Below are 57,671 nucleotides of genomic sequence, written 5' to 3' on the forward strand. Positions count from 1 at the left end.
ATCTCTACACCCTCAATCTGGATGCACAATTGCCTTTCGACGTGACTTTCAATACCGACATGAATCTGTTTATGCGCCGCGGTTATGGTGACCAGAGTATGAACACAAACGAATGGGTTTGGAATGCCAATCTGAGCCGTTGCATCGACAAACGGAAAACCTGGGTTGTGAAACTGTCCGCCCATGATTTGCTGGGCCAGATCAGCGCGGTACGCAAAACAATTAATGCCCAAGGGCGTGTAGAAACCATAAGCAATACCATTACCCAAAACATCATGCTGCATCTGATCTGGAAATTCAATAAACAGCCATCAAAGAAATAATGGCTAGCAGAAAGGAAAGTATGACTTCATATAAAATCATTTTTCAACAGAAAATGGTAATACTGAGTGGGAAAGAAATAATAAAACAATTTGAAATTTGAGTACCTTCTGAAACAAAAGAAAGGGTCGTATCATCACTCCATACAGAGTTTGATACGACCCTTTTTCAGGTTATAGTTGCATTCTGTAACTTTAAGGAGTAGTCATTTTTGTTTTGACACCTCTCTTTGTTTCAGTAATGATAAAAGCTCACTCTGAGAATATTATTCCGCAGAAGCAGAAGAATCCTTCAAAGCGGCAGTAATCTGGGCTTCGATTTCCTCGCACAGTTCCGGATTGTCGCGCAACATATTCTTCACGGCATCGCGTCCCTGACCGATCTTGGTCTCGTTATAGCTGTACCAGGAACCGCTCTTCTTCAGGATACCCAGTTCGGTACCCAGATCCACGATTTCACCGATCTTTGAGATTCCCTCGCCAAAGGTGATTTCGAATTCAGCCTTACGGAACGGAGGAGCCACCTTATTCTTCACCACCTTCACGCGTACCTGATTACCGATCACCTCGTCGCCGTCCTTGATGCTGGTCACACGACGGATGTCCAGACGCACGCTGGCATAGAACTTCAGAGCGTTACCACCGGTAGTTGTCTCAGGATTACCGAACATCACACCGATCTTCTCGCGCAACTGGTTGATGAAGATACAGGTTGTGTTGGTCTTGTTGATGGTAGAAGTCAGCTTTCTCAAAGCCTGGCTCATCAGACGGGCCTGCAAACCCACACGGTTGTCGCCCATATCACCCTCGATCTCGGCCTTCGGAGTCAGGGCAGCCACAGAGTCAATCACGATGATGTCAATGGCTGATGAACGGATCAGCTGGTCAGCAATCTCCAGAGCCTGCTCTCCGTTGTCGGGCTGTGAAATCCACAGATTGTCTACATCCACGCCCAACTTTGCCGCATAGAAACGGTCGAACGCGTGCTCGGCATCAATGAAAGCGGCAATACCGCCGGCCTTCTGTGCCTCAGCAATGGCATGAATGGCCAGAGTGGTCTTACCGGAACTTTCCGGACCATAGATTTCAATAATACGTCCTTTCGGATAACCGCCTACACCCAAAGCAGCGTCCAAAGCAATCGAACCGGTAGGGATAACCTCTACCTGCTCCACATGCTCGTCGCCCAGCTTCATGATAGAACCCTTACCGAAGTTCTTCTCAATCTTATCCATTGCAGCCTGCAAAGCCTTCAGCTTTTCATTGTTGGGGGCTGCAAACATATTCATTTCTTCTTCTTTTTTTGCCATAGTCGTATAATTTGCAACCGGAGTTACTTGAGTTTGTAGTTCAAACTCCTGGTCCGGTCATTTTTACTTTTCCTTCTTTTCTCCCCGCTGAAGATATAATGCCATATCCTGCGGGCTCTCTTCGTGCGTTTGCTGTATGACTCGAAATCCTCGGTGCGGCTGTCAAAATCCTCCTTCCAGCAGGAATCCGGAGAGATGTAACAGTACGTCAGATCCTGAATCATCCAGCCCCTGTCTGCCTCATTCTGCTCCAGAACCGTCAGATTGTCCTTACCGGGAATCAGACAGGTTATTCCGTGCCGCACGCAATAATCCTGCAACGGAAGCAACACGGAATCATAAACCTCTGAAATGCGGGCCATAGAGAAATTGGAATAGCTGGTGTGTTCTCCAATTTTCTGCACGGGACGCAACTGCAGCACATCAACCGGCACCACTTGCAGCAGCTCCGGCAAACGGGCCAGTTCCTCCACATTGTCCTCATTCATGGTATAGTTGATGCGAATCTGAAACGCAGGATAGCGCTTCTTGAGATGTCCCAGAGTTTGCAACAGGGAAGTAAACTGCTCAAAACTACCGTTCGTCATGAAATACTCATAGGTTTCCTTGCAGGTTCCGTGCACGGAAAGCGTGATTTCATTCAGTCCGGCTTCTACATAACGCAGCAGTTTCTCTTCGTTAAGCAGAAATCCATTGGTGGTCATGGATATGTATGGAACCCCACAGGCACGCGCCTTACGGATAATCTCCTCCAGTTTTTTATACAACGTGGGCTCCGCCCCGCAACCGATCTGCAACTTCAGGGCACGGTGAAACAGCGCTTCAGCCATGCGGTTATAGTCCTCCAGCGCAAGAACTCCATGCAGTTCCCTGCGTCGGGCCTCATCACTGAAATAACACATGCGGCAACGGAAATTGCAGGATAAAACGGGGTCCAGAAAAACACCAATATATCTTCTGCCCGTCTGGTGCAGAAGATATATTGCAGCTAGTTTCAACCGATAATTCCGGAGTTTACCAAAAATCTTGAAGAGTCTGTATATGTTACTCATTTCGATTACAATTCCAGATCACCGTCGATCACCTCATGCCAAGGCAAACCATACTGGTTCAGTGCCTCCATGAATGGATCCGGATCGAACTCTTCTACGTTCCATACACCGGCTTTCTTCCAGATTCCCTTGAGGAACATCATGGCACCGATCATGGCCGGTACTCCGGTAGTGTAGCTTACACCCTGCATACCGGTTTCGAGATATGCCTCGTGGTGGCTACAGTTGTTGTATACGTAGTAAGTCTTTTCCTTACCGTCTTTCAAACCACGGATGCGGCAACCGATTGAGGTCTCGCCCTCGTAGTTCTCTCCCAAATCCTGCGGATTAGGCAACACTGCCTTCAGGAACTGCAACGGAACAATCTTCATGCCGTTATAATCCACCTCGTCAATACGGGCCATACCGATGTTCTGAATCACGCGCAAGTGAGTGAGATATTCCTGACCGAAGGTCATCCAGAAGCGGGCACGCTTGATGGTCGGGAAGTTCTTCACCAAAGACTCCAGCTCTTCGTGGAACAACAGGTAAGAGTCGCGCGGACCGATGTTCGGATAGGTCAGATCCTTGTGGATTTCCATCGGCTTGGTTTCAATCCACTGTCCGTTCTCATAGTAACGTCCGTTCTGAGTGATCTCACGGATGTTAATTTCCGGATTGAAGTTTGTGGCGAAAGCCTTGTGATGGTTACCGGCGTTGCAGTCCACGATGTCCAGATACTGGATCTCGTCAAAATGGTGCTTGGCAGCATAAGCGGTGTATACACCGGAAACTCCCGGGTCGAAACCGCATCCCAGAATAGCGGTCAGTCCGGCCTCTTCGAAGCGCTGCTTGTAAGCCCACTGCCAGCTGTACTCAAAGTGAGCCACGTCTTTCGGCTCATAGTTTGCGGTGTCCAGATAGTTGCATCCGGTCTGCAAACAAGCCTCCATGATGGTCAGGTCCTGATAAGGCAAGGCCAGATTCATCACGATGTCCGGACGGAAGCTGTTGAACAGTTCCACCAACTGCTCCACACTGTCGGCATCCACTTGTGCCGTTTTGATATTCGGATTTCCGATAGCCTTAACAATCGCGTCGCATTTTGACTGCGTACGACTGGCAATCATAATCTCAGTAAAAACTTCAGGATGTTGAGCCACCTTGTGTGCAGCCACAGTAGCCACACCACCAGCTCCGATAATCAAAACTTTTCCCATTTCTTTTTGATAAATTCTAGGAGTTAGATAATTAATTAATAACAAGTTTCACCTGTCCGGTTTGTTCCGGCGGATTGAGTTCTATGCAAAGATAATCATTTTTTTATTTTATGATTTCTTTTTACGTATTTTATTTGAACTCATCGCCACGAACGCCTAAAGCGCTCGTGAGTGAATAGCCCAATATGTCATTCTTGAAACGCTTGCTGTTCAGCGGTTCCATGGTCAGCAGGGTGACATTCTTCTCGCCTTCCACATGATCCATGATGGCCATCAGATCGTAGACCGAAGCTTCGGGATCGGGCACCACAATCAGATTCTTCACTTCCTTGGCGTCGGCCAGGGTTTCAAAGGCCTGGGCAAAGAACTCCGATGCCGACACCAGATTCTCCACTTGCAGAGAACTGATGGAGAAGGTACCCAGATGCGGGTCATCAAACCCTTTTCCGTCGAGTTCCTGACTGAAGGAAGCCGGCAGGAAATTGTCCAGCTGCTTCTTCTCCTTACTGTGAATCAGCACCACCTGTATCTCGTTGGCTCCGGGAGTCACGCCTCCGTCCAGTGCGGCGCATACCAACCAGTGTGCCAGATCGGCCTTGGGGATGCGACGGCCCAACATACGCTCGTAGTTTACGCTCAGATCAAATGCCACGCGGTCCACATAGTCGGCCTGCACCAGAATCACGTGTTCACTCCATTTTGTTGTTTCCATATATTTCCGTTCTATTCCTTATTTATATTATAGCGAAAGGCTCTTGAGCAGGGTTCCGTCCAAATGATAGATGGAAAGCACCTGGTCGTCGAGCAGGGCGAAGGTAGGCGGATTACCTCCTTTCGGGAAGGTGATGGAACCGGTGTTGCACACCACTGTTCCGTCCTCGGTTTTCTCCAGTTTCCAGAGATGGGTGTGTCCGTACATAAAGACTTCGGGACGGCCCTTCGGCATATTGCTTTCGGAGTACACGTGTCCGTGTGTCAGGAAGAAACGGCGGCCACGGTCCACCAGCAGCGCATAGTCGGCCAGCACCGGGAAATCCAGCAGCATCTGGTCCACTTCCGAATCGCAGTTGCCACGCACCGCCACAATACGGTCGGCCCGTGCGTTCAGGCGCTCGGCAATGCCCTTGGGGTCCAGTCCTTCGGGCAGCCCATTGCGCGGACCGTAATTCAGGATATCCCCCAGAATGCACAGCATGTCACACTGTTTCTCGTCGTAGAAGGCCAGCACCTTGTCCAAAGCAGGCAGCGAGCCATGAATATCTGAAACAATTAAATATCTCATACTTTTATATCGGTTTACAATAATGTATTATTCTTTTTTTGTTCCCACTGTTCTATCGGCATGCTATACAGCCATGAGGTTTTCTCTTCCTTGCGCTCGGTGAAATACACATAGGAGATGTCGTTCTCCACAATGTGAATATTGTCGTTCGGAGTCACCACGAGCAGTTGCAGGTGCAGCTGCTTGCAAAGGTTGATCAGATAGCGGGCCTTGGTTTCGTCCTGCGCCTTGAACGCCTCGTCAATCGCAATGAAGCGGAAGGAGTTGGCCTGCGCCCCGCTCTTGGTCAGTCCGAACTGATAAGCGATGGCCGATCCCAGAATCGTATAGGTAAGCTGCGCTTTCTCACCACCCGACAGATGCCCCATATTCTCATAAGTCGTTTCCTTGCGGCCGGTGCTCTGGTTGAACTCCTCGGCCTTGTAGGTAAACCATCCGCGGGCATCCATCACCTTGTCGCGCCAGTCTTCATCTTCCAGGCGGCGCATCAGCGGTTCGATATGGTCGTAGAAATGATCGCGGCGGCCCTCGGGCGAAGCATTGATGCGCTTCACATCGGGTATGGCTTCCTCCATCATCTTGCGGAAGGTGCGCACCTCTTCATTGATCCGCACATTGGTCACCAGCTGGATATAGGTAGACGGTGCCTTGCGGTACTCAATCCCCTTGAGCGACTCGTTGAGCATGGCAATGTTCTCTTTGATGGAATCCACCCAGCTGACAAAGAACATGCGGAACTCGCCCACCTTGTCGATCAGTGTTTTCTGGATATATCCGTCAAACTGCTTTTCATACTTCGGCAGATTCTCCTTTTCCAGACGGGCCAGCATGGTCGTATAAGCCTCGATCAGCTCAATGTGATTGGCATCGGGCAAGGCATCCACATCCGAACGCCAGTCCTTGAAGCGCTCGGTGATTTCCTCGTCGGGATGCTTGAAGGCCGCAATCAGAATCTTGGCCTCATCCTCATAACCGCGCTTTTCGGCCGCCAGACGTCCGCGGGCACGCTCGTTCTTTTTCTGGAACTCGCCGCGTTCCTGCTTCAGCTGGTCGTAGGTCAGTTCGCAAAGATAAGCATATTCTTTTTCAAAATCGGTAAAGAGCAACGATTTTATGGAAGCGATGACTTTCTGATTTTCGCTCAGCTCGGTCTGGGTCTGTTCGATCAGATGTTCCTGTCCGAATATCTCCTTGGTCTTGGCTTCTATCGCCATTTGCGACACCTGTTTCAGTTCCTCGCGTACCTTTTCCAACTGCTCGTGCAGGGTCTTCACATGATCACTCTCCCGGCGCAGCGCTTCCAGACCGTCCATCTTGTTCTGATACTGCTGGGCATAGTCCGCCCAATCCATCAGCTCATAGTCGGTAAAGAGTTCCGTCAGCTTGCGCAAGGCATCCTGCTGCTGCTCCAGAGCACGGCGTTTCTTCTCCAGCTCCACCTGCTGCCCGCGCTTCTCGTTTTCCTGTTCCTGCATCTGGCGGATTTCCTGTTGCAGCAGGCGCAGTTTCTCCTGGTTCTCCCAGCCCAGCACATAGTTCTCACGCTTCAGCACATGCGGACGGTCGTCCTTCTCATGGCGGTCGCCCGAGGTCTTGATCAGTCCCTCGCGGGTCACGGCCTTCTCCTTGCACCGCTCAAAATCTTCGAGCGACGACACACAGGTATAGTTGAATTTCTCCAGAATCGTATCACGCACCCACTCCTCATATTCCGTAGTGTCTTTGATCTCGATCTTGGAGATGAGCGTATCCTCCGGCCAGTCATAGAGCGAGGCATTGTTCAGTCCGCAATAAGGCACATAACGGAAAAACAGGATGCGGCCTCCCACATTGTTTTCGTTCAGGTACTCAGCCACCTGATGATAATACTTCTCCGGCACCATCAGATGAAGGGCAAAGTGATGCAGGATCTTCTCGATAGCTACCTCCCACTCTTTCTCATCATCCCGCACCCGGATCAGCTCACCGACGAAAGGCAGTTCCTCCTTGGTGGCTCCCGTATGGCGGAGCAGCGCGTCGCGGATTTCCATCTCCTTGGCCGGAATATTGTTTTTGTTCTTGCGGATCAACTCCACATATTCCACCTGTTCTTTCAGTTCCTTGGCCAACTCGTTCTGCTCATTCTCCAGAGCGATGGTCTGACGGATGCAAGCCTTCTGCTCGTCACGGATACGCTCGCAACGCACGGCCGCCTCTTCCTGCTGTTTCAGGAACGTGTCTTTCTGCGGATTGGTTTTCAAAGACAACTGTTCGGCCAACCGGTTGTATTCGTCCATCTTCTTCATGCGCTGGTCACGGAGTTCGGCCAACTGACGGGCCTCATCCTCCAGTTCCTTCACCTTACGGCCCACCTCATCCTGTTCGATGGCGATGGCCAGACTACGCTCTTCCTGACGAAGTTTCTCTTCCTTGGCACGCAGCTTCTCCAGCTCTTTCTGAAGCTGTGTCTTGCTTTTCTCGGCCCAGGACAGACGCTCCTCTCCCATGTTGATGAGCTGACGGGCAAACCAGTACACTGCCGTATCCTTGTCCATGCTCAACTGCTTCAGACGGTCGTCGGCCTGCCCGATCTTATCGGCCAACGCCGCAATGGGACGAAGCATCTCAATCTGCATACTGGCCTTCTCGATGTTGTTCTTGGCCTCGATCAGCGTGGTAAAACTGTCCTTCAGCTGGATATACTGCCCCTCGGCATCCAGTTCCTCCAGCATGTTCGTGCGAATAAAGTCATCCAGATCGTCGAGCACCTTGACACCCACAATCTGGTTAAACAGACTCAGCGCCTTGACCGAACGCATGCCGAGCAACTGGGTCATGCGCTCGGCATATCCCACCGGACCGTCAAAGAACTCCACCATCGTGCGCGGTCCCTTATAGGCCGCTTCCAGACGCTTGCGCCAGTTGCCACGCCCATCGAACGGCTGGAAGTCACGCTGAATCTCCAGCGGACAATGCGCCAGACCGAAAGTACGACGCAGTTCTCCCGAAGAGAACCAGCGCACCTGAAACACGGTAACCACATGCTGGTCGTCCGTATTCATGAAGCTGGCCAGCAACACCGAATAAGTACTCTGGTCGCGCAGAGCCTGGGTGGTCACCGCATTCTCGCCGTCCTTCTGGATATTTCCATAGTGTCCCAACACATAAGTTTCCTCCGTACGGTTTCCCTTTTTCTCCACACCCGACGACTGATTGTAGAAACGGTCTTTCTTGGCGGGTACCATCAGGGTGAGCAGCGCATCGATCAGCGTACTCTTTCCGGAGGCATTGGCACCGGTAAGCAGGGCATTGTTTCCCTCGGGTGCCATTCTGAATATCTTTTCGTGAAACGTTCCCCAGTTGTAGATTTCCATATACTGCAACCGGAAACCCGACATTTCGGAACGTGTATTAAACAGACTCAACATACTTTTCCAATTCTTGCTTAAATTCCAACAGCTGATCCAAAGTCACTTTCTCCTTGATAATGCGGTGTATCTGATAAGACACCCGGTTTTCGTTGCGCTTCTCCACCAGGAAGCCCAACTGCACGATGCGGGCAATATAGGCATCCAGCTCGTTGAGCAGGCGCACCCGATTGAACTTCTCGGGCAGGAATAGCTCCACCCGTTCCTTGATGTCATCGGCCGTGAGATAGCACTCTGTGGCATAAAGCTCATCCAGATTATTGTCAAAATCTTCCAGAACCTGACGCAGAATCACCAGAATCACGGAAATCTCAAATCCCAGCTGCTTACGGGGAACCAGTCCCACGGTATTGCCTTCCTCGTCCGTAGTCTGACGGATATAGGCAAAACCTTCCTCACGTTTCACAATCAGTTCGATACCGATCTGCATCAGGTATTTCTGAATCTCGGTCTGATAGTGCAACACATCCTCCCAGACGCGGTCTGAGGCATTTACGATTCCTTTCAGCAGGCAGACAACAGCTCTTGCATAAGGCGCTCTTTTATTCTCCATCATAGTTTATCTGACAATAATTATTTCGGGTACTCGGATCATTTTGTTCTCGGCGGTGTTGAACGGCACATCTACCGTCTTTTCGGTATGCACATGGTAACGGAACTCCGACAGCAGACCGATGTAGCCGAACAGTTCGGCCAGTCCTTTTTCCAGTCCGCCGTTGCGCTCGATCACTTCGGCCAGCGACACCTGTTTCTTGCGTTTCAAAGCCGTAAGGACGCGCTGTTTCAGAATGCCGCGGTCCACCGTATGCGTGGCAAAGAGGGCGTCGGCATAGTCGGCCTGTGTGATATCGGAAGCCGCCACCTCAAGCACCTGTCGGTACACCACTTCGGTGTTGCGCTCCAGAGTGAGCTTGCGCTCCGCAGGCATCCTGATTTCGGGAAACATCTCCACGGACAGGGAAACCTCGGGCTTGCAGTTCTTCTGGGCCAGTTCCAGCAGAGTGGCCTGAATATCCTGAATCAGTTTGCGGGCAGCCACCTGTTTCGGCGCTTCCTGCTCGCAAATGATCTTGCTCAGTTTTTCGGCCATCTTGTCGTTGGCCTGATATACTTTCTTTCCGGCGGCATAAAGATACTGCTTCATGTTGCGCAGGAACTGGTCACGCTCCTGAATGCTTTTATGGTCGAGCGTTTCAAAGAGTCCGCTCACCAGTTCGTCCCACTCCTCTTGCAGGGAAGGACTGAGCAGGAAGTCCCAGAAAGCGTAGAAGCTGCGTCCCTGCGGACTATTCTGCAAATCTTCCAGAGCATCGAACGTGAATCCCAGAATGTCGCCTTTGGTATATCCCCCCTCGGCATGCTTCTGATAGATGCTCTTGGTGATATTCTTGAAGTTCTCCTCCACCTCCTTGAAGTCGGAAAGCAGGTCTTTGGCCGACTGGGTGATCTGCCGGAAGCGCGGACGAATCTGATATTCCTCAAACACCCGGGCATCTCCTCCGGCACGGATGGTCTGTATCTCGTGTTCTATCTCCTGCTTTCGGGCTTCGAGAATACGGATACGCTCATCCTTGTCTTCATTGGTAAACTCCACCAGCTCTTTCATCTGGGAGAAAAGATTCATGAACTTGGACTCGGTGCCCACAAAATCCTCCTTCTTCAGACTCAGAAGCCAGTCGAGCGTCTTGCTGGCATACGACGAAAGTTCGTAAAACACCTCGCCCGTTTCTTCCTGATAGTTCCGCAAAAATCCCTTGTCGGTCCAGCGCATGATATACTTGCGCGCCTTCTCGTCATAGGTGTCGAACACCGAAATGCCGCTCTCCTCGTCCTGGTCCAGATGCTCCGCACACAGATAATCGGACAGCTGCACGCAGAGGTGCTCATAGGCCACCGGATCGGGCTTATGATAGAAAGTGCGATACAGAAACAGCAACACCAGCTCCCGGTTGCGCAGACGCAACAGTTCCACACTGGGCGACGTGGAGATGATTTCAGACAAAATACTGTCGTTCAATGCCATGATTTACTTTTTCTCTTCTTGATTATTTACGGGAAAAGAGGCCTGCCGCTGGAGCAGACCTCTTTCTATTCTTTTTCACTCAGACAGCAAACCGCACCGGCGGATCACTGCGGATAAACCAACTGTTCGTCGGTGATGACCTCCAGCACCTCGGTCAGATACTTGTTGGCTTCCCAACGGGCCATAGGCAGATCCTGCAACAGATAGTTGCCACAGTCCTTTGCCGTAGCTCCCGGAATCTCTCCTTTATAGTCTGCAATGAAGCGGAAGGTTTCCAGCATCAGTCCCAGAATATCCTTCGACTCCAAATCACCTTTCACCAACAGGTAATTGCCGGTAAGACATCCCATCGGGCCCCAATACACGATACGGTCGGCCCAAGTCGGGTGATTACGCAAGAAAGTTGCCGCCAAATGTTCAATGGTGTGGATGGCACCCTGTCCTAACGCCGGTTCGCGGTTAGGGTTCTTCATGCGGATATCAAATGTGGTGATCACCTCATCGCCCACATAATCCTTGCGGGACACATAGATGCCACGCTGCAGGCGCAAATGGTCTATCGTAAAACTTGGAATTTTCTTCATCGTCGTTCTGATTATTTGGTTAATGTATTCGGCAGAGCATTCAGAAAACATTGGGTCACGCCAAAAGAACGGTTGGCCATCTCGCCCCAGAAATTCTCATACTGCTCTACATGATCCTTCACTCCCGGCGTATCGCTGATGATGCGGAAACTCAGGAACGGCACTCCATACAAATGGCATACCTGAGCAATGGAAGCCGACTCCATATCCACGGCCAGTCCTTCGGGGAAGTTTGACTTGATCTTGTCCAGCTCCGCACGGTCGGTAATGAACTGGTCGCCGCAACAGATCAGTCCGTCATGAATGCGTGTCGGTGTGTCCAGATTCAGCGCACACTGCAACAGGGTTTCGTTGGCTGTAAAGCGTGCCGGCATGCCCTGGATCTGTCCCAGTACATTGCCCATGCCGCACCACACGTCGTGATAGACAATTTCGCGGCTCACCACCACATCCATCACTCCTACCTGCACATCAATGCCTCCGGCCACACCGGTACTGATCATCGCGTCGGGCGCAAAGGTATGAATCAGTTCAATGGCTCCCGCGGCAGCGTTCACCTTACCGATGCCACACTGCAACAGAATAATCTCATTTCCGCCGGCCTCACCGCTGATGCAGGTAAAAGGTCCGGCCTTGCTTTCCGTCTTGTTATTCAGATTTTTTGCCAGTTGCTCAAACTCTGAGCCCATGGCTGTCATGATTCCTATCTTCATTTTCTATTTATTTAGGTGTAAAATTACGATAAAAATGAGGGAATGCAGATACGCCCGTTTCTCTTTTAAAGTTTATTAAGGCTTGCTTCCCGACGCATGTATCTCCCGTCACCCCAAAAACCTTACCCCATAAAGAAAGAAAGGTGCAGGACTTCCATGCAAAAAAGATAACAAATATTCTGTTCCTTTCAAAAAACGAATTTTCCCTACTTGCACCCGAAACATTTGAAAGCTCCGTAAACAATGAGGATGTTACTGCTACGATTATGGTAAACAAGTAAGCTATCAGCATTGATTATTTTCATTTTTCTTGTCAAAAGAACAACAATCATATCTTAAACCGCTCCATTATTGATTCTCTCGAACTGAATTATCTTGCTTTATCTTTTCTGTAGATCATATTTAGCATTTAAATCTAAAATTCATATCTAAAAAGATAGAAAGAACCACCAAGACATCAACATTTCTTTATTTAATTTCAAAAACACACTGCTATTTGTTATAAATTAACATAATAAATTTGCACTATTTAAATCCATTCTCTTCCTTCGCAAAAGAATAACAAAAATAATGCAAACCATGAATTCACCCGTTTATTTAAATCGAATCTCTTCATTCTTACCAAACTCTCCGGTAAGCAATGACGATATGGAGCTATATTTAGGAATGGTCGATGGAGAACCGTCCAAAGTCAAGCCAATTATTCTGCGTCAGAATGGTATAAAAAACCGATATTATGCCTTGACCAAAAATCAGGAAATAACGCATACCAATGTGGATTTGGCTAAATGTGCTATTGAAAAATTAGGCTTTTCTAAAGAAGAACTGAGAAAAATCCAGTTTCTTTCCTGTGGAACCTCCATGCCTGACCAATACCTACCCTCTCATGCAGCGATGGTACACGGTGCCGTATTCGACCATCCCTTAGAGATTTCATCTCTTGCAGGAGTATGTATGTCTGGATTAATGGCATTTAAGGTGGCATATATGTCTATTCTTTCTGGAAATTCCCAAAATGCAATAAGTGTCGCGTCTGAATTAATATCCCCGACTATGCTTGCAAAGTTTTTCACTGAAGAAATCAAGCATAAAAAGGAAATTGGAGAGAACCCTTATCTTGCCTTTGAAAAGGACTTTCTTCGTTTTATGCTATCCGATGGTGCTGCGGCAATGTATCTAAGCAATACCCGAGAAGCTGATTGCTGTTTCACTATAGAATGGATCCGTACTTTCTCTTACGCCAACAAGCAACCGGCATGCATGTATATGTGGGCTGAGAAAGAAAACGACGGTACTCTTCGGGGTTGGAAAACATTTAATGCCAAAGATATTGAAGAAAAATCTGTTTGGTCGCTCAAGCAAGATGTACGGCAACTAAACAAATATGGAATGACATTATTTGTAGACGCAGTTGAAACTTCTTTGGCACAGGCAGGAATCGATACGGATGATATCACATATGTGGTGCCTCATCTCTCATCCATGTTTTTCTATAAAATTCTAGAACAGGAATTCCAAAAAAGGAACATTGACTTGCCAACGACAAAATGGTTTACGAACTTATCCAGTGTGGGCAATATAGGTGCTGCATCGCCATTTGTTGCACTTAATGGTTTGATAGAAACGAAGTGTCTGAAGAAAGGCGATACCATCCTGTTGATTGTTCCGGAAAGCGGTCGTTTTTCTTGTGGAACTGCATTATTGAAATACGTTTAACCACTATATTACAAAAGACAGACCTTAACAAAATATTTAATATAATCATTGCTATCAGCATATCAATATGTTTAATCTCCTGTTCCAAAAACAATAAGATACAGGATGAAATGGAACGTTTCTACGGCCAACGTGTGATGCTTCATTAGACAGTATGTTGTGTATGACAGACGGGAACTCGGGATACATGGAGCGTAAAATAGCAGATGACTATAAATTGGTTATGTATTATGACTCATCCGAATGTTCATCGTGCCGTCTTAAAACTCTGTATGAATGGCAGGATGTTATGGACAGTGCATCTTCGTCCGGACATCCAATAGACTTTTACTTCGTTTTTAATGTTCCCGGAAGACGTTTGGAAGAAATTAAGGGCACTCTTGCTACTTATGCTCGAGGCTTGCCTGTATATATAGATACAACAGGCGTGTTCGAAAGAACGAACCCTTGTCTGCCCCACTTGTCGCAGATGCGTCCCTTTCTGCTAAACAGAAAAGACACGGTGGTATTGGTCGGAAATCCCGTGCATAACAGCAGTATTGAGAAAATGATGTGGAATCTGTTGAAAGAAGGCAAATAATACTATATGAGCTAATCCGTTCAGATGTGTAGCTAAACATTTTAACCACATCCGTCAACAAATCTAAATCATAAAACCATGAATATCAAAAACCTTCGCCATATCTTCATAGCATTTCCCATCCTGATTATGAGTGGGTGTGTGAAAGGCTTACCGGATCATGAAGATGCCGATGCGTGGGAGATGTACCGCACACTGGCCTACTACAAGTATGTGGAACGGGATACATTGAAGTATGCCGCTGCCCAATACCTGATAGAAAACATGCCGTATCACAGTTCCAAGGCACGTATATATAAGGATAATGACACATTGGCAAGATGGCAGCATGAGACAGACAGCATATATTACTCATTTGTACACGGATGTACCATGAAAAACTTCCCATGGGACACATTATGGCATGTGAAGAAGACGCGCCGTGAACTTATTGAGGCTGACACACTGCCCGACGCCATCGTAGATCATCGCATGCTCTGTGACCTGAAGGAACTGAATTTCGATTTTCTGACAGAGCATATAGACAATGCCTTCCGTGTATGGCATGAATCACCGTTTGCCAGGAAACTGACTTTCGATGAGTTCAAGGAATATATTCTGCCCTATCGCTGTATTGAAGGTTATGGGTTCAATGAGACTGGCAAAACCTACCATGATCTCTTCGCCAAATATGTTATGGCTGACACGACCGCTGACATACGTACCACAATACAGTATTATAATGCAGCCGTGAACAATCTGCGTGACCTAAACGGAAAGACACACCGCACACATCTGGCTGGAATCTATGACCTGTATTCCCGTGATTTCCATGATTGTGTTGACATAGCTAATTATGGTTGCAACATATTGCGTGCCTGCGGTCTGCCGGTGGTAGTGGAATACAACATCTGTTATCGCAGTCTGCCGGGGCGACACTATCATTGCAGTGTCTATAACGACTCTACCGGAACATGGCAAACATTCAATGCCGAAAGTTCACTGCCGGGCGATGGAGACTGGGCATTTGCCGAGACGGCCAATGTGTATCGCACAACATACGCTCCACAAAAGAACACGCCACCTTTCCTGAAAGCAGACGATGAATATGTTCCGGAAATACTGAACCGTCCCTGCATCAAGGACGTGACATCCTATCTGGCACCTACAACGTCTATTACGTTGCCCTTCAAGGAGCAAACGGCAAACAATCTTGCCTACCTTGCCACTTTTCATAAGACCAATGACGGACTGATACCGGTCACTTGGGGCAAGATAGACAAGAAAAACGCTACTGTGACTTTTGAAAACGCCATGCCCGACATGCTTTATTTCCCCGTTTATTATCCGGATAACGGACACAAAGAGTTTGGTGATCCATTTTTCATAGAAATGGCGGACAACTTACCCGTGATCAGAAAGGTACCATACACGGGCCATACAAAAAATACCCGTAGTACAGTGATACTGACGCGCAAATACCCGCGTAAACCCAATATGAAACGTGTGGCAGAAGAACTGGTAGGAGGACGTTTCATCGGCTCGGTTAAAGGAGATTTCAGCGATGCCGTCACTCTTCTGGAAATCAAGGAGCCACCTGTACCTGCTTTATTGACCTATCCTTTGAATCGAAAGGGACGTTATAAAAGCTACCGTTTTCAAGCCTCTGAAGAGCATCCGTATGCCCATATTTCCATATTGGAATGGCTAACCCCCGACAAGTATAGATATAACAACACCATGCCTGCCCTGCGCCGCCACATTCTGTCACCGGCCGACACTGCATTGCTGGGCCGTGAGTCCGGACTTGTACGCCTGATGGATGCCGACAGTTGGGACAAAATGTCGTGGAAAGCAGAGTATGACGGTAATATGCAGACTGCGCCGAGTCCATACCCCAATATTACCCTTTGGCTGAAAGAACCGCAGATAGTGACGCACGTACGTTTTTCTCCCAAGAATGCGGACAACGGCATCTGTGCCGGAAATGAGTATGAGCTGCATTACTGGAACAACGGATGGCACTCATGCGGAACGGTCCGGGCAAAATACGAATATGTGGAATTTGAAAACGTCCCGCAAGGATGCCTGTACTGGTTGGAAAACAGAACGCAAGGTGGAGAGGAAATGCCGTTTGTACTGGATGAACATGGCCTGCAAAAGTTCATTTACTATGATATAATCAAAATATAAACCATTAAAAAATGAAGAAAGTACATTATATATTGCTTGCCACAATGATGCTTTTATCCTCTTGTGGAAAAAAGAAATTCGCAAACGAAATATTGCAAATGCAATCTCGTCCTATAGACATGACACCATGTGAGGAAGCATATTGTTATGAAGAAGGGAAAGAAGTAAAATATAACTGTAAGGACTCTACATACAAATTAGTCATATACATTGATTCACTTTCCTGTTCCCCTTGTTTCGTTTCGCATATGCTGGATTACATGGGAACGGTGGTCGATTTTGATTCGGTTGGAGTAAACACCTTGTTTATATTTGAACCAAAGGGAGAACAAAAAGAAAGTTTGGTATCGTCTTTAAAAGAACTAGCACATCCGATTCGAACTATAATTGTTCCAAACGGGAAGTTTTCATCTGCCAATCCACATTTGCCATCATCCCCAATGTTGCATAGCTTTTTGCTGAACGGGAATAATGAAGTAATGGTTGTCGGTGATCCCGCCAAAAACGCCAAAATTAAAGAGTTAATGTTAAACAGCTTGGAAAGATAATCTTATGATAAACCACATTTCTATATAATATATTAATCTACAACAAATAAGGAAGGAGGTGTAAGTAGTTAGTATACACGCTGTAAAATATATTAAAGCAGTCTAGTCATAGGATATTATGCAAAAGGTAATGGGATATACTTAGCTTGACCCATAAACTAAGCAGAAAAAAGTTATAAACGCATTTAATAATATTGAAATATGAAAAAGAATATATTAGCAACAACTATAGCTTTGGCAGCATTAGTAGGATATATCACATATGAAACACAAAGTAATACTCAAATAGAAGTATTCTCAGCTAACGTAGAAGCGTTGGCTGATGATACAGGCGAAGCAACTGAAGTTGGAACATGTTATATAGAACAACCATTTACTTCTTGTACGGATTGGTTATTATTTTGTGATAAAGATACTGATAATAATCATATTTACCCTTGTCCAAAAGACAAGAATTATAGAGGATACAGTAGTATGTGTACAGATCGTTGCACAAAATAAATCTAGGCTGGCTCTTCCTATTTTTCATACAAAGATTAGGAAGGGCAGCCTATTTAAATAACAATACTCAACCACAATCCAATCGTACAATGAAAACAATATATTGCGTTTTACTTCTATTAGTATTAGCTTCCTGCAACAACAAAGGTCAGGATACAGACATTTTCAATGGAGATATCATCAACATTGAGGAGCACGCACCGGAAAAAGAGGTCGAATTTAAGAAACTCACATTAAAAGGTCTTAACTTTGGGAATCTTGCCATACACGATTCCCTTGTATTCTTTATGAATCCAAAATTACAATCGAAATGGTTCCAATTATTTAATTGTCATACGCTTGACGAAATGGGAGAATTTGTCGGAAAAGGAAACGGACATGAAGAATTCATAGCAGTAGGACCTATCTGGAATTTCTACACTGAAAATAACGAGCTAAAGACATTGATATTTGATGGGAACAAAGAATCTGTGAGCGTTTGGAACATAACCAAAAGTCTTACAAGTAAATCAACAATCATAGAAAAGGAAATCAAAATGCCGTGGAAAAAAGAAAACCGTGGAGCGTGTTTTAACGAACTTCTTATAAAGGATAGCTGTACACTATATGCCAAGGTCTCAGCAACTCCAATAAATGATTACGATGCGTCATTGCCTTATTACCAAATAAGAGATTTGAGAAATGGGGAAAAAATATCTGATATACACATCTTTAAGAAAAGCATTGTCAACAAGCAAACAAAATTTCTACCGCAAACATTTTTCTATTCTCATGACGCGATGAAACCTGACGGAAGCAAAATAGCACAAGCTATGCTACATGTGCCGCAACTGAATATTATCGACACCAAAAGTAAAGCTGTAACAGGTTACCGAATGAATGAAAACATGAGTTTATCCGACTTGGAAACCAGTAAAGAACTAAAGCCATACTTCATACGTATATGTGCTGATGACAACTACATTTACACTGTGTTTTGTGGAAAAGCAGCATGGAAGGTAAACGAGGTTCCTTGTGTGAACCATATATACATCTTCGACTGGGAAGGCCATCTTGTCCGTAAGATCATCACCAAACATTGTATAGACGAGATCGCAGTAGACGGCATAAACAAAATACTATATACCACATCGCCTATGGACGAGAAACTATATTACATAAAAACGGATGAACTAATAACTGGAGCTACCCTCTGAAAGCAGATAATTCAATAACATCATACGATTTTCAACAAGGTATGGTATAAACAATATGCATTCTTTACTCAATAAAATTCTGATATTATCCACGATAGTCGTACTGTTCTCGCTATTATATCTGGGAGGTCGCGTCTTAGTAGCCGACCAGTTCATCATTCCCACATGGTCCATGTCACCAACATTGGTAGCAGGCGACCGTGTGGTGGTGAACAAACTCATCATGGGGGCGAGACTGTACACTGATTTCGACTTCAAGCAGAACGGGCAGGAACTGAAAAGCATACGCATGAAAGGGTTACGCGGGTTAAGACATAATGACATTGTGGTTTTCAACTACCCTCAGGTGGGCGGACGCATAGCATTCAAAATCAACTATGTGTACTGCAAGCGATGCGTGGCGCTACCGGGCGACACGCTGAGTATTGTGAATGGGATATACAAAAACAACAATTATGGTGACACATTAGGGCTGCACACCGTGCAACTGCGTCTGGCAGCCGTAGACGAAACCCAATACAGTGCCGAAGCACGTGCCGTCTATCCGTTCGACGCACGTGTGGGCTGGACATTCAAGAACATGGGACCTCTGTATATTCCACGCAAAGGAGACATCATGACACTGACACCCAAAGAAGGAACCGTGTACAAAGTATTGCTGGAATTCGAGACCGGAAAAAGAGTCACCGTAAACTGGGATAAGGACCTCGTGTTATTGGACGGTAAACCCACAAACAGATATGAGTGGACAAACAACTATTACTTCATGGCGGGCGACAATGTATTCGATTCCATGGACTCCCGCTACTGGGGATTGGTACCCGAAGATTATATCGTAGGCGTAGTGCAGATGATCAGTTATTCTAAAGATAAAGAGACAGATACAATAAAATGGGAAAGAACATTCTTGGAAAGATAGACACTTGGCTTACACTGTGGTTCATCGGCTACGTGTGCAATACCTATGCAGTGTCACACACACCATGCAGTCATGCGTTTCTGTGTACATGCGGATGGGCAACACTGTACATACTGTTGCGCATCCTTCCCATAGAACGCATCGGAAAACAGCATTGGGCGTATGGTTGTGCGGTTCTGGGGGTGTGGCAGGTGGCTGTGGGACTGGGACAACTGTTCGGAGTATGCAGTTCTGGACACTATTTGTATGCCGTGACCGGAAATTTCTTCAACCCCGCTCCCTATGGGGCATTCATTGCCGTGATGATTGCCGTGGTGATTGCCGTATATAAGGAGCATCCCGGTCGTATTCTTGGCGTTGCTGCCATAGTCATGACCGTAATGCTCCCTTCGGCTTGGAGCCGTGCGGCGCTGCTGGGCTTTGCAGTAAGCCTGGGAATCATGTACCGCGCGTGGATAAGAAATCACTGGCGCCAGGTAGGTATCTTTGCCGTTGTGATTCTTGTGATATTGTATTTCTTGAAACGCGGATCAGCTGACAGCCGCATGCTCATGATCCTGGTCTCGTTGAGGACATGGGCAGACAATCTGTGGGTAGGAACCGGCACAGGCAGTTATCTGCAAGCTCTTGGTGAGGGGATGGCCACATATTTCACCAGTCATCCGGATTCCCTGTTCATTCCAAGCGTGGGGATAGCCGACCGGCCTTTCAACGAACCTCTGCGAATGGCCGTAGAACAGGGGATGGTAGGACTGATTCCATTTACAACAGCTATCATACTCACGGCACGTCGCCTGTGGATTGCCGGAAGTCCGCTGTTCTATGCCCTTGTATCCCTTCTGGTGTTCTCCATGTTCTCTTATCCTTTCACCATACCGGCATTCTGTGGCATGCTGTCTGTCATCATGGCCTACGCAGCCAATCTTGAAAAGCAATATCTGTTTCGTCCGATGATGGTATTTCCGTTTACCGTAGTCGGCATAAGTTGTACGTTCATTTGCGTTCTGCTGCTCCCGCGTATGGAAGCAGAAAAGGATTATGACCGTTTTTCGCAGATACATGACGAGGCGTTCATCAAAGACTATTATGAATTATTTCCCTTGTTGAATGATAATCCGCAATTTCTGTTCGACTTCGGATCGCTTCTGCGGGACTGTGGCAGATATAACGACAGCAACGCCATGTTACGACAGGGCACATCGCTCAGTGCTGACCCGATGTTCCATATTCTCATGGGGCGTAACTATGAAGATATGGGGGAGTATGACAAAGCAGATTCGTTGTATGACCATGCTTTCCACATGGTACCCAATCGCATCTATCCGCTCTACCGAAAAATGAAACTGTACGAAGCCATGAGTGACACCACACGCTGCAAGGCAATGGCATGCCGGGTACAAAACTTTCGTGTCAAGGTAGAATCACCGGCAACACGAGATATGAAAAAGGAAGCCAAAGAAATTAAACAAAGAAAAGGCAATATTGCCAAATAATCAATTAAAAACAATGTATTATGAGAAAGAAAAATTTATTATTATCATGTGTAGTAATTTTTATTGCCATCGCAACATTTGTTGGCAAAAAGAGTTTCAAATCACATGTTTATCAGAGTGGCGACTTGCTTATGTCTAACGTAGAAGCTTTATCTACGGGAACTGAAGAAGACAATGATTGTGCTTACAAAAATGGTTATACAGCTTTCACTCGCAAAAAAGGAGGAGGTTATGACTGTTGTAAAATTTGGGTGAATAAAGCCCCTGAGAATGAACATTGCAGATAACAAGTTTTTTGCCTCCGTCTGTGCGGAGGCAAAAACAGATTAATAAAATAATTATGAATATAGTTAGTTATATTTCCAAAACAACATTTCTTTCACTGATTTTCCTTATCTCGTGCAATACCCGCACAAGTAAGAGTGTCGATACATCAGTACTATCAGTAAACGACACACTTCACTATAAAGTGACAGAAACATTAAAAGTCCCATTGTACTTTAATTTATGGGATTGGAAAATTACATCAAACCATATTGTATTCTTTCATCAAGGAAAAGAACAATACGTTACATTGTATAATATTGCAGATACTAGTATGACTTATACAATTGCAAATAAGGGAAAAGGAAACAATGAATATCTATCTTGTTGTTGGTGTAAAACAAAAAAAGACAATGAAATTACTTTATATGACATCATGAAAAGTGCTCTTCATATTTATGACATAGGAAATAAAAATGCACCAATCATAAAATCTTATACTCTGCCAACAGATGACAGTGGACTGACATTGCCATATACCAGTATGGTACATTATAAAAATACACAATACCTCATGAAAGAGGATGGCAATGAGACCAACTTACGCTTGGTTGATCTGAATAGTGGAAAGGAGATAGCATCATACCATTGTGTATATAGAGATAACAAGCAAGAACCATATACACCATACGATTATTTGTTTCATGTAATTGATAATAAAATCATTTTGTCATATTGCTATTTTGACAGAATAGAATTATTGCAAATTAAAGATAATACGTTGGAACTGATAGCTGCTTATGGTGAGAAAGACAACTTTAATGTGCCCAAAGATTACGATTTGCTACAATATTCTTATTTATATACAGCAACAAAAGATGATAATTTTTACCTTTTAAAAAGTCGTGAAGGGCAAGACGAAGGAGACGAAATCCTAGTTTTAAATGCTGATACTCACAAATCGTCAATAATTAAATTGCCAATACCGATAAAGCTGCTTAATTTTGATACAAAAGGAAGACTTGTTGGTTACAATGAATCTGATTCAGGCTCTGTGATTTATACGTTTCAAGAAAAGGAATAAAGTTCAATCATGGCAGGAGTACATTTACCTGTCCTCCTGCCTATGCATGCACATTTTAAATAAACAATATTCACATATTAGAGGATGGCTTTCGTAATGGCAAGAACCATGCATATCATATACGTTTCCTTGCAATTCTCTTGAAATCAAGAGGATTAAAGTCAAAAGGAGTCAGGGAGCGTACCGAAATGACACATATATCTGTAAACTCATGGATCAAACGATTCAAGACAGAAGAAAATTCCGGACTAGAAACTCGTCTGGGCTTTAGTCGTAAGCCGATTATGAATTGTTCGGACGAAAAAGTAGTCCAAACAATCCATCGAGCAGAACAGGCAAAACCTAAAGAAAGCCAAGGCAGCGTGACAACAAGCATAGGGCAAAGAGGCGAGCGAAAGTACGTTCAGGGCTTTTTATTAGCATTTGGGCGAGATATAGACGTATAAGGAAACGTCCAAAGGGAAAACCTTCGCTACAGCTCTATGCATACAAGACCAAGAAGTTCCCAAAAACCAAATGTCCGACAAAAATCAGACTGACTAACCTTTATTTCGATGATGAAAGTCATATCTGCACAGAAGTATATGTGTCTTACGACTAGCAGTTCCGCGGTGAGGATATCTTTCTCCCATCGCAAAGAAGATACAAGCTCAACTTCTTCGGCATGATTGACCGGAACAACCGTTATGAAGGCTTTTCCACGAATGAGAGCATCACGACCGGTAAAGTCTCTGATTTCCTTGACCGACTCTCTTTCTGTATCAAGAAAATATGTTTGTGGTTCTTGATAATGCAAGTATCCATCGCGGAAAGTTGTTTGCAGAACTCAGACACATATTAAGAAAAGCGTGGGCTTTTTCTCTCCTTTCTGCCTCCACTCCCCACATTTGAATATTGCCGAAACTCTGTGACGGATACTCAAGGAAAATGGCTCAGACCTGCAGATTATCTTTCTACAGATTCCCTGCTTTACGCTACTAACAGAGTATTGGATGCAATGGGTCCTGAATTGCCTATCAATTTTGCCCATGTGGCTTAGTATAAATTAAATTTTAAGACTTACTTATGCGATTGTTTTATATCATACTAAATAGTATACACCGCTCGCTCTGCATATTGCTTGGAATAGTATTTATCCTGTCTGCAATAACAAAGGCCTTCAGCCTGAAGACGTTTGGAGGTGAAGTCATGCTTTACCTCGAAATATACTTCAACGGCTGGCTGAGCAATTACAGCATTCATGTAGCCGGGCTTGTCTGTCTGGCAGAATTGACAACAGGTATTTTCTACCTTTTGCCTAAATTCAGCCGTTATGCCAACCTGGCAGGCCTTGCAGCATTGTCGTTTTTCGTTTACCTGACAGGGGATAACTATTTCAATCCATCTGTGGCAGGCAGGATAGAATCCTGCGGATGTTTCGGGGAGCTGATTCATTTCACTCCGTTGCAGTCTTTCATCAAATCGTATGTACTCTGGGTGATTGCGTTGATTTGTATGGTAGGCGGAAAAAATCGTTAACTAAATAAAATCAGATTAAGTTTAACCATGAGAAAAACCTTGTTGATATTATTGAGCTTATTGGTACACAATGTGGCGAATGCCTCCTTGTCACTTTCTCTGTCCGAGGCCATACGTCTGGCACAGGAGCATTCGCTCGATGCACAAGTGGCGCGTTTTACCTTTCTGGGCAGTTACTGGACCTACCGTTCCTATCGGGCCGAACTGTTGCCGTCGGCATCGCTGAGTGGTTCGCTGCTCAATTATGACCGTTCCATCACCAGCGTACGCAACTATGAGGACGGACGTATCAACTATGTGGAGAACAACTCGCTCACCAATTCGCTCACGCTGTCTGTCAGCCAGAACATAGCAGCCACAGGCGGCACGGTGTCGTTGCAGTCGTACCTTTACCGGTTGGACCAGTTCACCTACGATGAACGCACCTACAACACGCAGCCGCTGCGCCTTACCTATGACCAGCCAATACGTACCTACAACTCACTCAAATGGCGTCGTAAATCGGAACCGATAACCTACGAACGCGCCAAACGTCAGTACCTGGAATCCATGCAGAACATAGCCGTCACGGTTACAAACCTTTATTTCTCGGTACTGTCGGCCCAGTCGGACTACAAACAGGCAGTGGCCACGGCCAACGAACGCGGGCGCCTGTATGAACAGATGCAACGGCGCTTTACGCTGGGCACGGTGACCAAAAGTGAGCTGCTCCAGCTTGAACTCTCGGCAGTCAATGCCCGCATGGCTCTCAAACGCAACCTTCTGACACTGGACGATGCCCGTTTCCAACTGTTCACTTATCTGCAGGCCGCACGATGGGATGAAGTGGAGCTTCTCGTGCCCGAGAACGTACCCGATATCATGCTTGACGAACAGGAAGTGATACAGCGTGCCATGCAGGCCTCAACCCACAGCATGACACAAAAGCTCAGCCTGATTGAGTCGCAACGGAATCTGGCAGAAGCCAAGTCGCAGCGCGGCGTACAGGTTTCGCTGCACAGCGAACTGGGCCTGCGCAACACAGCCGACCGCATAGGGGCGGCATACCGGAATCTGCAGGACAATGAAATCGTAGGACTTTCTGTTTCCTTACCCATCTTTGACTGGGGCATGAGTAAGGGACGGGTGCGTATAGCCAAGGCTAACCTTGACATGGTAAAGACTCAGATAGAACAGGAGGACCTGAACTACCGGCAAGAGCTGAAACGCCTGGTGATGCAATTCAACCTGCAGTATGAGCAATGCCGTGAGGCCGCCCGTGCAGAAGAAATAGCCGACGAGCGTTATACGCTCACACTGCAACGCTTCGAAACCGGCAGTATCAGTGTGACCGAACTGAATACCGCCCAGCAGGAAAAGGAGTCGGCGCGCGCCCAATATATCAGCCAGCTGCAGACCTATTGGAACAACTATTATAACATCCAACGCCGTACCCTTTGGAATTACATCAACAACAATGAAATAACAACCGACTTTAATAAACTTGTAAAATGATAAAGCTCCTGATTCCCCTATCACTGTTTTTTCTCATCTCGTGCGGCAGCAATGAAAACAACAAGAAAGCCGACTCCACAGAGATGCAAACCGAACAGACCGAGAACTATGTAGATACGATGACACTACGTCTCACGGACTTTAACCGTGAGGTGGTGTGCAACGGCCGTCTGCGTGCCGCCGTAAAATCCATGCTGGTACCACGCCACAACGACATCATTACCTCTATTCATGTGTGCGAGGGACAATGGGTGGAAAAGGGTACACTGCTTGCCGTTACGGACGAGACCAACTATCTGCGCGAAGTGGAACGTGCCGAGCGCGATCTGGAAAAGACACGGGTTGATCTGGCCGACAAACTGCTGCAGCTGGGTTATGAAGTGGATGCCGACCTGAATCCCCGAAGCGATATTCCGTCTGATATCCTGCGCCGCGCCGAAGTCACATCCGGATACTATGCCGCTCAATATCAGTTGCAGACGGCACGCCGCAACCTGAGCGACTGCCGGCTGACAGCGCCGGCCAGCGGACGCATAGCCGATCTGGAAGCACGCCTGCACCAGCGGGCGGAGAAGTTCTGCAACATCATAGACGACACCTCCTTCGGTGTGGAGTTTCATGTGCTGGAGGCTGAACTGCCTGCCGTATCCACGGGTCACCGTGTACGGATAACCCCCTTTACCGATGACAGTCTCACGGTTTCGGGAAGCATCGTCAGCGTCAACCCCACGGTCAACGACAAGGGAGTTATCAAGGTGACGGCCCGCATTCCCGGTCACCGCGATCTGGTGGACGGCATGAATGTGCGTGTGGTGGTGGAACGAAAGGTGCCGCGCATGTTCGTCGTGCCCAAGGACGCCGTGGTGGAGCGCGACGGCTACAACGTCATCTTCCTGTACGACCACGGACACGCCCGCTGGACCTATGTTGACATTGTGGCATCCAACATCACCGGTCATGCCATTACGGGCTGTGCCCGCAAGGAAACCACCCTGCACGAGGGGGATATCGTAATCACCAGCGGCAATCTGAACCTGGCCGATGATACTCCTGTTAGAATCAAGAAATAATACAATAAACCCGAAAAAAGATATGCTTTCCAAACTCATACATCGTCCCATAGCCGTGAGCATGTGCGTCCTTGCACTGGTCGTACTGGGCATCCTGTCCATACGTTACATCCCCGTGTCGCTCATGCCCGACATCGACATACCGCAGATCACGGTACACGCCTCTTATCCCGGTGCCTCTGTACGCCAGGTCGAGGACAACGTCACGGGCATCTTGCGCGGACAATTATCGCAAGTGGCAGGACTGAAAGATATCAGTAGCGAAAGCCGCATGGACGCAGCCACGGTAACGCTTACGTTCGAGCCGGGAGCAAACATGGATCTGCTCTTCATCGAAGTGGGTGAAAAAATAGACCGTGCCATGACCTGGCTGCCCAAGGACATGGAACGCCCCAAAGTGGTGAAGGCCAGTGCCATGGACATACCGGCCTTCTATCTGGACGTGTCGCTGAAAGACAGCACGGCCACGGACATGCGTTTCGTACAACTGTCGTCGTTCGCACGCAGTGTCTTGCGCAAGCGTATCGAGCAACTGCCACAGACCGCCATGGTAGACATAAGCGGCATGGCCGGTACGGAGATTGTCCTCGTGCCACGTCCCGACCGTATGGAGGCGCTCGGACTGCGACCCGCCGACATAGAGCAGGCCATAAAGGCCCGGGATATCACCTTGTCCTCACTCAGCATCGTAGACGGCATCTACCGTTACAACATCCACTTTGACGCCGCCCTGCTGACCTTGCAGGATATCAAAGACATCATCCTGACCCACGAGGGACGGCTGCTGCGTCTTGGCGAACTGTGCGATGTGGACCTGCGTCCGCTCTCCGGAGGAGGCATCGTGCGGCATGACGGGCGACGGGCCGTAACCATGGCTGTGGTAAAGCAGTCAGAGGCACGCATGGAAGATCTGCAGGCCAGCATGGACACTTTGCTGGTGGAACTAAGGAGCGGGTATCCCGACCTTTCTTTCGACCTGACACGTGACCAGACACGACTGCTCACCTACTCTATGGACAACCTGCAGACCAATCTGATGCTTGGTGCCGCACTGGCCTGTCTGGTATTGTTCATATTCATGCGTAGCGTGCGCCTGCCGTTGCTCATCATCATCACCATCCCCCTGTCGCTCATCCTTACGATTCTGTCGCTTTATATACTCGGCATCTCACTCAATGTAATCAGTCTGTCGGGACTGATTCTGGGAGTGGGTATGATTGTGGACAACTCCATCATTGTGATAGACAATATACGTCAACGCATGTGCTATGAACCTCTGGACACCGCCGTGGTGAGAGGCGCCAGAGAAGTGTTCCAACCCATGCTGTCGTCCGTACTGACCACATGCTCGGTGTTCCTCCCTCTGATATTCCTGAGCGGCACGGCCGGCGAACTGTTTTACGATCAGGCCATAGCGGTTACCATAGCCCTGTTCGCCTCTCTCCTGGTTGCCGTAACGGTCATCCCGGTCTACTTCCGTCTGTTTTACAAGCGACTGACGAACCAAAATTCAAAAGAACCGGAATTATTTCTGTCGTCCTATTCGTCTGCGCTCGGCTTCACTCTGCGCCACGCATATTGGGTGCTGGGCGGCTTCGCGGTCTGTTTGGTCTGCGCCATATTCCTGTCCGGCTCCTTGAAAAAGGAACAACTCCCTGATGTGCCGCATGAGGATACCATGATGTCTGTCGACTGGAACCTCGGTATCTCCGAACAGGAAAACGACCGTCGGCTCAGAGATTTGTTGGCACATGCCGACTCAACTCTCCGTACCAGTACCACAATGGTGGGAGCACAGACATTTCTGCTGGCACACACACCCGAAATAACCGCTTCGGAAGCTATGGCCTACCTGCGTTTTGACACGGAGGAAAACAGACTGAACGCCCAACAATCCATAGAGAATTACCTACGGCAGCACTATCCACGTGCCACCGTGACCTTTACTCCAGTAGGCAGTTTGCTGGATATGGTGTTCGGCAATGAAAGCAGCCGTCTGAGCATCCATCTGCAGAATGCCAACGGCGGCCGGCCTACCGTGGCACAGACACGCGCCTTCACCGATTCGCTACGGGCTGCCTTTCCCGCTGTAAGCATACAGCCCGTGGCCTCCGATCTGACCATAGAATACCGTGCGCAGATGGAGCAAATGGCGGTTCACGGTGTGACATACGACAACCTGCTGACAGCCTTGCGCGAGCAGACGGGACGCCGTCAGGTTTTCGGCATCAATGATGGTGCGGAAATGGTGCCGGTAATCATTGGAGACCGGGCCCAGGACAAGGACAAGGTGATGGCCTCATCGCTGACCGCACCTAATGGAGTACGCATTCCGCTATATCTGTTGGTAGCCACCGCCGAGGGAGAAGACTTCAAACGTCTGTATGCAGCAGCCGATGGCGACTACTATCCGGTGGATATAGACTGCGATGATGCCACCGTGCATCAGATCATGACCTGGGCGCAAAGTTTTGCTGCACACAGTGTAGTCAGCGGGAACAGGACAGATGGAGTTTCAGTAACCTTCTTCGGTGACTATTTCAGTAGCCAGAAACTGATAAGGGAACTGTTTATCGTCCTTAGTGTTGCATTGGCATTGCTCTACTTCATCCTTGCCGCGCAGTTCGAAAGTCTGGTGCAGCCGCTCATCATCCTGTCTGAAATGGTGGTAGATGTGGCCGTGGTTCTGGTCGTACTGTGGGTGGCAGGCGAGTCGCTGAACATCATGTCCATGATCGGTCTCGTAGTGATGTCCGGCATCATCATTAATGACTCCATTCTTAAAGTAGATACCATCAATCGCCTGCGCCGAAGTGGCACGCCTACACTCACAGCGATTGTCCGGGCCGGTCATCGCCGTCTACGTCCCATCATCATGACATCGCTCACCACTATTTTGGGCATTCTGCCCCTGCTGTCGCGTGCCGACATGGGCAGTGCGCTGCAATACCCGCTCTCGCTTACCCTCATAGTAGGCATGACCGTGGGCACATTTGTCAGCCTGTTCTTTGTACCGCTGGTATACAAAATAATATACAAATGATAAAAAAAAGATTTGGCCATATTAATAAATGTGACGAAGAATTTGGATGACGTGGAAAATATTATCTGGAATAATGTGATGGCAAGCAGTGGACAAGCCTTCATTGGCGTGATGCCTATCGGTGAATACATGTCAAATGAATTACTGAAGAATAAATACCCGGCGCTCTCAAAACTGCTTTCTCAGTCCCATGTTTCTGATAATCCAATATTAACATTTATAGAAATATAAAATTATGCAGTTGATATGCCTAATCATATATAAAATTCGCAATTGATAACATCATAAAAATTATAGATATAAAATGAATATACGCAAAATTTACATAGGTTTATCAGTGATTGCATTTACCTTAATGGTAATATACGCATGTACGTCAAAAACGTCTGGAAAATATTCTGAAATACTTGGAAGCACATCAGACGTAGTCCATTTTAATGAAATGATTGATTCTGTCGTTCTAATAAGAGTGCAAGAAGACTCAACGACCGTTTTAGGAACAATAAGTAAAATTGAAGTAGGTAACGGTGATTTCTATGCATTAAACCAACAACATAATACGATTGTACGTATTGACAGCTTAGGAAACTGCCATAGTCAACTGAGAAATATAGGAAAAAGCAAAACAGAATATATTCGAATTGATGATTTCAGCATAGACAATGAACTGGGAATTTTAGCTTTACTTTGTGATTTCACAAAGGTAATATATTATGATCTGAATTTTAATTTATTAAAAGTCAATATTCTGGATGTTCCGCTATATAGGATCTGCTTGTGGGAAGGAAATTTGTACGGCTACACGACTGAGGATAACAGTATTGTACGCATAGACAATCACACAATTCAGAAAATTATTGAAACAGATAAAATTCCTTTTTGGATTTACTCCCAAACACCAGTTTTTCATAAAACCGGTGGCAAACTATTAGCAACACTTGAATGTGACAACAGGATATATGAGATTAATAACAACAAAGCTAAAGAATTATCAATATTTACATATAACAATTATGAAGAAATCCGCCAAAAATACATGAATCCTCCAACATCTCACACCAAGACATCCTTATATGAAGAAACACCGTTAAGAGTACAATATTTAACATTAAAGAACGATAAATTATTAATGATTTATTCCAAAGATATGCTTGTCAGAATTGCTGTATTCAATCTTAAAAATAAATCTATTGTACGTGATGGTGTATTTATTGGAAGCCCGTCCCCTTTATGGAATACTTCCAATGCAAGTCTTGCTTTCTCCTTCGAAACTGGCAATTCTTTGCCTGTTGACTCATCATATCTTCATAAGATTGTGAAACAGAACAAATATCAAGATGAAGGACTTGTTATCATCAAATATGTAATCAGATAACTTATATAGTATGATTCTAAACTTCCAACTTAGCTGCATTATCCTGTTAACAACACTCCTTGTATCATGCACTAAAAACAAGCATTTAAGCAGCAATCAGAAAATAATTGTAGACCCGAACATTCTGGTTTACGACACACTGGCAGGAGTCCGGATTGACTCAATACAAGGAACAGAATCACATCTTGAATGTTTAGGTAATTATCTGGTCATAACTTCCGACTGCCCTCATTACTATATCTCTCTAATGAGCCTGCATTCAGACTCCATAATTGCATCCTTTGGAGACAAAGGTCGCGCAAGAAACGAATTTATCGACATGCCGCACATACCTTATATGTCTTGCGAAAGCAATAGCCTATTATATTGTCAGGATGGCACGAACAAGGTTACAAAAGTAATTAATTTAACAGAATCAATCCGGACTGGAACTTGTATCATTGATACCGTCTATAATCACACCAATATGAATCAGGAGAATACGACTTTCTTACTTAATCCGAAAGTACGTATCAGCAAGCACGACTTAGATTATGACGATCCGAGGAATCCTGTTTTTTATCCTCCATACTTCACAATCTGCAAAAATGAGAAAACACGTGAGATTGACATTTTTCCGGAACTCATAGATACGAAACTGTCCTCGCTTATTTTAATTGCATACACAGACATGTTACGTATCAAACCTGATTGCAAAAAAATCGTTCAAGTGTTTTCATTCATGGATCTATTTGGAATATTGGATACAGAAACCGGTCATTACAAAAGCTATAAAATGCAACAAGCATACGGGTGGGATTTCTTTGAACAAATGACAAGTCTTGATGAGGCTTATAAGAAAGTCTGTTTCTTCAATGTTGATGTATGCGTAACTGATCAGTATATCATGTTGCTTCGAGATGGAAGAAAGATTCATGATTATGAAAAAAATCATGAAGATAAAACCGGATCTGAGATAAATATTTTCGATTGGAATGCCAATTATATAAAATCTTTTTATGTGCCCGAACATATTATAGACATCGCTTTCAGTGACCAAACAAATGTTCTATATGGCCTGACATCTGACGGAATTCTTTATAAATATCAATGATATGTCGTATTCTATAATATCAAACGAATAAAACTCAAACAAATGAAAAGAATAAAACAAATTATATTGTCTGGATGCATCCTTTTGTCCGGATGCGCGTATGATAAAGGCAATACGTCTGAATCTGTCATTCAAGAAACAAGCGCAGAAGAACAAGTTACATCGCAAATAGTTCATGATGACCTTGCCTATGGTATCAAGGATATGATTGTTATGGACAGCACGATTGTATGTCAAACAGAAAGTGAATCTCCTGTCTATATATGCTATAATACTGCTGATTTTGCAAAAACGAAAGAATTTGGAAAGATTGGTCGAGGGCATAATGAATGGATTAAGCCACATCTGGTTGCACGTGCGAATAATGATTATGATATTTTTGACAATGGGAAAAACAGAATACTTAGATACAGTAATGACTCACTTGTCGGTGAAGTGGAATATAAAACAATGGTTGCCGTAAACGATCCCCACATAATCAACAAAAAATATAGTGGATATACTTATCTTGAGCCCAACAAAACAGCTCTTGTAATATATGATGCCGATACTTACAAGCAGATGGATGAGTTTGCGTTCGAAGACAAAGAACAAAAAGGAAATTCCATCAATTGGGATTTTGTATGGGATGGAAAAGAAAACTTTATCGTAATTGCTCATCTCTATAAAAAAGAGTTCCATATGATGGAGATTGACAAAAAGGGAAAAATCTCTCAATGCACCAGATATATCGGAGACTATACGTTCGATCCGGAAAAACATATGTATTATTCTGATGTGGAAATCTCTAATGAACTTGTATATATGTTATCTCAGCAACATGTAAACTTGGAAAATGGAAACGGTTACTCAGAAATTGATATTTTCAACAAATCCGGGAAGCATATCAAGAAGATAATACTGGATGTGGTGGCACAACGAATGTGTATAACACATAACCTTATATGGTTGCTGGATATAGACAATAACCTTCGAGTGGTGACATTGACTGATAAATAATAAATCAAATGAAACTAAGCAACTTCTCCATACTCCTTACTGCCGCCATCCTGCTGGTCGTCGGCATGGCACTCGCCCCTCTGATTGATGTGGGCTCAAAGCCGCGTCCCCGTCAGGGTCGCGATCTGTGGATCAACTACAGCTGGCAAGGCAAGTCTGCCAAAGTAGTGGAACAAAGCGTGACAGCTCCTATTGAGGGGCTGATGGTTGCAGTGCGGGGTGTGGAGAATGTAGAATCCGAATCCCGTTACGGCAGCGGATGGGTCAAGGTGACTCTGAAACCGGATGTCAATGTGTCGGCTGTGCGTTTTGAGATCGCTTCCTTGTTACGGCAAATACGCGGACGGCTGCCCGAGGGGGTAAGCACGCCAACACTTTCGGGAGGAGATGTCGTGAACAGCGCAAGGCAACGGGAAGAAACCGTCCATCTGCTATCCTATACGGTCAACAGTCCGCTCACGGCCATGCAGTTGCAGGAATATGTGCGGCAGCATATAGCTCCGGCCTTGCAACGCAATGAAGACGTACGGCGGGTAGATGTCTCAGGGGGTACAGGACAGTATCTGGAGATTACCTACGACCCGCTTCTGTTGCAGGCCTGTGGCCTCTCGGCCGATGATTTGGAAAACGGACTGAAGGCATTTTTCGGAAGGAATGAGATTGTGGGCGACGTGCTGCACGACAGTGCACGTGTGACCCTGCGGTTGGCAACTGCTGAATTCAATCGCCCTCTGGAGCAGATGCCGATAAAAAGCGCTGGAGGACAGGTGATGTATATGGGAAACCTGGCCCGTTATGAATACAAGAACTACGAACCGTCGTCATACTACCGCATAAACGGGCATGAAACCGTCAGTCTAAACATATATGTCAATGCACAAGCCAATCTGACAAAGCTGGCCCGTGAGCTGCGCCGACAAATAGATGAAATGAAACCGCACATGCAGAAAGGCGTAAAGCTGGAGCTGCAGCACGATTCGTCCGAGGAACTGCAAGGCGAGATGGACCGTCTCATTACACGCAGCCTCATGTCGCTGGCCATACTGCTGCTGTTCGTGTTCCTCGTACGTCCGGGATGGCGCTATGTGAGTATCGTGGCAGCCACGCTGGTGCTGTGTCTGGCTCTGGCATCAGTCTGTTATTATGCATTCAATCTCCGGCTGCACGTATTCTCCATCGCCGGCATCACCGTGTCGCTGGGACTGGTCATCGACTCGTCCATTGTCATGATAGACCACTATGCCTACTATCGCGACCGCAAGGCGTTTTTTGCCATACTGGCGGCATTGCTCACCACGATAGGCACCTTGGTGGTGATTCTCTTTGCTCCGGAAAATCTCAAACATGACCTGTATGACTTTGCATGGGTGGTGATCATCAACCTGACGGTGGCACTGCTTGTGGCCATTGCCTTTGTGCCGGCGCTGGTAGATGCCGTGCATTTCCGGACATCCGGCAACGTACAGAAAGGTACACGCAAAAAGCGGTACATCATACGCTGGAACCGTATGTATGCCCGTTACATCACTTTTCCGGCCCGGATGCGGACACGCTGGCGTGTAACTCTTTACGTATTGTTTATCCTATTGTATCTAGGCGGTTTCGGCTATTCGGCATACATCTTCTCACAATCCATGGACGGAGCTTCCTGGCCACGCGAGGAAGAAGAAATGAAACTGTATATACGCGCACAGATGCCATTAGGAGGCACAGCAACCCAGCTAAACGAGAAAGTGCGACTGCTGGAAGAAACTCTGGCGGCAGAACCGTCCATACTCCGATTTGAAACTTCCATAAACGGCGGAGGAGCCACCATTACCGTCCGTTTCAAACCCGAGGCTCTGGGCACGGCAATTCCTTATCAGGTGGAAAACCGGGTAATCGGCCGGGTGATCGGCATTGGCGGAGCAGACTGGAGCACATACGGAGTGAGCCAGCGGGGCTTCAGCAATTCGCTGAACCTGCAATACCGCAGCAACCGCATCGAGATGACGGGCTATAATTATGACCGCCTCTATCGCTATGCGCAGGATTTGAGTGACTTGCTGCACCAGAATCCACGCGCTGTAGACATAACCATTGAAACTCCGGGATATGAGAACCAGGAAGATGAATACTATGTGCGCTACAATTGGGAACGTATGCATCTGCTAGGCATCAATCCGGGGACGATCTACCAGGCGGTCAGCGACATTCTGCAGTCGCGCGACTTGGGAAGATGGGACAAGATACGCACCCATGTGACTCTGGTGTCGGCGCGCCGCAACACTTACGACCTGTGGCAGCTGCTGAACACACACGTCAAGGTGGGCGACCGGGACATTCTGCTCAGCGAAGTAATGGACATACAGCGGCGTGAGGCCAAGAACGTGATTCCGAGACGCAATCAGGAATACGTGCTGCGCGTGGCCTTCAATGTACTCGGATCTTACACCTATACGGAAAAGTATATCGAAGAAGTTACCCGGCGGATGTCCGAACAGTTGCCTGTCGGTTTCCGCTGCATGCGCCCGGAATGGAGCGAGCAGCCTACCGCGTCGCAGCAATACTGGCTGATTGCCTTGTGCATCATCATCACATACTGGCTCATGGCCATTCTGTTTGAAAGTCTGTTACGCCCATTCTCCATACTGTTGGCACTCATCCCCATGACCCTGATTGCCGTATTCCTCACATTCCATTTCACGGGCATCCCTTTCGGTACAGGAGGGCTTGCAGCCATCGTCTTGTTATGCGGTCTAGTGGTCAATGCAGCCATATATATCCTACATCAGTACGATCTGGTACGGGCAGTCTCGCACATCAGTCCCGTGAAGGCATACGTACGTGCCTATAATCACAAGATTGTGCCTGTGATGCTCACCGTATTGTCTACCATGCTCGGACTTATCCCCTTCCTTTGGGACGGCGATGAAAACAGGTTCTGGTACACATTTGCCATCACCACCATGACCGGCCTTTCAGCCTCTGTAGTGGCACTGGTGTTTGTGCTGCCGTGGTTTGCAGGAATGAAAAGCAAAAGACGATAATAAAAACTTTCAAGTCTGCCTGCACAGAGATAACATTTGTATTGTTCCTTTCAAAAAACAGACAGAAAGTTTTTCTATGCAGATTTTATTAAATATTTTTGCAAACACATCCTCAAACTATACTACACATGAACAAGAATAACAGAAAAGAGCATCTGTACGCTATGGCTTTTAAGTTGTTTCTTACCAAGCAATACGAAGGCGTCAGTATATCCGATATAGAAAAGGAATCCGGAATGACCCGCGGAGCAATTACCTATTACAGCAAAGACAAACTGGGATTGTTTTACGATGTCGTACGCCATTATCTGATAGATTCCCAGAATCTGGACTTTAAAATGCAGAAGATGAATTTCGAAAGCCTGAAGGATTTCATAGATACGTACGTTCAGAGCTGTCAGGAAACAATGGCCAGATTTCGGAAAATTGACGTTACCATAGAGAACGGAAGCCGGGCTTATATGGCTCTGATCCTGCAGGTCTGTGACTTTTTCCCCGACTTGCACCAGCAGTATCTGGAAAACCGTAACAAAGAACAGCTGATATGGATTGGAGTTCTTCAAAACGCCATCGGAAAGAAGGAGATCAAGGAAGATATTGACGTCATTGCCACAGCAAGACTGTTCATGAATGTCTTCTACGGACAAGCCTATCTGGACGCATTGAGTATGGGCCTGAACACAATGGAATTGAAACTACAGTTTCAGAATATCTACAAATTACTTAAAAAGTAACGGCAGAGAACCATCTCATCAACCATTTTTCTCTTTTCTTACCCCAAAAGACAACAATCATATTTTAAATTACCTCATTATAGGTTTTTCGAAACCGGATTATTTTTATCATTTAGAGCTGAAATAGAATCACAGTTTAGATAGAACAGCCCTGGTAAATTCAACAGTCTACGGACCTCACAATATACAGCCGAAGAGGAAATGAGGACCAGAGGATTCTCCCCAAAAAGGGAATCACTCTGGTCTTTTTCTTTATTCTCAATACCAAACATTAAAGTTATACTGAATGGAGTTCTTGTCACAGAAAGCCATAAAATTTTCAATAAACTTCTGATATCCGACCCGAAATCCACATTCTTTCTTGAGCCTTTTTATCAGGGAAAGAGAATCGTACACTCCCAATAACCGGCACATTTGTCGGACACCGACCAAACTGACCGAATAATCCATCCTCACAATGCCATTCTTTTCATTGTAATCCCATGACTGAAAATCGTAACGCCACAAAGTCAGACCTTCCAGATAAATATACATCCCGACGCGACAAAATGGTTTTCCGTCTTTATCCAACTTATAGAACGTCCGTTTACAATCTTTCAGAATAAAAGTCTGCTCCTGCTCCATATCCAAAATGTTTTTATCAATTCAACATATCCATTCATAAAATGAAAAGATGGTATCATGATAGAAAAAATATCACAACTTCATTATTATTTTTATAAGAAAATATGATAAAAGAGACATTTTTCTCAATGACAGCCAATATAATCTTCATTACTCTGCTCAATAAGCAATAGTATTACAAGAGAACCACGCAAACAACTAATTACAAAATTTTATCAATGAATTAAATAAAATCCTATTAAGATTAAAGATTATCCTACTATAATAGCAAAATCACACAAAAATATTCTTCAAATCACTTTATAATTAAAGAAAATCACACTTTTTTCATGTAAAAATAAAGAAAATTATCAAAACATAATCAACTGTCAAATATTTTTATATTTTTGCATTTAAATAGAGTTATCTCTTTCCCCAATATATCAGTAAAAAAGAAGTGTTATGTCTTCTCGCATGCAATAAGTGTAGGAAACTTTGATCACATGAATAAAAAATAACATAAAGAACCTAATGTATAAAACGTGAGACATTATTCTCGTATCTGCCCTGACGGGAAATCCTACAACCAAGCATGAAAATGCGACATGCAGTTCCACGCTTCTTATATTTAACAATTAATGCCAAAAGAGGAACTGTGAGGCAACAAAAACAGATATGAAAAAGTTCAAGTTTCTATTAATGCTTTTTCTTCTTTTTTCTATTTGCGCTTATAGTCAAACCGATGATAAGCATTGGAAAAAGAAGTATCTTAACATTGGCTTTGTCAACAGTTCCTTTGAACAAGAGGATTCCCCTATACTTAAAAGTAATTATGGAGCCTCATTCACTCTTGGAAGAACATTTCATTTACACAAAAATCCCATTGGAGGTATTTTGTGTTTTGGATTAGATGTAACTTGGTTGGATTTAAATTATACCAATTATAAAATCAAGCGTATAACCTATTGGGATACAAAGAACGAACAATATCATCAAGGTGAAGTTTCTATACATATAGGACCATCCATTACTATTAATCCAGTTGGAAAGTTGAATATACATGGATATTTCAGATATGCTCCTTCAATATCTGGTCTCTATACAGAAGATTTTCATAGCAATTATGCCACTTTTTTTGTCGGAGGTGCATCAATCTCATACGACGTTATAGGATTGGGCATTGAATCTCGTTTTGGTAATTGTGAGTACAAAAACTCTAATACAGGCAAAAAGAGTGATGCTTTATCTAGCTATAAAACCCAATACAATGCTTGGAGAGCATATTTAACTTTTAAATTTTGACGGTTATGAGAAAGATATACACACTGATTGTAATAGCCACAATTACCATTATCGGTACCTTGGTTTCTTGTCATGAAAATATTATAGATGAGAGATTTAATAATGGCTCCAGCGAAGATACTGAATTCAAAGATATTCGAATCACCAATCAAATAAACATTCAAGACCTACCCGAAGGAGTTAATCTAAACAATCTTAAAATCCTAACTCTCAATGGAAAAGTAGATGTTGACGCTAATGGAGTTTCCAATATTGAAACTTATGAAGGATACTTACCTCAAATTCTGATGCTTGTCAATCAAAATGACGAGCTGCTTTTGATGTCCCGCGGAGACTTTCATGAAGGCGAAAAGAATGAGATGTCTATACGCTCAACAGCAGTTGCCTTAGTTACCATGCATCCTGCTTTGAGCGGTGTCAAAAGTCATGTATACAATAAATTAGAGCAGCTTGTCATTGAAAGTCCTTCGTTCGATGAACTTGAAGAAGCTATAGCAAATGCTGTACATAACGGCAATTCATTTGCCGATCCGGATAATACCCTTCTTACAACAGCTCTAAATAAGGTCTTTGAGCAAGTTGTCGCCGCTACAGAAGAAGAAACATCTGACGGTGAACTCCCAAATCTCACTTCGAACACGTATGCCAGAGCTCCGGAACTCAAAGGAGTAACCACCATTGCAGGAATAAACGTCGGTCCATTTCACGTAACAACTTCTGGTTCTTCTGTAGTTGTTGAAAATTATTCACTTACTCCTTTCTATTCCGGTTGGGTAACTCATCATGGTCAACAAGATGAATTTAATATTCCATCAGGTAATGATCGCGGCATAACATTCTTTTTAGATAACAGTTGGGGATCACAAAAAGTATCATATTCATTTGTTCAAGAAGGAGAATATCAATTCTTTTTTGATAAAACAACTGCCGAAAGCTATTTAGATCAATCCAGACATACAATATGTAATGTACTTGAGGTACTTGGCCTTCCTTTAAGCAAGGGATGGATGCTTGAAACTGCAAATGATATGCAGAAGTTCATGATTGAACGTGGCATTGATATCATCGGATTAATTACAAATCCAAATACAGACGCATGGGACATTACCCAAACGGTATGTGGCGGTATTATCGACTATATAAAGGATGGACGATTGGAAACAATGCTGCTGAAAATAGGTACCAAAAAGGCCTCTGCTCAAATAGCACAAGCATTACTTAAAAAAACAGTTGCCGTATATACTGTCTATCAAACATGCCGGGGTACGATAAATGCAGTAATGCGTATTACCATGCGCTTAGAATCTCCCGATAATGTTGCCTTCGGACTTTATTATTATCAGGGAGAAATAACTACTGCAACCAAAGCTGCACTAGAAAAATATTCAGGAGATAATCAAAACGGTCTCATAGGACACCGCCTTAATGAACCGGTACGAGTTAAAGTTACTACGATTGGTTCTGACGGTTCTCAAGTAGCAGCAAGTAATTTTCATAGGGTTAAATTTGAAACAGAAGCAAATAATGGTACTGTCCTTAATGAAATTGTAGCCACAAGTCCGGATGGATATGCACAAACATTCTGGACATTAGAACCGAACAATACAGAAATGCAGTATCTCAAGGCAACCGTGATTGATATTGTTACTGGTGAAAAGATTTCAGAAACAGTTACTTTCTGCGCTCAACCAACCCAAGCAGCCAATATAACATTTACACTTGATTGGAGCCCAACAGACTCTAATTGTGACATTGATTTGCACATATACGACCCGGATGGACATCATATTTATTATTCCGATATGTCTTGTTCTTGTGGTGGCTATCTAGACCGAGATGACCGTCACGGACCGGGTCCGGAACATATTTATTACACACAAGCTAAACCGGGTAAATATCATGTTTATGTTCATCATTACTATAGTGATGTTAAAGGAACTGTTGGATTTACGGTTACCACAGAATATGATGAACGCCGTTTTGTTAATAGAAGTTCTGTTTCTTATGATGAATATGTATATATAGGTACTCTTGACGTAGGTGGCAATTCGGCTATCTCGAAAAAACGCTCTGCTTCAGAGATACCTGAAGTTCGTTTTTACTATGATAAAAACGCCCCTGCCTTTTCAAAAGAAAAATTTCCGAAAAAATAGAATTTTCGACTAATCCTATTTAATATACGAAAGTGGCTGGTTCTTTCTTGATATTTATCCAATACTCAAGAAAGAACCAGCCTTCTTGTTTATAAAGCTGGTTTGACCGACATTTTATTATTTTATAACCCTATTTTAGGGCAAAAATAAAAATAAGTCCATTACCTTTGAAGAATCGTTGCCCGATTTCTTCAAAAAAACAAAGAGCAACTCTTGCTTTTACAAACAAATACCTGAAACCTAAAAATCGATAACAATGAAAAAAGGAATCTTGATTCTATTGAGCATTGCCATGACTCTGATTTTTCCTGTCCGTGCGCAATCTGAGGAAAACAAAGACATTAAAACGGTTTATGTTGTCTTTAAGACCCACCTCGATGTAGGGTTTACCGATCTCAGTTCGGTTGTAGAGTACAATTACATCCACGATTTTATTCCCAAGGCACTGGATGTTGCCGAACGGTTAAGAAAAGACGGCAAGGGAGAGCGCTATGTGTGGACCACTGGTTCATGGCTGATATGGAAATACTTACAGACAGCCTCACCGCAGGAAGTGAAAAGACTGGAAAAGGCTATCTCTAAAGGGGACATTGTATGGAACGGGGTTCCCTATACCGTGGAATCTGAATCCATGAATCGGGATCTATTTGAAACCTGCCTGTCTGTCACTCAAAAGTTAGACCAGAAATATGGAAAACACACCATTGCCGCAAAAATGACTGACGTACCCGGACACACCAGAAGCATCATCGCTCCCATGAATCGCGCGGGCATACGCTTTCTGCATATCGGAGTCAATTCAGCCTGCCCCGTCCCGGATGTCCCGGCCTTTTGCCGCTGGCAGGATCCGGAAGGAAACGAACTGATATTGGCCTATCAACAGGACTATGGCACGGAAAGCATCCTGCCCGACGGAAAATCGGCTGTAGCCATCAACTTTACGGGAGACAACCACGGTCCTCACACTTATGAACAGGTAAAAGCCATCTACGCCGGCTTACGGAAACGCTATCCGAATGCCAAACTGAAACCTTGCTCCTTTAATGAAATAGCCGAAGCCCTCCTCAAGGATAAAGAGAAACTTCCATTGGTCACCTCAGAAATAGGCGATACATGGATTTACGGCTATGGTAGCGCTCCCATGCGTATGGCCAGATTCCGGGCTTTGTCTCATCAATATTCTCAATGGCTCCAGACAGGCAAACTGAAAAAAGGCAGCCTCGAAGATTTGAATTTCGCCTTGGAATTAGGTCTGATCGGGGAGCATACTCAAGGTATGGACATAAAGACTCATCTCCAGAACTGGGATAAATATGACATGGACGACTTTATGGCTGCCCGCAACACCGCTCCTTTCAAAAAGGTAGAACAGTCCTGGAAAGAAATAGACGACTACATTGACAAAGCCATAACCCAACTGCCGGAAAGTCTTCAGGCCGAAGCCAAAGCAACGGTTGACGCAGCCGGAAAATGCAAGGTCCCTCAGTTTTCTTCAGCCGCATGCAGTGGCGACTATTCCAACTGGCAATGCAGCCTGCTCGCCGACGGTATTCTGAAAGCCGGAGGACTGTCGTATCAAATGCTCGATGCAAAAGATTACACCATATTCCTGGATAACTATTTACGTAACCGTTTTGAGTGGGCGCGGTATGACCTGAGCAAAATTGGACTGGAAAACTCAAAGGCAACCAGCATCTCCCTATACGCTCAAATGGTCAGACAGGAAACCCGGAAAGAAGATGCCGGAACACGCACGCTGTATGAACTGGCCTTCCCGAAACATCCTCGCGTGGACAGTCGTTGCTATCCCGAAAAGATGTATGCCAACTGCCTGACGTATAAAGACGGGAAAAAGGCTGAACTGGAAATTACCTTGGTAAACAAACCGGCCGTCAGACTCCCGGAAGCTTATTGGCTTTCTTTCAATGCGCATAACATCGTTGGTCTTATTGCCGAAAAACTGGGGCAACCGGTGGACCTTCTCGATGTGGTAGAAAAAGGAAACCGGCAGATGCACGGCATTGACCGCTATGTAGACATTGTCACCACAAAAGGAACCATAAGAATCGAAAGTCGGGAAGCTTTTCTGGTAAATATAGGGGAGCCGCGCGGACTCAATTACTCCACCCAATACCCGGACAAGCGCGGAGGCATTCATTTCAACCTGAGTAATAATCTGTGGAACACCAACTTCAGCATGTGGTGCGAAGGTTCCATCACCTACCACTTCACCGTCCGGATAATAAATTAGCAGAAATGTCTGCTATTTCAGAAAAGAATACTGTCAAAATTTCAGAAAATCAGACAATTTGTCACTTCGGGCACTTTGGCAAGCCTTTTGATGTATATTGAGTGTCGAGCGCAAATCGACAAAGAGATTTGAAAACAAGAATATTCAGGATAATATAAGAAAGGAGAAATGCCATGAACTTTAACAAATTTACGATTAAAGCCCAGGAAGCAATCCAAGAAGCTGTCAATCTGGTACAGAGCAAAGGCCAGCAGGCCATTGAACCGGAGCACTTGTTGGCAGGCATCCTGAAAGTAGGAGAAAATGTAACAAATTTTCTCTTCCAGAAATTAGGTGTCAATGCCCGAAACATTGAACTGGTTCTGGAAAAGCAGATTGATTCCCGCCCCAAAGTACAGGGGGGTGAACCCTACCTGAGCCGTGAGTGCAACGAGGTACTGACCCGCGCCCAGGAATTTGCTACGAAAAACGGAGATGAATTTGTATCTGTTGAATACATGATCAAGGCGCTGCTTGCCGTAAAAAGCAACGTAAGCCAGATTCTGAAAGACGCCGGAGTGACGGAAAAGGAACTGGAGAGTGCCATCAACGAGCTGAGAAACGGTTCGAAAGTGACTTCACAATCCAGTGAAGATACCTATCAGTCACTCAGCAAATATGCCAAGAATCTGGTGGAAGAGGCCCGCAGCGGCAAACTGGATCCGGTAATCGGACGTGACGAGGAAATCCGTCGGGTGCTGCAGATCCTGAGCCGAAGAACCAAGAACAACCCGATTCTGATCGGTGAGCCGGGTACAGGTAAGACAGCCATCGTGGAAGGACTGGCCCACAGAATCCTGCGCGGTGACGTGCCCGAAAACCTGAAGGACAAGCAACTGTACTCTTTGGATATGGGTGCGTTGGTTGCCGGTGCCAAATATAAAGGTGAGTTTGAGGAGCGACTGAAGTCGGTAGTCAACGAAGTGACCAAGAGCGAAGGACGCATCATCCTGTTCATCGATGAGATCCACACCCTGGTGGGTGCCGGTAAGGGCGAAGGTGCCATGGATGCCGCCAATATTCTGAAACCGGCTCTGGCCCGTGGAGAATTGCGGAGTATCGGTGCCACCACTCTGGATGAGTATCAGAAATACTTCGAAAAGGATAAGGCTCTGGAGCGCCGGTTCCAGACGGTTATGGTCAACGAACCGGATACCTTGAGCAGCATCTCTATCCTGCGTGGACTGAAAGAGCGTTACGAAAACCATCACAAGGTTCGTATCCAGGACGACGCCATCATTGCAGCTGTAGAACTGTCCAACCGATACATTACGGACCGGTTCCTTCCGGACAAGGCCATCGACCTGATGGATGAAGCCGCTGCCAAGCTGAGAATGGAGCGTGACTCCGTGCCCGAGGAGCTGGACGAAATCGAACGTCGGTTGAAACAGTTGGAAATTGAACGTGAAGCCATCAAGCGGGAGAACGACCAGCCGAAACTGGAGCAGTTGAGCAAGGAGATTGCCGAACTGAAAGAACAGGAGAGCAGCTACAAGGCCAAATGGGAAGCCGAGCGCGGACTGGTGAACAAGATTCAGCAGAACAAGCAGCAGATTGAACAGCTGAAGTGGGAGGCCGAGCGCGCCGAGCGTGAGGGCGACTACGGAAAGGTGGCTGAAATCCGCTACGGACGACTCAAGGCTTTGCAGGATGAAATCGAGAACATCCAGAAACAGCTGCGCGAGACTCAGGGCGGAGAGGCCATGATCAAAGAGGAAGTGACTTCGGAAGACATTGCCGACGTGGTAAGCCGCTGGACCGGAATACCGGTAAGCAAGATGTTGCAGAGCGAGCGCGAGAAGCTGCTCCATCTGGAAGAGGAGCTGCACAAGCGGGTAATCGGTCAGGACGAGGCCATCCAGGCTGTGAGCGATGCCGTAAGACGAAGCCGTGCCGGACTGCAGGATCCGAAGAGACCGATCGGGTCTTTCATCTTCCTCGGTACCACCGGTGTGGGTAAGACGGAGCTGGCCAAGGCTTTGGCTGAATATCTGTTCGACGACGAAACGCTGATGACGCGTATCGATATGTCCGAATATCAGGAAAAATTCAGCGTGAGCCGACTTATCGGAGCGCCTCCGGGATACGTAGGTTACGATGAGGGTGGACAGCTGACCGAAGCCGTACGCCGCAAACCATACTCTGTAGTGCTCTTCGATGAAATCGAGAAGGCGCATCCGGATGTATTCAACATTCTGTTGCAGGTATTGGACGACGGACGACTGACTGACAACAAGGGTCGTGTGGTGAACTTCAAGAATACCATCATCATCATGACCAGCAACTTGGGAAGCGCCTACATCCAGAGTCAGTTCGAGAAACTGAACGAGAACAGCAGCGCCCAGGCCCGCGAGGCTCTGATCGAGGAAACTCAGAAAGAGGTGATGAATATGCTGAAGAAGACCATCCGTCCGGAATTCCTGAACCGTATTGACGAGACCATCATGTTCCTGCCGCTGACTCACGACCAGATCAAGCAGGTAGTTTCCCTACAAATCCAGGGTATCACGAAGATGCTCGAGGGCAACGGAGTGAAACTGAAGCTCACCGACGAGGCTTTGAACTTCCTGGCCGATGCCGGATACGATCCGGAATTCGGTGCCCGTCCGGTCAAGAGAGCCATCCAGCGCTATCTGCTCAACGACTTGTCAAAGACCATGCTGGCACAGAATATCGACCGCGAAAAGCCGATTGTGGTCAGCGTAGAAAACGGGGCTCTGAAGTTCAGCAACGAATAAGAAAACACGAAAAAGACCCACACGTCATCATTTGAAAAAATGATTTCGATGATTTGATAAAACGGTCCTGATGATTTTCAAGAATCATCAGGACCGTTTTTTTATTCCGTTTTTCCAGAGCGGGCAAACCATAAACTCCAAAATAAAAAAAATGTAATTATCATATAAAGAAAAAAGACTATCTTTGCCAAATCTGAAAATGAGAAACTGATTTAATACAAATAAAGACCCATGAAAAAAACCTTTTTACTATCTACATGGCTTATGCTAGGTGCCGGCTCTACCCTACTAGCACAGAATGAGTTCCCGAAACTGACCGTAGAGAATGACACCACCTGGTATATGATCTCTACTCCGGAACGGGAAGACCTGCATCTCACCAGCAACGGAACCGAAGATTATGTCACCGGCAAGGCAAACAGCTATGCCAACAGCCAGATCTGGTGTTTCATAGCCAGCAAAAACGGTCAGCTCAACCTGCTGAACCGTCAAAACAAGAGTTTCATCAGCGACAAAGCTGCCTCTGACAAATATTTCAAAAGCACACTTACAGCACCGGAAACCGGTTTCAAACTCTCTCTGGTAGAAAGCAAGAACCTGTATAACATTCTGGATGCCAGCGGACAGATGGTCAACCAGTGCAAAAGCTCTGAAAATTACCGCCTGACAAACTGGAACCAGTCTACCGACCCGGGAAATCTGTTCCGCATCGAAGAGGTCGACGTTCAGAATCTGCAACTCAGTCAGGCCAAAAATGAGGCCCGCACTTTGCTGAACAATACCGAAGAAGGTACGGCACCGGGCACTTATTCCAAAGAGAACCGCGACAAGCTGGCCGAGGTTGCGGAACAGGCACAGAACGTGGAGGAAATCCGCTCAGCCATTGCCGAATATAAAAAGAGCATGAACGGAGTGACCGAAGGACAGTTCTACTTCCTGGTGTCTACCGGTCCGGACTATTGCCGCAACAGAGTGCTTTACAACACCAAACCCACAGAGGGGGCTTATCTGAGATGGGGCGACAAGACGATCGACGAAAATGCCCTGTGGGAATTTGTCAAGACCGGAAACGGGGAAACGGACACTTATCTGCTCCGCAACAAGGCCACCGGACTGTATTTGCAGGCAACCAGCAATGGCAACGAGTCTGGCGAAGTGCGCGGCAGCGCCACTCCGAACGCAAACACGGCATTCGAAGTGGAATCTTTGGGACAGAACAAATCTTTCCTGATCTATACTCCGGGAGGAAACCCGATTCATGCGCAGAATGATTTCGGCGTGATGGTAACCTGGAACTCCAGAAACTACGGCAGTGCCTCATCATGGCAGATCATTCCGGCTACCGAGAACGAAATTGCCCAGGCCGCCCAAAAGACTGAAAGTGACCGCGAGGACTATAAACTCGTATGGCAGGAAGAGTTCAACGAGGACGGCGAAATCGACCCTAACGACTGGAATTTTGAATATGGATTTGTCCGCAATAACGAGGATCAGTGGTATCAGGAAGACAATGCCAGCAAAAAGGACGGAAATCTGGTTATCGAAGCCCGCAAGGAGCGTAAGGATAACCCGTGGTACGAACCGGGAAGCAGCGACTGGAAGAAATCCAGACAGTATATCGACTACACTTCTTCCTGCATGACTACAGCCGGAAAGCATGACTGGCTGTACGGACGTGTGGAAGTGCGCGCCAAGATTCCATGCTACTCCGGTTCCTGGCCGGCTATCTGGATGTTGGGTAATGAAAGTGTTACCGGCGAATGGCCGTCATCCGGCGAGATTGACATCATGGAATACTATAAGGACAAGACACTGGCCAACCTGGTATGGGGATCAAGCGTCCGTTGGCAAGGTATCTGGGAGGCAAGAAGCACTCCGGTCACCGGCTATTGGGTAAAGCAGGACCCGAACTGGACCGACTCTTACCACACCTGGAGAATGGACTGGGATGAGGAGTCCATCAAGCTTTATCTGGACGATGAGCTGATCACCATCTGCAACCTGTCCAGAACCATCAATCAAGGTGAATGGCATTTGGTGGACAACCCGTTCCACACCTCACAATATCTGTTGCTGAACCTGGCTTTGGGCGGTAACAACGGTGGTCCTATCAACAATGAGAAACTCCCATTCTCCTATCTGGTGGATTACGTCAGAGTATACCAGAAACCGGAGCATATCACCGGCATAGAAAGCAATCTCACCGAAGACGGCACTCCTATGGTCTATCTGAGCGACTATAGCTGCAACATCAACACCAAATCTTTCGAAGGCGACGTGCAGGCAACCGTCTATAATCTCTCGGGAGCACCGGTAGCCAAGGCTACAGGAAAGGCGGAAAACGCCAGCATGCCTGTTCCGGTGAAACATTTGAGCAAGGGTGTGTACCTCGTCAAGGTATCTGACAAGAACCACTCTCTGACCGAAAAGATTGTCATTAAGTAAGCAACCGCTTCTGTCATACAAAGAAACTCTTTTCCATCTGCCTTTATACAGGGAAAAGAGTTTCTTTTTTTATCTCTGAAAATCAATGCCGGCCCCGGCCGGTATTGCCTCGTGATGCCCGGAAAAATCTTCTTCGCTTCAACACGTGCAGCACGGACAGCACTCCAAACAGCAGTCCCAGTTTATAATGCAACAGTCCGGCATGAGCACCTTCCGAAGAAAGGAAAAACAAGGAAACGCCACTCAAAGACAAGAACACAAAAACAATACTCAGAAACAATACCATTTTCTTCCTGCCCTTACATCCATTCTTCAACGCACGATACCACGCCCAATGACTCTTGACATGCAGCAAAACAAGCAAAAGAAAAAGCAGGCTTATGCATACATGGGCTGCGGCCCATGATTGTATGATTGCCCAAACCGACACATGTCCGGCAATATGTAACCGGACACCCGTATAAAAACAGAAAACAAAAACGGGCAACAAGAATAAATCCGTTACAAAAATCAGTCTACCTTTATTCATCTTTTTTTAAGGCAAAGTTACGGCAGGCCGACAGGAATGTAAAGAGACAAAACAAGGTTTGACTGGTACTATCCGAGGTATTTGCGACGGAACGCCGTAGGACTCATTCCCACCGAACGGACAAACATGCGGGTGAAATAGGACGGATCCTCCACACCTAATTTCTGTCCGATTTCCTTCACTGTCAGCGTCGTATAAATCAGCATACGCCGGGCACGCAGCATCAGTTCATTCTGCAAATATCTCCCGACGCTGACTCCGGTAAGCTTACGAACCACCTCGTTCAGATAAACAGCCGAAAGGTGCAGGCATCCGGCATAATAGGAAATATCACGGTTTAACGTAGCTGAACCGGCCAACAAATTCTGAAAGGCAAGCATAATTTCCACCTGCCTCCGGCTATGGCGGCTGCCGCTCATCTGTACTTGCAAAGCGGAAGTAACAATACCGACAAGAGCCCCGGCAAGATTACGGACTACAGCAGAGGAAATGACCGGACTGACCGGAATATCCTGATGGCGCCGAATCATATCAAACAACTGGAGAAACTCTTGCCGGATCACCGCATCCGGCTGAAATGAAAAAGGAAACAAAGCATATTCCGAAAGGATGCAAGCGGAATCGGTATCGACCAAAGCACTGTCGACAAACAAAAGAAAAGCCTGCGCATCACCCGACTCCAGAATCTGATGCACTTGTCCGGGACGGACACAGATTATTTCACCGGCATACGCCTCACGCTCGCAAAAATCAATCGAGATGCGGCAAGTGCCTTTCCTGATCATCCCGAATATATAGTAATCATCGCGGTGTGCATAAGTCACAGGAGGGATATTGGCCGCAGGAGACACTTCCTTGATAAAAACTCCTCCGGTGGTCTGCCGCACAGCCTGATGCAGGGGTATGTTTTTCTTCATGTTCTTCTACTGAGAATTATGGAAAAGGAAAAAGCATAGTGCATCTGTTTTCGGATACACTATGCTTTTTCGAATTAAATCCAGTGCTCGGCATACACCAGCAACAACAACTGCAACAAGAGCAGCAAAGGCATTCCGTAGCGGAATGTCAGATGACGGGTCTTGTGGTTGAACAGGTGCATGGAAAGGAAAGCACCGCTGCTTCCTCCGGCAAAAGCCACAAGCCACAGCACCCGCTCGGGGATACGCCAACGGCGGTGATAGGCCTTCCGCTTGTCACTGGCATAGAGCAGGAAGGCAAACAGATTAATACCTAATAGATAGTACAAAAACATAATGAGATGATTTTTATTATTGTATTTGTGTTAGAGTTTCACACTTTCCTTGTTTCCTTTTGACTCGTTCTGCATACGGTCCAGAGCGGTAACCACATAGGTGTACTTGGTGCTTCCGTCTTCGTAAGGAAGTTTCACAAACGTGTTGCGCGTGATGGCCACAATGTTTTCTGCAAAACGCAGATCAACATGCTCGCCCGGTGCAAAACGATACACCACATACTGCACCGCCTTGTCCAGTTCCTTCTTGCCGCGGGGAGCAGTCCAGAAGAGCATGTAGCCGTCCTCCGTCCATACAGCCTTCAACTTACGCGGCTTTTTCGGGTTTTTCTTGTCTATCCACGGCATTTCGGGCTGAAGAGCCGGATAGCGGTGGTATTTGTAACGCAGCATGCTGGCGTAGTTTCCCTTGTTGTCCACCACAGCCTTGGCATACCACTGGCAGCTTCCTTCAATGCCGGGCAGCGAGCGCTGCAAGTCCATCTTGCGCACCTGCTGATGGGCATTGGTATTGATCGGATCGGAATATTTCACCGTGCGGTCCACGTCCTGACCGATATATACCGGACGTTTTCCGGCATGCTCGCTCCACCAGCGGGTCAGCGTAATATAGTCGGCAGTGGGATGACCAATCTGCCAATATACCTGAGGGATATTATAGTCTACCCATCCTTCATCTACCCATTTCAGGATGTCGGCATACAGGTCGTCATAGTTCTGCAAGCCTTTGGTGTTGCTGCCCCGCTTGGGATCGCTGCTCAGATTACGGTAAATTCCGAACGGCGACACACCGAACTTCACCCACGGCTTCACGGCATGGATGCAGTCGTGCAGCTTCTCCATAAAGCGGTTCACATTCTCACGACGCCAGTCACCGCGGTCCATACCCTTGCCGTAACGGGCATAGGTGGCATCGTCGGGGATGGGCACTCCGGGCACCGGATAAGGATAGAAATAGTCGTCCATGTGAATGCCGTCAATATCGTAACGCATCATGATGTCCATCACCACCTGGCAGATATAATCGTGGTTCTCGGGAATTCCGGGATCGAAAATCAGCTGTCCGTCGTAATTGAAGAAACGCTCGGGATGCTGGAAATAAGGGTGGTTCTTGGCCAGCTCAGTGGTGCCTTTGGTCTTGGCGCGGAAAGGATTGATCCAGGCATGAAGCTCCATACCGCGGGCATGGCACTGCTCGATCATCCACTGCAACGGATCCCAATAGGGCGAAGGAGGAGTTCCCTGACGACCGGTGAGATAACGGCTCCAGGGCTCGAAACTGCTCTGATACAGGGCGTCGGCCTCAGGGCGCACCTGAAACAGGATGGCATTGATGCCACTCTTCTGCAACTCATTGAGCTGATAGGTCAGCTCGGACTGCATGCGGGCAGTACTCATTCCCTTGAACTGATAATTCACACATTGAATCCACGCTCCGCGAAACTCGCGCTTGGGAGAAATCTGCGCATGAACCGCCACGGCCCATACACACCATAAGGCTAGTAAAAAAAGCTTTTTCATGAATATGTTCTGTAATATGCAACCATTTTTTTATTGGCTGCAAAGATAAGAAATATCGCGAAAAACGAACACAAGAAACACGAAAAAAGCAGATTCAGAACCGATTACTTGCGGGCTGAAGCCTTACCGCCAAAGCGGTTGATGCGATAGATGAAGTTCAACATGAAGTAACGGCTGATGCGCTCGGTCTTGACATCGCGCAGGCCGGAACTGGTAATCTGACGGGTTATATCGCTGTTCTGGTTCAGAATGTCATAGCACTGCAAGGAAATGGTGGCTGCCTTGCGCTTCAGGAACGACTGGGCTATCTGCATGTTCCACACCCATTCGTCGGTATTCATGGCATCGTCACTATATCCGCGACGGGAGTTTTCCTTCAAATCGGTCGTGATCTTCATCCCCCACGGCAGCTTGACCTGAAGGTCCAGTCCGCTGATGATCTGATAGACATTGCGCTGGTTGGTGCCCATCGTGTTGCGCGACAGGTTGTAGCGCACGGTGCTGGACAGACCGCAGTCGAGCCAGTCGTTACGATAGCTGCCGCGCAGCTGTTCCTGAAAGACTGCCGAACGGGTTTTGTTGATCTGAGTCACCTTGTTTTTATACACATAACCCAGAATATGGTTATAGTTCACTCCGGTGTTGCTGTTGATGCGGAAACGGGGATTGGCCAGGGCGGTATTCATGTTGAAGCGGGCCGAAGCGTTCCAGTTTCCGTTGATGTTCTCCGGACGGGTGATGCGTCCTCCGGTCAGTTCATTGTATTCCACACGCTGGGCCACTCCGTTCTGGGTGACCTGATAATTCAGATTCACAGCATAACTGCGCTGTTGCTCACGCTGATACTTGTTATAGGACAGATTCATGCGATGGGTGAACGAGGGCTTCAGGCCGGAATTTCCCAAACGGATGTTCAGCGGATTGGCATTATCGAGTGTATCGGGAATCAGACTCAGGATATCGGGCTGCCGGCTGCTTCCCTGGTATGTGAACTTCAGCTGTTCCTGCTTGGAGAAACGGTATCTGAAATTGGCGGTCGGCGCATAATTGAATACACTGCGACTGATATGGTATTCGTTGCTTCCCTTGCTGTAATCGGTAGCGGAATACTGCGGTTGCAGACTGAATCCGGCCGTAAGGAAATATTTGGAGGTGTTGACGCGCACCTGCAAACGGATATCCTGATGGATATAACGGTTTGTAGTGGTCTGACACTGCGCACTGTCGCGCCGGGCAAAAGGACGGGCACCGGCATAATTCTCCCCGCTAAAGCCCAAGGCACCGATTTCCTCACCTTGCAGGGAATAGGCATCACGGTCGTTCTGCTGCCGGTTCAGATTGAAGCGGTAACTGGCTTGCAGATTGACCTTCTTGCTCAACGGCTCGTTATAGCTCAGCGATGCACTCCAGTTGTAGCGAAACACTTCCTGCCCGTAAAACTGTATCTTGCGATAAATGGAATCGCCACCATCGGCGGCCAGCAACTGGTAGTAGTCGATCTGGGAATAATTGTCGCGGTCGCTGCCACTACTGTTTATATCTCCCGACAGTGTGACGCCGACATTCCGGCCGGGCTTCTGCAACCGCCGGTTGAACTGCACGGTCAGGTTACCGCCCCAGTTATCTCCCGTGTTGTGACTTCGATTGAGGTTATGGTTCACTCCCAGACTGTCGGCCAGCAAATCCAACTGGTTCAGCGGGTGGGATATTCCGGGAAAAGCAAACGGATCGTCACTGAACGAAGCGGATTCGGAAAAGGAGGTACCGGTCTGCCGGCTGAAGCGAAAAGAGGGCTTGAACAGGAAAGTGGTCATGGTATCGGGCCGCCACTCTATCTTCTGGTCGGTGTTGATGTTCCAGTTTCCGTTGCCGCTGCTCTGAATGCGCTGCGAGAAGGGAGCACGCTCATTCTCAAAAGACTCCGAAAAGATTTCCCGATACTGGTCGGACGAACGGTGCGTCAGACGTACATTGCCCGAAGCCTCAAGGGTTTTCTTGCTCAGGGTATAGTTCATGCCCGCGGTCTGCTGCTCCGTCTGCCCGCCGTTATTGCGGTTTCCGGCATTGCCCAACAAAGTGATTTTCCGTTCTTCCGTAAACCGGTTTATATTGAACTTGCCCTGATAACGCTGGCGGGTTCCTCCTCCGGCCGAGGCTTGTCCGAACCATCCCTTCTTGCGGTCTTTCTTCACCGACAGGTCGATCACGGTTTTCTCATTGCCGTCGTCCACACCGGTGATGCGGGCCTGGTCGCTTTGCTTGTCGTACACCTTGATTTTTTCAATGATGTCAGCCGGCAGATTCTCCAGAGTGGTCTGCGTGCTGTTTCCAAAGAAATCCTTCCCGTCGACCAATATCTGCGACACTTCTTTTCCATTAACCGTGATTTTTCCGTACTCGTCAATCTCCAGACCCGGCAACTTTTTGAGCAGTTCCTCGACCATGGCTCCTTCGGTCACCGAATAGCTACCGGCATGATAAGTCACCGTATCTTCCGAAACGGTGATTTCGGGCACCTGTGCGGTGACTACCGTTTCTTGCAGATAACGCGACTGTTCCGCCATAAAAATGTCCGAAACCCGCACCTTGCCCTGACGCTCCTTCAGGTTGATACGGAAGAACTGGGGCTGAAATCCCATATAGGTTACCTTGATGCGGAAATTGCCGGCCGGCACTCCGGTCAGGGAATAGCTGCCGTCAGCCTTGGTCACGGCACTGTGGAGGGTATGGTCCAGACTGTCGAGCAGCAGGACATGGGCTCCGGGAAGCGGTTCGCGGAACTGTTGGTCATAGACCGACCCCCAAAGGCTGATGGCCGGATTTTGTGCAAAAAGTGACTGGCTGGCTATATATATGATGAGAAAAGACAAGAATCGAAACATGATCGGATGTTTTTTAACATGGTAAAACAAAAGGTTAGTAAAAGATTATATGCTTTAGATAGCGTCCGGCCGTAAAGGTTTAAAACAGAAAGTGGTTTTTTCCGCCCCTTCAATCATTTTCCGGATAATCAAAACAGAAATGCATTTTCACGGATTCTGTTCACGTCCTTCACCCACTTTTTCGTAACTTTGCCAAAGAACAAAAAGAAATTACTCATGGAGCAATACATACATATCAAAGGAGCCCGGATCAATAATCTGAAGAACATTGATCTGGATATCCCGCGCGAAAAGCTGATTGTCGTTACCGGACTGTCGGGTTCGGGCAAGTCTTCCTTGGCCTTCGACACGTTGTATGCCGAGGGACAGCGCCGCTATGTGGAAAGCCTTTCGGCTTACGCCCGCCAGTTCTTAGGCCGTATGAGCAAACCGGAATGCGACTACATCAAGGGAATTCCGCCGGCCATCGCCATCGAACAGAAGGTGAACAGCCGCAACCCGCGCTCTACCGTGGGTACCTCGACCGAAATCTATGAATATCTGCGTCTGCTCTACGCACGCATCGGACGCACCTTCTCGCCCGTCAGCGGCCAGGAGGTCAAAAAGCATACTACCGAGGATGTGGTGAACTGCATGCTGTCTTATTCACCGGGCACCCGTTTCACGGTGCTCACGCCTCTGCGCATTCCCGAAGGAAGAAGCGTGGTGGAGCAGCTGGACATGGACCTGAAACAGGGATTCACCCGCCTGGATATCAAAGGAGAGATGGTGCGCATCGAAGATTATCTGCAGCAACTCAACGGACAGGATCCGGATGCGGAAACCCTGAAGGACATCTACTTGCTCATCGACCGTATGAGCAGCGACACATCGCAATCGGTCATCTCCCGCCTGACAGACTCTGCCGAAACGGCATTCTTCGAGGGCGACGGCACTTGTGTGCTGCGCTTCTATCCGGCAGGCATTCTGCATTTCTTCTCCACACGGTTTGAAGCGGACGGCATCACCTTCGAGCCGCCTACGGACAATCTTTTCTCTTTCAACTCACCGATCGGAGCATGTCCGGCCTGCGAGGGCTTCGGCAAGGTAATCGGTGTGGACGAGAGTCTGGTCATTCCGAACTCGGCACTCAGCGTGTACGACGGGGCCGTGGTATGCTGGCGCGGCGAAAAGATGGGGGAATGGAAACTGGAGTTCTGCCGCAATGCCGAGAAGCATAACTTCCCCATCTTCAAACCTTATTATGAACTGACTCAGGCCGAAAAGGATTATCTGTGGCACGGCGACCCGAAAGCAGCGAATCCACGGGAAGAGACCTGCATCGACACGTTCTTCAAAATGCTGGAGGAAAACCAGTATAAGATTCAATATCGCGTGATGTTGGCACGCTACCGCGGAAAGACTACTTGCCCCAAATGCCACGGTACACGCCTGCGCCCCGAAGCGAACTACGTGAAAATCAACAACCGCTCCATCTCCGATCTGGTGGACTTGCCGATAGAACAGCTGAAGGTGTTCTTCGACAATCTGCAACTGAATGAGCATGAGGAGCAAGTGGCCAAGCGGATTCTGACGGAAATCAACAACCGCATTTCCTTCCTGCTTGATGTTGGTCTGGGCTATCTCACCCTGAACCGTCTGAGCAACTCGCTGTCAGGCGGTGAGAGCCAGCGTATCAATCTGGCCACCTCGTTGGGCAGCAGTCTGGTGGGTTCTCTCTATATTCTGGATGAACCAAGCATTGGATTGCACAGCCGCGACACGGACCGCCTCATCAAGGTACTGAAACAATTGAAGGATCTGGGTAACACGGTTGTCGTGGTGGAACACGATGAAGAAATTATCCGCGCGGCAGACTATATCATCGACATCGGTCCGGACGCCGGAAGACTGGGTGGCGAAGTGGTGTTCCAGGGCGATCTGCAAAAGATGCTGGCCGAGAAACCGCAAGACACCCGCAGTCACACCGTGAGATACCTCACCGGACAGGAGAAGATAGAGACTCCGGCGCAGTACCGTCCCTGGACGCACTATCTGGAAATTAAAGGGGCACGCGCCAACAACCTGAAGGGCATTGACGTGAAGTTCCCGCTGAATGTAATGACGGTAGTGACGGGAGTCAGCGGTTCGGGCAAGTCCACTCTGGTGCGCGATATTCTCTATCGGGCCGTGAAGAGAGAAATGGACGAAGTGACCGACCGCCCCGGTGAATTCCTGAAACTGGAAGGAGATCTGGACCGCATCAAGAACATCGAGTTCATCGACCAAAACCCGATCGGCAAATCTTCACGAAGCAATCCGGTGACTTACGTCAAGGCGTATGATGAAATCCGCAAGCTGTTTGCGGCCCAGCCTCTGGCACAGCAGATGGGATTCAGCAGCGGCTATTTCTCTTTCAACACCGAAGGCGGACGCTGCGAGGAGTGTAAGGGCGAAGGTACCGTAACCGTAGAAATGCAGTTTATGGCCGATCTGGTGCTGGAATGCGAATCCTGCCACGGCAAGCGCTTCAAGAGCGACGTGCTGGAAGTGAAGTTCGAAGGCAAGAATATCTACGATGTACTGAACATGACGGTCAACCAGGCCATAGAGTTCTTTACCGAACACGGACAGACCAAGATTGCCAAGAAAATGCAATCGCTTCAGGATGTCGGACTGGGATACATTAAACTGGGACAGTCTTCCAGCACCTTGTCCGGCGGAGAGAACCAGCGTGTCAAACTGGCTTACTATCTGGGACAGGAAAAGGTGGACCCTACCCTCTTCATCTTCGACGAGCCGACTACCGGATTGCATTTCCACGACATCAAGCGTCTGCTTCAAGCTTTCAATGCGCTGATCCAACGCGGACATACGCTGATCATCATCGAACACAATATGGATGTCATCAAATGTGCCGACTACATCATCGACCTCGGTCCGGAAGGTGGCGACAAGGGCGGTAACTTAGTGGTATGCGGCAATCCGCACGAAGTGGCTGCCTGTGCAGAAAGTTACACCGGACAATTCCTGAAAGAGAAACTGGAGGAAGATTAAATCAGCATGACTCTTACAAATAAACGGACAGATTGGGCTATATGCACCAACCTGTCCGTTTATTTTATTGGTAAAACCGTTCTTATCGTCCTTTTGTTATTCCGGTTTCAGGAACTATATAATAAGGAGTTTCCTGATCCATCTTGATTTTCAAGCAGCCTTTCCGTACCGTAACTTCCTTTTCATAGACCAGTCCGTCGGA

The 57,671-nt window shown here is 46.8% G+C and carries 43 protein-coding genes and 1 pseudogene (1 of these 44 only partly in view); 27 read left to right on the forward strand and 17 right to left on the reverse strand.

All coding sequences use genetic code 11. The annotated features are described in order from the left end of the window. A pseudogene (locus DXA74_RS03305) lies at nucleotides 1-323 on the forward strand (hypothetical protein); the annotation flags it as partial. 263 nt (nucleotides 324-586) lie between these two features. Here the strand turns inward: DXA74_RS03305 and recA are convergent. From recA to DXA74_RS03355, 10 genes are all read right to left on the reverse strand, one after another. Next, nucleotides 587-1,630 (reverse strand): recombinase RecA, encoded by a 1,044-nt coding sequence (gene recA / locus DXA74_RS03310; RefSeq protein WP_118525414.1) that lies wholly within the window; start codon nucleotides 1,628-1,630, stop codon nucleotides 587-589. A 23-nt stretch (nucleotides 1,631-1,653) separates the two neighbouring features. Further along, the gene (locus DXA74_RS03315; RefSeq protein WP_118525415.1) at nucleotides 1,654-2,682 is read right to left on the reverse strand and encodes a radical SAM protein; all 1,029 of its coding nucleotides are present in this window, start codon (nucleotides 2,680-2,682) and stop codon (nucleotides 1,654-1,656) included. A gap of 5 nt (nucleotides 2,683-2,687) precedes the next feature. Further along, complete coding sequence (locus DXA74_RS03320; RefSeq protein WP_118525416.1) at nucleotides 2,688-3,881, reverse strand: saccharopine dehydrogenase family protein; 1,194 nt, start codon at nucleotides 3,879-3,881, stop codon at nucleotides 2,688-2,690. Between the two features lie 130 nt (nucleotides 3,882-4,011). Further along, the gene (locus tag DXA74_RS03325) at nucleotides 4,012-4,593 is read right to left on the reverse strand and encodes a DUF6621 family protein (RefSeq protein ID WP_118525417.1); all 582 of its coding nucleotides are present in this window, start codon (nucleotides 4,591-4,593) and stop codon (nucleotides 4,012-4,014) included. Nucleotides 4,594-4,620: 27 nt separating this feature from the next. Continuing rightward, on the reverse strand, nucleotides 4,621-5,163 hold the full coding sequence (gene yfcE, locus DXA74_RS03330; RefSeq protein WP_118525418.1) for a phosphodiesterase: 543 nt from the start codon (nucleotides 5,161-5,163) through the stop codon (nucleotides 4,621-4,623). Between the two features lie 14 nt (nucleotides 5,164-5,177). Next, on the reverse strand, nucleotides 5,178-8,570 hold the full coding sequence (locus DXA74_RS03335; protein WP_118525419.1) for an ATP-binding protein: 3,393 nt from the start codon (nucleotides 8,568-8,570) through the stop codon (nucleotides 5,178-5,180). Continuing rightward, nucleotides 8,554-9,126, reverse strand: coding sequence for a DUF4194 domain-containing protein (locus tag DXA74_RS03340; RefSeq protein WP_118525420.1), 573 nt, complete (start codon nucleotides 9,124-9,126; stop codon nucleotides 8,554-8,556). The genes DXA74_RS03335 and DXA74_RS03340 overlap by 17 nt, the downstream gene beginning before the upstream one ends. A 3-nt stretch (nucleotides 9,127-9,129) precedes the next feature. Beyond that, nucleotides 9,130-10,593 carry a DUF3375 domain-containing protein gene (locus DXA74_RS03345; RefSeq protein ID WP_118525421.1) on the reverse strand — a complete coding sequence of 488 codons (1,464 nt, stop codon included), beginning with the start codon at nucleotides 10,591-10,593 and terminating at the stop codon, nucleotides 9,130-9,132. Between the two features lie 104 nt (nucleotides 10,594-10,697). After that, complete coding sequence (locus DXA74_RS03350) at nucleotides 10,698-11,177, reverse strand: S-ribosylhomocysteine lyase (protein WP_118525422.1); 480 nt, start codon at nucleotides 11,175-11,177, stop codon at nucleotides 10,698-10,700. An 11-nt stretch (nucleotides 11,178-11,188) separates the two neighbouring features. Continuing rightward, complete coding sequence (locus DXA74_RS03355; protein ID WP_118525423.1) at nucleotides 11,189-11,890, reverse strand: 5'-methylthioadenosine/adenosylhomocysteine nucleosidase; 702 nt, start codon at nucleotides 11,888-11,890, stop codon at nucleotides 11,189-11,191. Nucleotides 11,891-12,469: 579 nt separating this feature from the next. On the opposite strand from DXA74_RS03355, the gene DXA74_RS03365 reads away from it, so the two are divergent. The 20 genes from DXA74_RS03365 to DXA74_RS03465 all read left to right on the forward strand — a co-directional run bounded on the left by DXA74_RS03365 (nucleotide 12,470) and on the right by DXA74_RS03465 (nucleotide 36,718). Then, nucleotides 12,470-13,606 carry a StlD/DarB family beta-ketosynthase gene (locus tag DXA74_RS03365; protein ID WP_118525511.1) on the forward strand — a complete coding sequence of 379 codons (1,137 nt, stop codon included), beginning with the start codon at nucleotides 12,470-12,472 and terminating at the stop codon, nucleotides 13,604-13,606. 163 nt (nucleotides 13,607-13,769) lie between these two features. After that, entirely contained in the window at nucleotides 13,770-14,186 is a 417-nt protein-coding gene (locus DXA74_RS03370) for a hypothetical protein (protein WP_147401014.1), read from the forward strand. 78 nt (nucleotides 14,187-14,264) lie between these two features. Then, nucleotides 14,265-16,358, forward strand: a complete 2,094-nt coding sequence (locus DXA74_RS03375; RefSeq protein ID WP_118525426.1) for a hypothetical protein — start codon at nucleotides 14,265-14,267, stop codon at nucleotides 16,356-16,358. Between the two features lie 11 nt (nucleotides 16,359-16,369). Next, nucleotides 16,370-16,906 carry a hypothetical protein gene (locus DXA74_RS03380; RefSeq protein ID WP_147401015.1) on the forward strand — a complete coding sequence of 179 codons (537 nt, stop codon included), beginning with the start codon at nucleotides 16,370-16,372 and terminating at the stop codon, nucleotides 16,904-16,906. A gap of 201 nt (nucleotides 16,907-17,107) precedes the next feature. Further along, the gene (locus tag DXA74_RS03385; RefSeq protein ID WP_118525428.1) at nucleotides 17,108-17,407 is read left to right on the forward strand and encodes a hypothetical protein; all 300 of its coding nucleotides are present in this window, start codon (nucleotides 17,108-17,110) and stop codon (nucleotides 17,405-17,407) included. Nucleotides 17,408-17,496: 89 nt separating this feature from the next. Next, nucleotides 17,497-18,603, forward strand: a complete 1,107-nt coding sequence (locus DXA74_RS03390; RefSeq protein WP_147401016.1) for a BF3164 family lipoprotein — start codon at nucleotides 17,497-17,499, stop codon at nucleotides 18,601-18,603. A 55-nt stretch (nucleotides 18,604-18,658) separates the two neighbouring features. Next, a complete protein-coding gene (lepB, locus tag DXA74_RS03395; RefSeq protein WP_118525430.1) occupies nucleotides 18,659-19,522 on the forward strand; it encodes a signal peptidase I in 864 nt (287 codons plus the stop codon). Continuing rightward, nucleotides 19,495-21,015, forward strand: coding sequence for a hypothetical protein (locus DXA74_RS03400; RefSeq protein ID WP_118525431.1), 1,521 nt, complete (start codon nucleotides 19,495-19,497; stop codon nucleotides 21,013-21,015). The genes lepB and DXA74_RS03400 overlap by 28 nt, the downstream gene beginning before the upstream one ends. A 20-nt stretch (nucleotides 21,016-21,035) precedes the next feature. Continuing rightward, nucleotides 21,036-21,302 (forward strand): hypothetical protein, encoded by a 267-nt coding sequence (locus DXA74_RS16185; protein WP_147401017.1) that lies wholly within the window; start codon nucleotides 21,036-21,038, stop codon nucleotides 21,300-21,302. Nucleotides 21,303-21,355: 53 nt separating this feature from the next. Beyond that, nucleotides 21,356-22,363: a hypothetical protein gene (locus tag DXA74_RS03405; protein WP_118525432.1), complete on the forward strand. Its 1,008-nt coding sequence runs from the start codon at nucleotides 21,356-21,358 to the stop codon at nucleotides 22,361-22,363. Nucleotides 22,364-23,479: 1,116 nt separating this feature from the next. Next, the gene (locus DXA74_RS03420; RefSeq protein WP_147401018.1) at nucleotides 23,480-23,881 is read left to right on the forward strand and encodes a MauE/DoxX family redox-associated membrane protein; all 402 of its coding nucleotides are present in this window, start codon (nucleotides 23,480-23,482) and stop codon (nucleotides 23,879-23,881) included. Between the two features lie 27 nt (nucleotides 23,882-23,908). Next, nucleotides 23,909-25,375 (forward strand): TolC family protein, encoded by a 1,467-nt coding sequence (locus tag DXA74_RS03425; protein ID WP_118525434.1) that lies wholly within the window; start codon nucleotides 23,909-23,911, stop codon nucleotides 25,373-25,375. Beyond that, nucleotides 25,372-26,445 carry an efflux RND transporter periplasmic adaptor subunit gene (locus DXA74_RS03430; RefSeq protein ID WP_118525435.1) on the forward strand — a complete coding sequence of 358 codons (1,074 nt, stop codon included), beginning with the start codon at nucleotides 25,372-25,374 and terminating at the stop codon, nucleotides 26,443-26,445. The genes DXA74_RS03425 and DXA74_RS03430 overlap by 4 nt, the downstream gene beginning before the upstream one ends. 22 nt (nucleotides 26,446-26,467) lie before the next feature. Then, complete coding sequence (locus tag DXA74_RS03435; RefSeq protein ID WP_118525436.1) at nucleotides 26,468-29,488, forward strand: efflux RND transporter permease subunit; 3,021 nt, start codon at nucleotides 26,468-26,470, stop codon at nucleotides 29,486-29,488. A gap of 30 nt (nucleotides 29,489-29,518) precedes the next feature. Continuing rightward, on the forward strand, nucleotides 29,519-29,719 hold the full coding sequence (locus DXA74_RS03440; RefSeq protein ID WP_147401019.1) for a hypothetical protein: 201 nt from the start codon (nucleotides 29,519-29,521) through the stop codon (nucleotides 29,717-29,719). 73 nt (nucleotides 29,720-29,792) lie between these two features. Continuing rightward, entirely contained in the window at nucleotides 29,793-30,863 is a 1,071-nt protein-coding gene (locus DXA74_RS03445) for a 6-bladed beta-propeller (protein WP_118525438.1), read from the forward strand. A gap of 466 nt (nucleotides 30,864-31,329) precedes the next feature. Further along, on the forward strand, nucleotides 31,330-31,956 hold the full coding sequence (locus tag DXA74_RS16190) for a hypothetical protein (RefSeq protein WP_147401020.1): 627 nt from the start codon (nucleotides 31,330-31,332) through the stop codon (nucleotides 31,954-31,956). Nucleotides 31,957-31,998: 42 nt separating this feature from the next. Continuing rightward, nucleotides 31,999-32,955 carry a hypothetical protein gene (locus DXA74_RS03455; RefSeq protein ID WP_147401021.1) on the forward strand — a complete coding sequence of 319 codons (957 nt, stop codon included), beginning with the start codon at nucleotides 31,999-32,001 and terminating at the stop codon, nucleotides 32,953-32,955. A gap of 8 nt (nucleotides 32,956-32,963) precedes the next feature. Then, nucleotides 32,964-35,984, forward strand: coding sequence for an efflux RND transporter permease subunit (locus DXA74_RS03460; RefSeq protein WP_118525441.1), 3,021 nt, complete (start codon nucleotides 32,964-32,966; stop codon nucleotides 35,982-35,984). A 128-nt stretch (nucleotides 35,985-36,112) separates the two neighbouring features. Beyond that, nucleotides 36,113-36,718 (forward strand): TetR/AcrR family transcriptional regulator, encoded by a 606-nt coding sequence (locus tag DXA74_RS03465; RefSeq protein WP_233550446.1) that lies wholly within the window; start codon nucleotides 36,113-36,115, stop codon nucleotides 36,716-36,718. 258 nt (nucleotides 36,719-36,976) lie between these two features. Here DXA74_RS03465 and DXA74_RS03470 read toward each other — a convergent pair whose 3' ends face one another. Then, on the reverse strand, nucleotides 36,977-37,342 hold the full coding sequence (locus DXA74_RS03470) for a hypothetical protein (RefSeq protein WP_118525442.1): 366 nt from the start codon (nucleotides 37,340-37,342) through the stop codon (nucleotides 36,977-36,979). Between the two features lie 654 nt (nucleotides 37,343-37,996). Between DXA74_RS03470 and DXA74_RS03475 the strand changes: the two genes are divergently transcribed. From DXA74_RS03475 to DXA74_RS03495, 5 genes are all read left to right on the forward strand, one after another. Continuing rightward, the gene (locus DXA74_RS03475) at nucleotides 37,997-38,623 is read left to right on the forward strand and encodes a hypothetical protein (RefSeq protein ID WP_199666073.1); all 627 of its coding nucleotides are present in this window, start codon (nucleotides 37,997-37,999) and stop codon (nucleotides 38,621-38,623) included. A gap of 5 nt (nucleotides 38,624-38,628) precedes the next feature. After that, nucleotides 38,629-40,776, forward strand: coding sequence for a YfaP family protein (locus DXA74_RS03480; protein ID WP_147401022.1), 2,148 nt, complete (start codon nucleotides 38,629-38,631; stop codon nucleotides 40,774-40,776). A 256-nt stretch (nucleotides 40,777-41,032) separates the two neighbouring features. Further along, complete coding sequence (locus tag DXA74_RS03485) at nucleotides 41,033-43,027, forward strand: DUF5054 domain-containing protein (RefSeq protein ID WP_233550447.1); 1,995 nt, start codon at nucleotides 41,033-41,035, stop codon at nucleotides 43,025-43,027. A 173-nt stretch (nucleotides 43,028-43,200) separates the two neighbouring features. Next, nucleotides 43,201-45,804 carry an ATP-dependent chaperone ClpB gene (gene clpB, locus DXA74_RS03490; protein ID WP_118525444.1) on the forward strand — a complete coding sequence of 868 codons (2,604 nt, stop codon included), beginning with the start codon at nucleotides 43,201-43,203 and terminating at the stop codon, nucleotides 45,802-45,804. A 231-nt stretch (nucleotides 45,805-46,035) separates the two neighbouring features. Beyond that, the gene (locus tag DXA74_RS03495) at nucleotides 46,036-48,249 is read left to right on the forward strand and encodes a family 16 glycosylhydrolase (RefSeq protein ID WP_118525445.1); all 2,214 of its coding nucleotides are present in this window, start codon (nucleotides 46,036-46,038) and stop codon (nucleotides 48,247-48,249) included. A gap of 82 nt (nucleotides 48,250-48,331) precedes the next feature. Here the strand turns inward: DXA74_RS03495 and DXA74_RS03500 are convergent, their stop codons facing one another. The 5 genes from DXA74_RS03500 to DXA74_RS03520 all read right to left on the reverse strand — a co-directional run bounded on the left by DXA74_RS03500 (nucleotide 48,332) and on the right by DXA74_RS03520 (nucleotide 54,433). Next, nucleotides 48,332-48,778, reverse strand: coding sequence for a DUF4405 domain-containing protein (locus DXA74_RS03500; protein WP_118525446.1), 447 nt, complete (start codon nucleotides 48,776-48,778; stop codon nucleotides 48,332-48,334). Between the two features lie 68 nt (nucleotides 48,779-48,846). Then, complete coding sequence (locus DXA74_RS03505; RefSeq protein ID WP_118525447.1) at nucleotides 48,847-49,695, reverse strand: helix-turn-helix domain-containing protein; 849 nt, start codon at nucleotides 49,693-49,695, stop codon at nucleotides 48,847-48,849. Nucleotides 49,696-49,769: 74 nt separating this feature from the next. Next, complete coding sequence (locus tag DXA74_RS03510; protein ID WP_118525448.1) at nucleotides 49,770-50,030, reverse strand: DUF1294 domain-containing protein; 261 nt, start codon at nucleotides 50,028-50,030, stop codon at nucleotides 49,770-49,772. 30 nt (nucleotides 50,031-50,060) lie between these two features. Then, nucleotides 50,061-51,557 carry a glycoside hydrolase family 10 protein gene (locus tag DXA74_RS03515; protein ID WP_370448484.1) on the reverse strand — a complete coding sequence of 499 codons (1,497 nt, stop codon included), beginning with the start codon at nucleotides 51,555-51,557 and terminating at the stop codon, nucleotides 50,061-50,063. 98 nt (nucleotides 51,558-51,655) lie between these two features. Beyond that, complete coding sequence (locus tag DXA74_RS03520; RefSeq protein ID WP_118525450.1) at nucleotides 51,656-54,433, reverse strand: TonB-dependent receptor; 2,778 nt, start codon at nucleotides 54,431-54,433, stop codon at nucleotides 51,656-51,658. 216 nt (nucleotides 54,434-54,649) lie between these two features. On the opposite strand from DXA74_RS03520, the gene uvrA reads away from it, so the two are divergent. Further along, nucleotides 54,650-57,469, forward strand: coding sequence for an excinuclease ABC subunit UvrA (gene uvrA / locus DXA74_RS03525; RefSeq protein ID WP_118525451.1), 2,820 nt, complete (start codon nucleotides 54,650-54,652; stop codon nucleotides 57,467-57,469). An 82-nt stretch (nucleotides 57,470-57,551) separates the two neighbouring features. On the opposite strand, the gene DXA74_RS03530 is transcribed toward uvrA, so the two are convergent. Beyond that, nucleotides 57,552-57,671: the end of an endo-alpha-N-acetylgalactosaminidase family protein gene (locus DXA74_RS03530; RefSeq protein ID WP_158576009.1), read on the reverse strand. 1,206 nt of this gene lie beyond the right edge of the window; only the last 120 of its 1,326 coding nucleotides appear in the window; its start codon lies off the right edge, out of view; the stop codon is at nucleotides 57,552-57,554.

The organism is Bacteroides sp. OF04-15BH (assembly GCF_003477995.1).
Classification (GTDB): Bacteria; Bacteroidota; Bacteroidia; order Bacteroidales; family Bacteroidaceae; genus Paraprevotella.

Bases quoted from the DNA above. Each gene is read 5' to 3' on its own strand.
- recA (WP_118525414.1), bottom strand. From the start codon at position 1,630: ATGGCAAAAAAAGAAGAAGAAATGAATATGTTTGCAGCCCCCAACAAT.
- DXA74_RS03315 (WP_118525415.1), bottom strand. From the start codon at position 2,682: ATGAGTAACATATACAGACTCTTCAAGATTTTTGGTAAACTCCGGAAT.
- DXA74_RS03320 (WP_118525416.1), bottom strand. From the start codon at position 3,881: ATGGGAAAAGTTTTGATTATCGGAGCTGGTGGTGTGGCTACTGTGGCT.
- DXA74_RS03325 (WP_118525417.1), bottom strand. From the start codon at position 4,593: ATGGAAACAACAAAATGGAGTGAACACGTGATTCTGGTGCAGGCCGAC.
- yfcE (WP_118525418.1), bottom strand. From the start codon at position 5,163: ATGAGATATTTAATTGTTTCAGATATTCATGGCTCGCTGCCTGCTTTG.
- DXA74_RS03335 (WP_118525419.1), bottom strand. From the start codon at position 8,570: ATGTTGAGTCTGTTTAATACACGTTCCGAAATGTCGGGTTTCCGGTTG.
- DXA74_RS03340 (WP_118525420.1), bottom strand. From the start codon at position 9,126: ATGATGGAGAATAAAAGAGCGCCTTATGCAAGAGCTGTTGTCTGCCTG.
- DXA74_RS03345 (WP_118525421.1), bottom strand. From the start codon at position 10,593: ATGGCATTGAACGACAGTATTTTGTCTGAAATCATCTCCACGTCGCCC.
- DXA74_RS03350 (WP_118525422.1), bottom strand. From the start codon at position 11,177: ATGAAGAAAATTCCAAGTTTTACGATAGACCATTTGCGCCTGCAGCGT.
- DXA74_RS03355 (WP_118525423.1), bottom strand. From the start codon at position 11,890: ATGAAGATAGGAATCATGACAGCCATGGGCTCAGAGTTTGAGCAACTG.
- DXA74_RS03365 (WP_118525511.1), top strand. From the start codon at position 12,470: ATGAATTCACCCGTTTATTTAAATCGAATCTCTTCATTCTTACCAAAC.
- DXA74_RS03370 (WP_147401014.1), top strand. From the start codon at position 13,770: ATGACAGACGGGAACTCGGGATACATGGAGCGTAAAATAGCAGATGAC.
- DXA74_RS03375 (WP_118525426.1), top strand. From the start codon at position 14,265: ATGAATATCAAAAACCTTCGCCATATCTTCATAGCATTTCCCATCCTG.
- DXA74_RS03380 (WP_147401015.1), top strand. From the start codon at position 16,370: ATGAAGAAAGTACATTATATATTGCTTGCCACAATGATGCTTTTATCC.
- DXA74_RS03385 (WP_118525428.1), top strand. From the start codon at position 17,108: ATGAAAAAGAATATATTAGCAACAACTATAGCTTTGGCAGCATTAGTA.
- DXA74_RS03390 (WP_147401016.1), top strand. From the start codon at position 17,497: ATGAAAACAATATATTGCGTTTTACTTCTATTAGTATTAGCTTCCTGC.
- lepB (WP_118525430.1), top strand. From the start codon at position 18,659: ATGCATTCTTTACTCAATAAAATTCTGATATTATCCACGATAGTCGTA.
- DXA74_RS03400 (WP_118525431.1), top strand. From the start codon at position 19,495: ATGGGAAAGAACATTCTTGGAAAGATAGACACTTGGCTTACACTGTGG.
- DXA74_RS16185 (WP_147401017.1), top strand. From the start codon at position 21,036: ATGAGAAAGAAAAATTTATTATTATCATGTGTAGTAATTTTTATTGCC.
- DXA74_RS03405 (WP_118525432.1), top strand. From the start codon at position 21,356: ATGAATATAGTTAGTTATATTTCCAAAACAACATTTCTTTCACTGATT.
- DXA74_RS03425 (WP_118525434.1), top strand. From the start codon at position 23,909: ATGAGAAAAACCTTGTTGATATTATTGAGCTTATTGGTACACAATGTG.
- DXA74_RS03430 (WP_118525435.1), top strand. From the start codon at position 25,372: ATGATAAAGCTCCTGATTCCCCTATCACTGTTTTTTCTCATCTCGTGC.
- DXA74_RS03435 (WP_118525436.1), top strand. From the start codon at position 26,468: ATGCTTTCCAAACTCATACATCGTCCCATAGCCGTGAGCATGTGCGTC.
- DXA74_RS03445 (WP_118525438.1), top strand. From the start codon at position 29,793: ATGAATATACGCAAAATTTACATAGGTTTATCAGTGATTGCATTTACC.
- DXA74_RS16190 (WP_147401020.1), top strand. From the start codon at position 31,330: ATGAATCAGGAGAATACGACTTTCTTACTTAATCCGAAAGTACGTATC.
- DXA74_RS03455 (WP_147401021.1), top strand. From the start codon at position 31,999: ATGAAAAGAATAAAACAAATTATATTGTCTGGATGCATCCTTTTGTCC.
- DXA74_RS03460 (WP_118525441.1), top strand. From the start codon at position 32,964: ATGAAACTAAGCAACTTCTCCATACTCCTTACTGCCGCCATCCTGCTG.
- DXA74_RS03465 (WP_233550446.1), top strand. From the start codon at position 36,113: ATGAACAAGAATAACAGAAAAGAGCATCTGTACGCTATGGCTTTTAAG.
- DXA74_RS03470 (WP_118525442.1), bottom strand. From the start codon at position 37,342: ATGGAGCAGGAGCAGACTTTTATTCTGAAAGATTGTAAACGGACGTTC.
- DXA74_RS03475 (WP_199666073.1), top strand. From the start codon at position 37,997: ATGAAAAAGTTCAAGTTTCTATTAATGCTTTTTCTTCTTTTTTCTATT.
- DXA74_RS03480 (WP_147401022.1), top strand. From the start codon at position 38,629: ATGAGAAAGATATACACACTGATTGTAATAGCCACAATTACCATTATC.
- DXA74_RS03485 (WP_233550447.1), top strand. From the start codon at position 41,033: ATGAAAAAAGGAATCTTGATTCTATTGAGCATTGCCATGACTCTGATT.
- clpB (WP_118525444.1), top strand. From the start codon at position 43,201: ATGAACTTTAACAAATTTACGATTAAAGCCCAGGAAGCAATCCAAGAA.
- DXA74_RS03495 (WP_118525445.1), top strand. From the start codon at position 46,036: ATGAAAAAAACCTTTTTACTATCTACATGGCTTATGCTAGGTGCCGGC.
- DXA74_RS03500 (WP_118525446.1), bottom strand. From the start codon at position 48,778: ATGAATAAAGGTAGACTGATTTTTGTAACGGATTTATTCTTGTTGCCC.
- DXA74_RS03505 (WP_118525447.1), bottom strand. From the start codon at position 49,695: ATGAAGAAAAACATACCCCTGCATCAGGCTGTGCGGCAGACCACCGGA.
- DXA74_RS03510 (WP_118525448.1), bottom strand. From the start codon at position 50,030: ATGTTTTTGTACTATCTATTAGGTATTAATCTGTTTGCCTTCCTGCTC.
- DXA74_RS03520 (WP_118525450.1), bottom strand. From the start codon at position 54,433: ATGTTTCGATTCTTGTCTTTTCTCATCATATATATAGCCAGCCAGTCA.
- uvrA (WP_118525451.1), top strand. From the start codon at position 54,650: ATGGAGCAATACATACATATCAAAGGAGCCCGGATCAATAATCTGAAG.